Source organism: Lancefieldella parvula (assembly GCF_963547875.1).
Taxonomy (GTDB): Bacteria; Actinomycetota; Coriobacteriia; order Coriobacteriales; family Atopobiaceae; genus Lancefieldella; species Lancefieldella parvula_D.
The window spans coordinates 1-57,671 of sequence record NZ_CAUUSI010000004.1; the positions used below are offsets into that span (position 1 = coordinate 1).

Consider the following 57,671-nt stretch of genomic DNA (forward strand, 5'->3'; position numbering starts at 1 on the left):
GGAATGCCCAGTCCAAGCTCCTGGAATTCTGCCTCTGAGAAATGAGTAAATGTTTGTTGCGGCGAGCCTGAGAAAACCAGGTCACCCTCATGAAGCACGATAATCTGGTCAGTTTCTGCCGCATCCTCCATCGAGTGTGTGAGCTCAATAACGGTGCAGCCGTCCTCAAGAACGGCATTGATAATTTTTCTGAGCTCAGAGCAATAGTAAGGATCAAGTCCGCTGGTAGGCTCATCGAGCACAAGTACTTTTGGATGCATGGCAATAACGCCTGCAAGTGCGCACAGTCTCTGCTGACCACCAGAAAGCTCAAAAGGGGATGCGTCTGCCTTACGAGAAAGGCCCACAAGTCCCAGAGCAGCATCCACAGCACTTGCGACATCGCAGGTAGAAAGACCCAGGTTAGTGGGGCCAAATGCCACGTCTTCTGCAACCGTTTGCGCAAAAAGTTGGCGCTCCGGTCGCTGCATAACGTAGCCAACAATGCCGTGAAGTTTTCTGCGATTTTGCTTCTGTCGAGTATCCAAACCAGTTACACAGAGGCTACCGGCGTCAGGCGTATCAAGTGCGCAAATCAAGCGCGCCAGGGTAGATTTTCCTGAACCAGTGGAGCCAATCACGGCAACATGCGAGCCTTTTTGCACGTCAACCGAGATGTTTTTGAGCACGGGTTTCTGGTACGAGAACGTCACGTCGCGCACAGAAACCGCTGCTGGTTCGGACACGCTGTCGGCTGTAGCCACGCCGTCACAACCCGCGGCCATCGCTTCGCAGCTTTCAGCCACGCCGCCTTTCTCGCCTCGCGATTCTGTGGCGAGAAGCCCCGTCAGCTCGCTGAGCACGCGCTCAGCCGAAGGGGATTTGCACACGACAACTCCACGGTTGTTGAGCGCATGCGCCACCTGATAGGCAAACGGCTCTTCAAGATGCAGGCATTCAACTAGCTCGTGCTGCTCAAAGAGGGCTTCAGGTGTTCCCTCAAACGCAACGCGACCGTCGTCTAAGGCAATAACGTGGTCAGCAGAAACCACTTCGTCCATGAAATGCGTCACATGAACGATAGTCTTTCCAGCTGCACGGAGTTTCTCGACAAGCCCCATAACGTTATTTCTATGAACAACGTCAAGAGCTGCGGAAGGTTCGTCAAGAATCAGGATTTGCGGCTTCATGACCAGCGCGCCCGAGATTGCCACGCGTTGCTGCTGACCGCCCGAGAGCATCTGCGGATTTTCGGAAGCAAACTTGGTGAGAGTTCCAAGGGTAATCTGCTGTTCTACCAGCGGTGTTATCTGATCACTGGGCACCTGAAGGTTCTCCAGACCAAAGGCAATATCGTCTGCGACAACGCTGCAAATAATCTGATCCTCAGGATTCTGAAAGACCAGGCCAAGCTGCGGACGAATGGTCTTATACGCTTCAAAGTCAACTTGGCCGTCATTGACAACGGTGGTTCCCAGAAAGGTAACAGTTCCCTTGTCAGGCGCTGTAAGGCCAGAAAGAATTGAAGCAACGGTAGACTTGCCCGAACCGTTTGCGCCAACAATACAGGTACGTTTACCTGCGGGAATAGAGAACGAGACGTGGTCTAAGGCAACCACGCCTTTTGCGTGCACAAAGGTCACGTCCAAAAGCGTCGCAGCTACAGGCAGGTCCTGAGTTTGTGCGGTGCTTTCAGACGTGTATAAATCAGGGGAATTGTTGCCCAGATTACTCACCGTCTTTGATGCTCTCAAAGAGTGAGGTAGCTGAGCGCATGATAACAACAAAGATGATGCTGTTAATAGCAACCTTCACCACGTTAAAGGGGAGAAGTGCTGGAACAATTAGTCCGCTTACTGCTTCTACACTCATGCCGGTGTAGATTGGCGTAACTACAAGGTTGCCAAGAATGCAGGCAACAACACTGATAACGCTGCCCACAATGAGGGCAATTACCAGCTGTTTGATATTCTCGGAACGGTTATACACAATCAGCGAGACAGGCAAAACGTAGCTAAGCGTTGCCAGAATTGCCATGATAGTGCCGTAAATTCCGGACTCCGTGGTGAGGTGCAGGAGGTAGGGAAGCACCGAGACAATCGCGCCCGCGGCAGGGCCAAAAGCTACGCCTGCGAGCAGGGCAAAGACGCCCGATGGATCGTACTTCAAAAACGTCACGCCTGGAATAAGCGGGAACTGAAGTACCATGGTGCTGATTGCAGCAGCTGCACAAAGCATGGCGAGAATAGCGATTCTCTTGGTGGACCAGCCGTTAGAAGATGCGGTTGTTGCGTGGGTTGAGTGGGATGAAGCCATAAAAGTCTCCGTTTCTGACATCCGGACTGTACCGTTGGTCCTGGACTTTAACCAGGTTAACCGCCTTTGCGGGTCGCGGACTTGATGGCTCTTTGAGCTGGGCTGTTATAAACCCTGAAGCTCGGCCACCTTACCACCAGTAGGTAATTGCAACCATTTCTGAAACATATCGATAAGTACTATAGCAGAGTTAACAGCTGATAACACGTAAAACGGGATGGACATTTCTTTGACAGAATTGCAAAAGAAACTGTTTTATCGTTTCAGAATCATGATTTTCTCGGCCTAATGACGTGATTTTCTCGCCCCAACGCCACGTTTTTCTCGCTTGCGATAAACTATAAAAAGTAACTTACTAAGGAGCGTGTTACATGTCTGAAAGTGGCTATGACTTACAAAGCCTGGCCGGAAAGCTTTGCTCGATTGTTGGAGAAGAGAACGTCCTGGTAGACGAGCCAATGAGCGAGCACACCACTTTTAAAGTGGGTGGACCTGCGGATCTCTATGTCATCCCTGATGACCCTGATGAGGTTAAAGAGGCTCTCCTTGCGGTTAAAGACGCAGAAGCTCCTTATTTTATTCTCGGTTATGGCTCTGACCTGCTTGTTTCTGATGCAGGATATCGCGGCGTCATCATTGCCGTCGCTGATGGCCTGACCAGCGTAAGCATCGACGACACCGAGATGACCTGCCAGGCCGGCGTTGGCCTCAAAGAAGCCTCCGAGATGGCCTGTGAACTGGACCTTTCTGGGCTCGAGTTTGCGTGCGGCATCCCAGGTTCTGTGGGCGGCGCATGTTTCATGAACGCAGGCGCTTACGACGGTTGCATCGCTGACGTGCTCAAATCCGTCCGCGTCCTTCTCGCCGACGGCACCTTTGCTACGCTGGACGCTTCCGAGCTTGACCTGGGTTATCGTCACAGCAGAATCGCTGATGAGGGCATGATTGTGCTTTCTGCCACGTTCAATCTTCATCGCGCAGATGGCGAGAAGATCCGTGAAAAGATGGAAGAATTCACGCGCGCTCGCGAGGAAAAGCAGCCTCTTGAGCTGCCTTCCGCTGGTTCAACTTTCAAGCGTCCTGAGGGTCACTTTGTAGGCAAGCTTGTTACCGACGCTGGTCTTAAGGGTTATCGCTTTGGTGGCGCTGGTGTTTCCGATAAGCATGCTGGCTTTGTGGTCAACTACGATAACGCCACTGCCACCGAGGTCCACGCAGTTATTGAACACGTTCAAGCCGAGGTCAAGCGTCAGTTTGATGTCGAGCTTCACCCTGAGGTAAGGTTCCTCGGGGAGTAGCGAGCCGCGGCTCACACCCATCCGCAACGGGTCGCACGCGTCCGCGCGGCACTGTCGCGTCCGCAACGAATCGCACGCGTCCGCAACGAATCGCGCGCGTCCGCGCGGCGCTGTCGCGTCCGCACGGTACTATCGCGCCCGCAACGAATCCCTACGATAACTCCGCAAGAAAACGGGGAAGTCCGTCGGTAGAAATCGGCTCCTCCATGCCCGCAACAAGAGGACGCAGGTAGGTCAGGGCGGAGTCGGTAACGTTGAAACCGTCCTTGGAGATCATTTCTCGAGGCACAAGCTTTACCTTGTTAGCAACGTCGGCAACAGGGGTCGTGCGAATTTTCGTAGCATAAGGCGTATCTGAAGTTCGCTGAACGCCAACCATAATACCTGTTTTACCTTGGAGAACAGCTTTAATTCCTGCGGAGCCCAGCGCCTCAGCCTCGTCCAAGTCAACCCTGCTAGCAGCATGCGAAGCGCAGCGCTGCAGTGTATTGAGCTCAATGCCGCGAGACTTTACGCCTAGCTGATCCTTGGCTAGCTGCGACAAGTATTGAGCCGTTCCGGACTGTGCCGCGAGGTGACCAAACGTGTCAATTGAGACGGACTTTGCATCAAAAAGGAAACTACCATCCGCGTGATGGACGCCCTCGCTGACAACTACAATCACGTTGTTTTTCTCGCGAAGTCGCTGTTCAATGGCAGAAAGTAGTGCGTGTTCATCAAGCGGAATCTCGGGTAGAAGGACAAAATCTGGGGCGGTTCCGCAAATATCTTGCGCCAGTGCACCAGCCGCCGTGAGCCAGCCTGCGTCGCGACCCATGGCTTCGATAAACGTGACGTTTTTGCTGTTGTAGACGCCGCCGTCGCGGGTGAGCTCGGCGGTTACGGACGCAACGAATCGCGCCGCGCTACCAAAGCCGGGGGTGTGATCGGTGCCCTCGAGGTCGTTGTCGATGGTTTTTGGCACACCTACAACGCGAACATGGCTTTCCACCTGGGCAAAGTATCGAGACAGCTTGTGCGTGGTGTCCATGGAATCGTTGCCGCCGATGTATAGCACGGCGTCTACCTGGTATTTCTTGAGCTGCGCATCAATCTGCTGGTAGATAGGGGAGATGGCTGCGGATTCTGAGTTGTCAGCAAGCTCCGGCAGCTTAAAGCGGCAGCTACCCAGCCAGCTTGATGGCGTTTTCCTTAGGAGCTGGAGGTTCTTCTCGCCAGGATTTGTGGATGCGTGGTTGGACGATCCGGATTCAGACGCTGTAAGTTCAAGTGCTTCCACCAGATCAACGACGCCGCCCTCAAGAAATCCCTGGATTCCGTTGCGCATCCCGAGCACTCGGAGGCCCTGGGCGTGAGCTGCGCGAATAACACCCGCAAGCGATGCATTGATGGCTGCAGTCGGCCCGCCCGACTGTCCAACCAGGATTGTGCGTATTACATGCTCTGATGTGGTGTTCATGGCGCCTCGGATTCTTGAGAGTTGACATATCAAGTATAACCGCGGTGGGATGCTGCGGTGCCGTTATATCGACTGACGGAACATCCTCAAAAAACTGCAGATAAAACCAGACTCAATAGCCCAAATACATCGTGGAGCAGCTTTGGTTATAGAATTTGAATTTAATCACGTACGCTCAATTCACTATTATGCATAATTTCTATCTGATATACATAATTATGAATGAAGATATATCAAAGATTTAATTACCCTAAATTTCAGAGTTAAGCAAACACATCTATGTCGGATAATCTGCAAAATCAAGGATAAAAAACACATCTAATAACGATATTCTGCATGAGATAAGCGTTTTGCACGAAATGTATACGCATTTTCAGCAGATTATCCGACATAGGTGTGTTCGGGCGTTTCAAACTAGGCGCGGGTGCGCCTACGGAACTCATGCACCTGCTAGAAACATCGGACGTGGCGAGAAACCCGCAGGTCACGCAGCCGTTCTCAGACCCACACTCGCACCCGGGCCCGCGCCGCACCAGCGCACAAAAAAGCCGCACCTCAAATGAGATGCGGCTTCATAACTTCTAGCTGCCTAAACGGCGTTGCAGCTCGGTCGGGCCGGACGTGCGCCGTCTAGCCCACAACCTGCGAGTTTAGCGAAGGTTGTAGAAAGCGTCCATGCCCAGGTACTCAGCACCCTCAGCGAGATCGTCCTCGATGCGGAGAAGCTGGTTATACTTAGCAACACGCTCGGTACGAGCAGGTGCACCAGTCTTGATCTGACCAGCGTTGGTTGCAACAACGAGGTCGGCAATGGTGGTGTCCTCGGTCTCGCCGGAACGGTGGGAGACAACTGCGGTGTAACCTGCACGCTTAGCCATCTCGATAGCCTCGAGGGACTCGGTCAGGGTACCAATCTGGTTGACCTTGATGAGGATGGAGTTACCAGCGTGAACCTCAATGCCCTTCTTCAGGCGCTGAGTGTTGGTAACAAAGAGGTCGTCGCCGACGAGCTGGATCTTCTTGCCCAGACGCTGGGTAAGGACCTTCCAACCGTCCCAGTCCTCCTCTGCAAGACCGTCCTCGATGGAGACGATTGGGAACTTCTCGACCATTTCCTCGTAGTAAGCAACCATTTCCTCGGAGGTAAGGGAGCGACCCTCGCCCTTGAGGTCATACTTGCCGGTCTCCTTGTTGTAGAACTCAGAAGAAGCTGGGTCCATAGCAAAGCGGAAGTCCTTGCCAAGCTCAAAGCCAGCAGCCTGAACAGCCTCGGAAAGAAGCTCAAGTGGCTCCTCGTTGGACTTAAGGTCTGGAGCAAAGCCGCCCTCGTCACCAACACCGGTGTTGAGACCCTGGGACTTCAGAGTGTCCTTGAGGGTGTGGTAAACCTGTGCGCACCAGCGAAGAGCGGTGGTGAAGTCAGGGGCACCAACAGGCATAATCATGAACTCCTGGAAGTCAACGTTGTTGTCAGCATGGACGCCGCCGTTGAGGACGTTCATCATAGGAACAGGAAGAGTGTGAGCGTTTGCGCCACCGAGGTAAGCGTAAAGTGGAAGCTCAGCAGAAGCAGCTGCAGCGTGAGCGACAGCAAGAGAAACGCCGAGAATAGCGTTTGCGCCAAGGCGACCCTTGTTTGGAGTACCGTCAAGCTTGATCATAGCGAGGTCAAGACCACGCTGATCCTCTGCGTCCCAACCAATAACGAGGTCACGGATCTCGGTGTTGACGTGCTCGACTGCCTTCAGAACGCCCTTGCCCAGGTAACGGCTCTTGTCGCCGTCGCGAAGCTCTACAGCCTCGAACTCACCGGTAGAAGCGCCGGAAGGAACGATTGCACGACCAAAGGAACCGTCGTCAAGAACAACCTCAACCTCAACGGTTGGATTGCCACGGGAATCGAGAACCTCACGTGCGTGAACATCAAAAATCTGGCTCATAGCTCACCTTTCTTTAGGTTTAACATTTTGCTGATTGCACAGACATAAATAGTATACCCATTCTGTTATGTGGTGTGTATTGTAATTACACAGAGTATTAGGCCAGAAGTAGCTAGTATTTGACCAGGAAGAGATAGTATTTGACCAGGCAGACGCGCTGTCCACCTGGCCAAAGAGAAAATACCTGCGGAATTATGCAGAATTCTGCGGAATTGTTAGGTAAATATATAAATTATTTCTGAGGATACACAACAACCAGCAGCATCTTGAACTCTTCTGGAGCCTGGAGTGCATGTGGATGACCAAGTGGCATCACAATAGACTGGCCAGCTTCAAGGGTGTAGACATCGTCATCGATGGTGATGTTTGCGCGTCCCTCAAGAATGGTGACAAATGCGTCGCCGCCCGCGCGATGGCTTGCAATCTCTTCACCTGCGCCAAAGCCAAAAAGGGTAACGCTAACGGCATCGTTTTGCGCAAGAGTCTTGCTGATGACCTGGCCAGAAAGGCATGCAACCTGATCTTTGAGGGTTACTACGGTCTTTGCGTCGATGTTCTTCATGACACCAGGAATCAATTCTTCGGACATACTAACCTCCAACGGTAAATGTTATCGATGACAAGCATTTACCCGAACTAGCCGTCTTCAATCAGTAAATTTCAAAAAAATCGCAGGTAGAAATTGCTTTTTTTAAAGCAATTTGCTGAGCAGCGAAGTCATCTTTCCCTGAGAGACCACCATCACGTGATGCATCGCGCGAGAAAGGGCGGTATAGAGCCTACGGCGAGAAATTCCGTCTGCTTTATACACTTCCTCTTGTGCATCGGCAACAATGACCTGATCAAACTCAAGACCCTTTGCCAGAGCAAGGTCGAGAAGAACAACGCCCTTCGCGGGGAGAGAATCGTGGCTGGTGAGCACCTTGACCCCGTCGCGTGACTCGACCTGTGCCGCACCGTTGGTCTGCACTGCACCGTCGGCGTCCGCCGCAAAAAGCCCTTCCAGCTGTTTGGTCAGCCAGCGAACACGAGGCTTCTCGGTACACACAATGGCGGTCAGTCCGTCAAACTCTTGTGCCTGCTCAATAAGGGACTTCATAGTTTGCAGGTACTCGGCGCGCTCAGTATCTTTGTTGTCAGCGACCACCTCAAAGAACTCAGGTTTTTTGCCGCCGCGTTGAACGGAGCTTGTCTGGCCACGCTCTTCTTCGCTCAAAAGCGAGGTAAAGAGCGCAGTAATCTCGGGAGAGGAGCGGTAGCTGGTCAGAAGCTTACAGGTAGAAACTGCGCCCTCGCCGTGCGTTGCGGTAAAGATCTTCTCAATCTGCTCAAACGTTGCGGTATCTTCCCAAATTGCCTGGTTAGAGTCACCCAAAAGTAGGAAGTGCGCTCGCGAGAAGTACTTTCCAAGCACCATAAGCTGCGTTTCGGTGTAGTCTTGGACCTCATCGATCATGACAAACTTGACGTTTTTCTCGCCAGCGCCTGTGATAAGAAGACGCAGGTAAACACATTCGGCGCCGCTTAGAGCAGAGGCGTTGAGCATGCGCATGCCAATGCGGTCGATGCGCAGCCAGGAAGCGGACTCGATGACCTCGTGCGCAGAGGCAAAACGCCAGTTGAGGAACTCGCGGGTGCGCGCCAGAACTTCTTCCTCGTCGGAAGGGCTGATGGTGCGACCAAAGACCTCAAGCTGCTGCTCAACGTCAAGGGAGAGCATCTCTTCCTGGATTTCGTCGTTGTGAGCCATCTGGCCAAGTCTGCGCTCTAGGCGGGTGTGGAGCTCGTCTTTGGCAAGTGCAATGAGGCGCGGGCCAACAGGGAATTGCGAGAACTTTGCCACAGAACTAGCCACCTGAGCTGGCTTAATAAGCGTGGTTCCCTCAACAGAAATGGCCTTGAAGTCGTCCTCGTAGAGCTCAAGTGTGGCAAGTTGCTCTTCAAGTTTCTTCAGAGAATCGGGGTTGTTATGGGCGCCCGATGCGTGGTCGGCTAGGCCTAATGCCTTGAGGAAAGAATCCCAGGTAAATACCTGTGGATTGTGCTCGCCCATGCTAGGCAAAACTGTGTTGATGTAGCGACCAAACATCTCGTTAGGAGTGAACAGGTACACCTGGTCTGCGGTGAGCGTAGTGCGCTGCTGGTACAGAAGGTACGCAATACGCTGCAGCAAAACGGACGTTTTGCCCGAGCCTGCAATGCCGTTGACCAGCAGAACCGGCACATCCTCGTGCCTGACAACAACGTTTTGTTCGCGCTGGATAGTTGCGGTGATGGCCTGCAGCTTCTCGGTGTGCTGACGCTTTAGCGCGGCAAGCAGCAGAGAGTCTTCAATGGCAACCGTTGTGTCAAAGTAGAGGTTCAGCTTGTCGCGCGTGATGTCAAACTGTCGTCTAAGTTCCAGTTCAACCGTTCTTTTCTTGCCGTCTACCTGGTACGACGTAGTTCCCATCTCTTGGTTGTAATACGTCTCGGCAACGGGGCTGCGCCAATCAACAATAAGCGGCGTACGGTCTTTGTCGGTGATGCCTGCCGCACCAATGTATACATCGCGAGAAGGACGTCCGGGTCGCATTTTGAGCGTGACCTTAGCAAAGTAAGGCTGCCTCAAAAGGATTTCAACTCGACCGAGTTTCTCGACAGTAAAATCGTGGTACTGGTTGTAGGTATCAATAACGCTGTTGAGCGTCTCAATGGCCGCAAGGGTCTCGATGGTTTCGTCCGCTCCGCCAAAGTCCGGGCGGATTTCTTCACTCATCTGACGAAGGTCTCTAGCTGCATCTTTTTGCGTGGTGTTGAGCGTTGTGTCCAAATCCTCACGAATCTCAACAAGTTTTTGGTATACGTGGGAGAGGTGCTCTTGCTCTTGCTGGTGGATTGGATCCATGATGCTCCTAGATAGTTGCGTCTTCGATGCGGCGGCGCAACTCGTCAATGCCCAGGCCGGTCTCGGATGAAGTAATAATGGCCTGTTCAGGGGTGATGTGGAATGCCTTGCGCAGGGCGGCCGCGGCTTGATTTTGCTTGCCGCGTGCAATCTTATCTGCCTTGGTAAACGCAACTACAAAGGGCAGCTCAGCCTCTTGAAGAAAGCTAATCATCTGCAGGTCAAGCTTTTGAGCTTCATGCCTGATGTCAACAAGGCTAATAACCAGGTTAAAGCTGCGTTCTTGCTCAAAGTAACCACCGATGAGGTCTGCCCAGCGCTGTTTTTCTTGGCGAGAAACTCGTGCAAATCCGTAGCCGGGCAAGTCTACAAATTTGACGCCATCAACGTCAAAGAAGTTGATATTAGCGGTTTTACCTGGGACACTTGAAACTCGTGCGAGCTGTTTTCTGCCAATAAGTTTATTTAAGAGGGAAGACTTTCCCACGTTTGAGCGGCCCACAAAAGCCACCTCTGGGGTCTCTGGAGAAGGAAGTTGTGAAATTGCCCCGTATGATGCCTCATATTGTGCGGTTTCATACTTAAGACCCATGATGCCTCCCATTGCGCTTCAAAAACGTAAGGTATTATTTTAGCGCAAACTGGGAGACAGCTAACAATCCATTCATCCGTAGTGGGAGGGGTGGCACAATCCGTAGTGGGGGGGTGGCACAATCTGTAGTGGGGGTGGTGAAACCTGTTGCTGGAATGGTAAGAATTGCTATAGAGACACTCGAATTCGTTTTTCTACAGGTAGACGAGAAACAAGCAAATCAAACGTCGTATCAGTAATCGGATTTCTATAGATTTCCTCTCCTGTGAGATTTACTACATAAGGCACATGAAAAACATACGAGGTATGCGGTTTGATGGCAATTCGCGAAGTGGTTATATTTGGCTGGACAAGCGGCCAAAGGGAATTTTCATTTCCTAAATCGCAAATGTAATAGGTGTTGTTGGCTTGTGGAATTAAAATCGTGCCGAGAAAATCTATTCCTCCTACAGGCTCAGTCTCTTCTCTATCATTTTTAATTTCTATAGTGACATCTATCACACTTGTTTGATTGCCATGAGCATTAGGTTGTTGTGGTGTAATACCATGTTTTTCCAGGTAGCCGTCATATGTGGTTAGGGCAATTTCAGTTATTCGTATTGAATATCCCTCTGTATTCTCAGAAGACGAATAATGAAAATTTCCGTCAAGGGGGACCCATTCTCCCATTTGATAAATCTCTTCGGGGATAGTTAGTGCATGGGTATTTACCCACCAAACTCTGTAGCCAAGAGCACAAACCAGTACAAAGCTTATGGCAATTGCGAATAATGGTAGTTTGCTTTTTAGTTTCATGATGCACGTCTTTGCACGTCGATCTTCTCGATAATTTTACCGAGCTTCATTTTGTAAATTACATCGCAGACAATCTCTAAGAACTCAGCATCATGACTTGATACGAGAAGTGTTGCGCCTCTATCTCTTTGTTCAACAATGAGCTCCGTGAGCATATGGACACCGTCTTCATCAAGAGCATTTGTTGGCTCATCAAGAATAATTAAATCCGGTTGTTCAAAAAATGCCATGGCAATTCCTAAGCGTTGCTTCATGCCAAGGGAGTATTTTCTAACAGGTCTTTTGTCTTTAGGATCAAGTCCTACTTTTTCAATTGCGACATCAATATCTTGCTCAGACGCAATTTGTTTTATTGACGAGAGAATCTCTAGGTTCTTACGACCGCTATATGAGCTGAGAAGTGCTGGTTTTTCTAGAAGCAGACCAACACTTGGTGGGAAATCTATATCATCCCAGAGCTTTTTGTTTTCAATAGAAACATATCCTTGGGTAGGCTTAATGAGACCACAGACCGCTCGCATAAGCATTGTTTTACCAGAGCCGTTTTGGCCCTCGAGACCAATTATCGCTCTCTTTTCCAAGGATAATGTGACATCCTTGAGAACAGTATCGTTTCCGATTTCTTTTGTTAGATGCTCAACTGAAATGTACGACATGTTTACTCACCGCCAAACTGATCAATGTTCTTAAAGCGTGAAAGAGACAGATAAAGAAAAATACCTAGTGAGCCAATACAAAAAACTAACGTGCAGAGCGGATTGACTCCTGCACAGAGGTTGCCTTCAACAATCTCCCTGCTAGTTGAATCAATATAGAGAGAACTTCGAGAAAACATCATGTAGTTACCAATAAGGAGCGGATGTAATTTGAAAATCGAGGAGACTATCCAGGAAATTATTAAAAAGAGAGGAGGCCATTCTTTAATAAATAATCCTGCTGAACATTGAAGCGTTATAAGAGATAGTGAAGTAATGAATAGAGATCCCATCAATGGGACAATACTTACCGTATTTGCAGGTAATGTTGAGGCGTCAAAACCTTCGAGAATTTCTAAGCTTAATGTCGTAGTTGATAGAATTTCTCCACCGTGAAGCAGTGTAAATAAAAGGATTACAACTCCCGCTATTATCCAATAAAGCCCAGTTGCTGTCACACAACTTACTGTTAGAAGAATAGGATAGAAGCTCTTTGAGGAGGACATAACAAGATACATATCTTTTCTTAGTGACCTGGAGACTGCCAGAAAACACATTAGATGGGGAAGTAAAACAAGTATTAACCAGGCAAAAGGAATTTTAATTTTTGGCATAGCAGCATTTGAAGAAATGCTTTGCAATATCTGTGGCATTCCAGCAAATAGACTTGATACGTTATCTGCAAATGTTGGATTACTTGTTGCTGAACGATTGAACACTACAAGAGATGTAGCAACGATAAGTATCATTAAGATGGTACAGATACAAAATGGACCACGTAATGAATAGATAAAAGGACCAAATGGAATTACTTTAGAGTTTCTCATAATGACCGCCAAACTCTATATTTTTAGTTCCAATGAGGCCAAAAATGTTTAAGCAAATGATTCCAACAAGAAAATATAAAGTTGTATATACAGGGCTATATCCTTCTGGATTAAAAGGAAGAAGTCTCGAAAAAGTCATTAATGTAGAGGGGAATGGAAGTTCAGGAAAGAACTCTCCTAAAACTAGCAGCGATACGCTTAGTAATATAGCTAGTGAATTGTGAGCATAGAGTTCCATTACTTTGTAAAAAGAGTAAAAGAACAAGAGGCCAAGATAATAAATGCCGAGAAGGACTAATACTTCTGAGGCTGTGAGCGAAAAATTTGTAGCAACTTGAACGGTATGGTTAATGAAGATATTTACATTTAGTGTAGCAATAGTAAGGCTGTTGCCTGTACAAATAAGTAAAACAACGTATGTCATTATATAGACGGCAATCAAAACGAGACAAGATACGCTTATATTTATATAGCTATAAATCCAAAATCTAGTTTTCTTCTCAAATCTCATTATGCGTTGAATAGAAAAATGTTCATTCTTGTCTGAGCTTGAAATAATGACTATAAGAAGAAAAGAGATGCAGAGTGCGGTCCACTCTATAGAGAACGTGTGGGCAGATCCGAAAAATGTTGCGATAATCAAATCACCTAAAGAAAATGAATATCCTCCTTGTGTAATTAAGCTGAATTGTGCAAAAGAAGAAATAAACGCAGTACAAGATAGCAACATCGCAAAAAGCGCTACTAGAAGATTTTTATGCACATCAAAAAGCTGAGTGAAGTTCCTTGAAATTTGATGTTTCATAGCAGATCACTTCTACAAGTCTTTTTGTAAGAAATGAAGATAACCAGTAATAGCAAAACAAAACAGAAGCAATAGAATCCAAGTTTTGTTGAAGCATATTCAGAACTTATCAACTGAAAGAAATTCAACTTAATAAAAGAATTTTGTCCCACTTCTCTTAATTGAGCAGAGAAGAGGATTGCAGAAAATTGTGAGCCTAGGAACGCTAATAGATGCAGCAGAAAATAAGAAACAAAAATTGCTTGGAATTTGGTTTTAGATAAACTTGCGAAAAGAGAAACAACACAGGAAAACAGCCCTCCAATTATGAAGGCTAATACGGATAGAGTAATGACATAAGCAAGAGGAGAGTTATAAAAGAGTCCTGAGAATAAAGAGTTCATTGGGACTGCGGTATATATCTCATCGTAAATTTTTGGCGTAGATAACGGTAAGAAACAAATTACAGCTAAAAAATTAAGGACAAGAGGTAAGGCAGAGCAAATACCTCCAGAAACAAAGCTTACATATAGTTTTATCCTGATAACACTAGCTTTTTTAATTCTAAGACATTGCTGTTCAAGCACTCCTTCTTTTGAATCGTTGCTTAGTATCCAAGCAGTTGGGATGGTAGCTAAGAGCGGCCATAAGAGATAGTACAGTCCACTGTAAAAATCTCCGATTCGTGTGGGAATCCAAGCAGTATAAGCAGAAATGACAGAAAGCAAAGTGTTATAGGAAAGATGATTTCCCTGTTGAAGAGTTGCTTCTAAGGTATTAAATTCAATTTGAATTTCAATCCAAGCAGCAAGTAGTGCAAGACAGGCGCCAATTGCAATACATATCCAAAATAATGGGTTATGGGTAAGTTGTCGCTTAAATTCAGACTTGAACAATGAATTCATAGCAAACACCTACTTATCACTTTTTAATGCAGACTGTATATCAACTAACTTTGCGTTTGAATAAATTCCTCCCATATCTGCCAGATGAATAGAAGTAATATCTCTCATCTCTTCTGGAGATAGTACAAAGGCAAGTTTGACGTCACATTCATCTCCTGCATTAATCCAAAAATATCCTTTTTCTTTTTCCACTTCCGAACTGCTAATTCGGGCATTTTCAGGTGTGATTTGGGACATGAAAATATCGTGTCCTTCGGCATTAATTGAGTAGCTAGAAAGTAATATAGAGCTCATCCCGTTTGGGGTGCGTTTTTGAACAGCATCTATGTTTTTAAAATGAAGCGTATAGACTAGATACAAGCTATTTGCATTTTCCGGTGCTGACGAATGGTTAAGTGCTTCAGAGGTAAATCCTGCTTCGTCTATAGAATGATAAAGGGTTACGTCTGTTACCGTTACCTCTATTGTACCAATCCATGGTAAATAAGCCCCAAAAGGAGTCTCAGCTGGATTACCTCCTTCTTGATCAAGTCCAGTTAGTTGTACAGTATCGCCAATTTTATAAGTTTCCGAGGCCTCATTTTGTCTTTGCGCCACTTGCTGCGCAAAAAGTTCTTGCTGCGCCTGTTTTTGGGCGAGACCATAAAAATAAAAAAGTCCTGTAATGACGATACAAGTAATCAACAATCCCAAAGCACAAGCTCCTTTCGGGAGCTTGTGCTTTTTCAAGTTAAAGTTTCTAAAATCATGAGATACCATAGCAAATCCTAATTAACTTCGGTAAATCCACCACGTGAGTCGGGGCTCCATGCTCCACTTACAACGCCGTTTCCGTCATTGCCCCAAGCTGTCATTCTGGCGTAGCGCATACCGGCTTCATAAACATAGTTGTGGATATTAAAGTGACCTTTGTGACTAATAGTTGCGTGGTCATTCCTCGTTTTATTTACATATCCGCTCCACAGACTATAGGAACCATCAATGTAAAAACGAACGCTACTGGGATCAATGCGATCAACTCTAATATAACTCATTGAGTTAGTATCCTTTGTGCGACCTCGTGTTCCTTGAGTGTTGCTTCCGGAAAAAGTGTAATAATAAGCTGTATCATTGTAATTATTGCAGTTAGCATAAGCAACATTCTGGACTGCTAGAATACAAAGAAAAATAGACAAGACTGTAAATAGCTTTAAAACCTTTGGGCGATTCATAAACGCCTCCTTAGTTTTTAAGTTTGGCCAACCCCCATGATTAGACCTTAACTTGTCATCATCATAAGTCTTGAAATGCAAAGCAGTTTATTAATTCTGTGAGCGGTATATTTTTATCGGTTAAAGTAATTTCGTTATTTTTGAACCTTATTTAATAAAACTAAATATCTATATATTGAGATGTTTGACTTGGATATTTTTAATTAAATATGAATTAATTTGTATTATTGAGTTAAGTGCCTATGTTGAATGATAGCGTTTGAATTTAGGCCTACAAGTGCAACTAAAGCGGCCAAAGGGAGTTTTCATTTCCTAAATCGCAAATGTAGTAGGTGTTGTTGGCTTGTGGAATTAAAATCGTGGCGAGAAAATCTATTCCTCCTACAGGCTCAGTCTCTTCTCTATCATTTTTAACTTCTATAGTGACATCTATCACACTTGTTTGATTGCCATGAGTATTGGGTTGTTGTGGTGTAATACCATGTTTTTCCAGGTAACCGTCATATGTGGTTAGGGCAATTTCAGTTATTCGTATTGAATATCCCTTGGTATTCTCGGAGGACGAATTTATGGATCAGGTAAAGATTTTAGCCAATAATTTAGGCTTTGATGCTTTTTTACATTCAAACTATAGTAACTTCAACAGAATCTAGTTTTAATGAAAGAGAAGAATACTAAAAACTAAGAAGAATTTCATTGGCTTAAAAGATGCTAAAGAAATAGGTAATGAAAAAGAAGTTAAATATTCTTAAGAATACGGTGGTGCCATTTATAATTACGCCTACAAGCCAGATTGTTAAAATTGCCCCAGTTGGAGAAAAAGATGGACTATTTTTTGTTTGCTTACAGATAAAAGTTTAAATACAATAATCGAAAAATTTAGTGGTAAATAAATATTAGAGAGGTTACAGTATCAATGAATAGTTTGAATAGTACAGTTGATTTTATTAAAGAAATAGAGAAATTAAAGTCAGTAACAAGATTTAACAGAACCCTTGATGGAAGATTTGAAAATAGTGCCGAACATTCTTGGCAGTGCGCGATAGCTTCGATGGTTCTTCAAGAATTTTATCCTGAAAAGTTAAATATAGAAAAGGTAATTACTATGTTACTGATTCATGATTTAGGTGAGATTTATGCTGGTGATACTTGGGTTTTTGATGATAAAAATAAAGTTCACTCTCATGATAGAGAACTTGAATCGATTAATAAAACAATGAGCATTCTTCCAGAAGAAAAATATTTAAATATGAAAAATGCCTGGTTGGAATTTGAAACAGGGCAGAGTTTTGAAGCGAGATATGCAAGAGTAATAGACGCATTGGTACCATTAATAAATCATTTAGAAGTGTCAGAAGTAAATTACAATCCTGATAATGTAAGTGCGGACATGGTATTAGAAAAGAAAAAATTTATAAAAGATGAATCTGAAGAATTATGGAAACTGACGGAAGAGTTGGTTAAGGAAAGTGTAGAAAAGGGCTTATATTTGTAGTATCAATTGATCTTTATAATAGTTGAGGAATATCGTGAAAAGGATAAACATAGAAAAATATATTGTATTTAATTAGTAGTAAAGGAATATCCAGAATTGAAGTAATGCACAAGCTCCTTTTGGGAGCTTGTGCATTTTCAAGTTAAGGTCTCTAAAATCATGAGATACCATAGTAAGTCCTAATTAACTTTGGCAAATCCACCACGTAAGTCGGGGCTCCATGCTCTTTTTAATTAAACATAAATAAACGCACGTTATTGCGCTAAGTGTCCATGTGGAATGATAGTTATAAAACCTTACACCCACGTAACTGCTTGGCAGCAGCGCTTGAGCGCGTCAATGTAGAGCTCGCCAAAGGGCGAGAGGCTCTTCTCGTCGTGTGTAACGTAGCCAACTTCCATGTAATCATCAACAGCTAGAGGAATTGCAACAATGTTTGGTCCGTTGAGCTCCTCGTTAATAAGGCCGGTGCTGATGGTGTAACCGTTCAAGCCAATAATCAGGTTGAAGATAGTGGCGCGGTCTCGGACCATGATGTCCTTATCGCGATCAAGCGTTGCCAGAAGCTCCTCGGAGAAATAAAACGCATTGTGCTCGCCCTGCTCGTACGAAAGGCGAGGGTAGGGGGCAAGATCGTTGAGTGTTACCGAGGAGCGCTTTGCCAGCGGGTTATCTTTTCCCACAAAGACGCTTGGCTTGCATTTAAACAATGGTGAGAAAACCAAGCCCTGGTCCTGCAGCGTTTTTCTAATAACGCGCTCGTTGAACGAGTTGAGGTAAAGGACGCCTACTTCACTTCTCAGCTTGGAGACGTCTTCAATAATCTCGTACGTCTGCGTCTCTCTGATACGGAAGTCGTACTTTGAGCCGCCGTGCTCTTTAATCAGGTTGACAAAGGCCTCAACGGCAAAGGAATAGTGCTGGCAAGAAACGCAGAAGCGCTGTTTGGCGGGAGCGGTGCCCAGATAGCGCTCTTCAATGAGGTCCGTCTGCATGACAACTTGCCTGGCGTAACTCAAAAACTCCTCGCCATCTGCGGTAGGCTCAACGCCCTTGCTGGTTCTGTTAAAAAGGGAGATTCCCAGCTCGGCCTCAAGCTCTTTGACTGCGCTACTTAGAGTAGGCTGCGAGATAAAAAGCTGTTTAGCTGCGGCGTTAATAGTGCCTGCCTTAGCAATAGCAAGAACGTATTTAAGTTGAGTTAGAGTCATAAGTCAGGTTTCTACGCAGAGGTTTTTCTCGCCTTATTTAACGCCATACTGCTGGTAGTAGGCATCAATGGAGGCCTTCAAGGTGTCGTCGATAATAACCTTACCGTCAACCTCTTTGTTATAGAGGGCCTCGGTAACCTCATCCATGGAGACAATGGCTGCAGTTGGCATACCCCAACGCTCGGAGACTTCCTGGAGTGCTGCAACTTTGCCGCCCTTGCCAACTTCCATGCGGTTGAGCGAGACAATCAGGCCAACTACCTGGATGTTTGCAATAGAGGTAATCAGAGGATAGGTCTCTTCAATAGACTTGCCAGAAGTGGTGACATCTTCAACCATAACTACTCTCTGGCCGTCTTTGAGCTCTGCTCCTAGAAGCATGCCGGCGTCGGCGCCGTGATCTTTTGCTTCTTTTCTGTTGGAGCAATACTGAACCTGCTTACCGTAGAGCTCATTGATGCCCATTGCAGTGATAACAGAAAGGGGAATGCCCTTGTAAGCAGGACCAAAGACTACGTCAAAATCCAGGCCAAAGTTGTCGTGAATGGCACGAGCGTAGTAAAGTCCCAGCTTATGGAGCTGCTCACCGGTGACATAGGCGCCTGCGTTCATGAAGAAAGGAGATTTGCGACCACTCTTAAGCGTAAAATCGCCAAATTTAAGTACGTTGCTCTGGACCATAAACTCAATAAATTCGCGCTTGTAGTCTTCCATGGTTTCTCCTTTAGCAGGCCTTTTAACGCGGCGGCACTTTGTAGGCAAGTTCTACTGCACTAGTTTAGCCGAATTGCGGATAGGTGTTTTATGGCGCGCTTTGACTTCGCTGTGTGAGATTAGCGTAAATACCGCCAGATATATAAAAGTGAACGTTTGCCATGTGGTTATGCGGTATTCTAAATAGATATTTGTTCGTCTCGCAGGATAGTCCTGCAGAGCGCAGGAAAAGCCTGCAGAGTGAGTTACAAGGAGGGTATGCCCGTGGAGCGCATCACGATTTCTGCATTGTACGCAGATGCAGAGCAACTTGGTGGCCAAAAAGTTACCGTGGCCGGCTGGGTACGTTCAGTAAGGGATATGAAGAATTTTGGCTTCGTCACACTTAATGACGGTAGCTGCTTCAAAGACCTACAGGTTGTTATGAATCGTGAGAACCTTGGCAATTACGAGGAGGTTGCTTCCTGTGGTGTTGGCGCTGCTCTGATTATTGAGGGCGTCCTTGAGCTTACTCCTGATCGCCCACAGCCTATTGAGCTGCAGGCACAGACCATTGTGATTGAGGGACCATCCAGCCCTGATTATCCAATGCAGAAGAAGCGTCAGTCTCTTGAGTACCTTCGTACGCAGCAGCACCTTCGTCCTCGTACCAACATGTTCCGTGCCGTCTTCCGTATCCGTTCTGTGGCTGCTTTTGCTATCCACCAGTTCTTCCAGGATCGTGGCTTTGTCTACGTGAACACCCCAATCATCACTGCATCTGATGCTGAGGGTGCAGGCGAGATGTTCCGCGTGACTACGCTTGATTTGAACAACGTTCCACGTACCGAGAAGGGTGATGTTGACTACTCAAAGGATTTCTTTGGTCAGTCTTCTCACCTCACCGTTTCTGGCCAGCTTCAGGCAGAGAACTTTGCTATGGCCTTTGGTGACGTGTACACCTTTGGTCCAACGTTCCGCGCAGAGAACTCAAACACGCGTCGCCACGCTGCAGAGTTCTGGATGATTGAGCCAGAGATGGCTTTCTGTGATCTTGCACAGGACATGGATGTTGCAGAAGAGATGCTGCGCTACGTTATTGCATACGTACTTGAGCATTGCCCAGATGAGCTTGAGATGCTTAACAAGTTTGTGGATAAGGGCCTGCTTGAGCGCCTGAACCACGTTGCAACTTCTCAGTTCTCTCGCGTTTCTTACACCGAGGCAATTGAGATTCTGCAGGAGGCAGTAAAGGCTGGTCAGAAGTTTGAGTATCCCGTTGAGTGGGGCATTGACCTTCAGACTGAGCACGAGCGCTACCTCACCGAGCAGCACTTTGGAAAGCCAATCTTTGTTACTGATTACCCAGCAGAAATCAAGGCTTTCTACATGCGCCTTAACGATGATGGCAAGACTGTTGCCGCAGCTGACTGCCTTGTTCCAGGTATTGGTGAGATTATTGGTGGCTCACAGCGAGAAGATCGTCTTGAGCTTTTGGAGAAGCGCATTGTTGAGCTTGGCATGAACCCCGACGACTATAAGTATTACTTGGATCTTCGTCGTTACGGTTCTTGCACACACTCTGGTTTTGGCCTTGGCTTTGAGCGCCTTGTTATGTACCTCACCGGTGTGGATAACATTCGTGACGTTATTCCTCATCCTCGTACGGTAGGTAACGCTGACTTCTAAGATTGCAGGTCACAGGTAGCGTAGGGGAATGCGATTGGTGTGCTAGTCCAACCGCCACAGTTGCAAAGTCTTTCTAGTTGTATTTTTGCGTGCAGGTTATGCATAGCCGTTATGCAAAAACTGCATAGCAGAGATGCGAGATAAAAAGTTTTTCTCGCCATATACCGATATATTTGCCCGTTGGCAGTAAAAATGGGACGTTCGTGCAAAATTGCGCGAGCGTCCTATTACGCTATAAGGAGCAGTTTTCTGCAGATGACCAGCGGAGGTAAACATGGTAAAGACTTTGGTTCTTGTACGACATGGTGTATCTGAACGTGGCTCTGAAGACATGAGTCGAGAGCTCACACGTGCTGGTCAGAGGGCTTTATCTGCCAATTATCCTCATATCTTTGGGCTGTTGGGACCAGAGGGTGAAGAGGCTGAGATTTGGACAAGTCCTGCTCTTCGCGCGCTTGAAACTGCAGAGATTGTGGCAGAGGCGCTGGATTCTGAGGGCCTCGAGATTCATGACTCCCTTTACGATCAAGATCTTCCTGCACTTCAGGCAGAGCTTGAGCACGCTGATGCAGAAACGCTGATTCTTGTTGGTCATGCTCCATTTTTGGGCTATGTTGCAGAGACTTTGCTGGGATTTGAACTTCCGCTGACAAAGGGCGCTGTGTGCGCAATTGACGTACGCGGTTCACTTGGTCATCAGCATGAGTGCGTCTGGAAGCAGCTTGGAGATGTTCGCGAGCCTCACGGTAAGCTTCTTTGGCTGGTCAGTGGCCCTTCAACTCAGCCTTGGGAGACGCTTGACGCTCTTGATGAGGCATGTGCTCATGCAGCAACCAACTTGGAGGACGCATATGCAGAGTTCCGCGCTCATCCAGAAGATCCTGCGGTAATCGCAGCATTTAGGTTTGCTCTTAGGGGAACTCAGCTGCTTACTAAGTTCTTCTCGCCACTTCTTAACGAGGAGGCAGTAGAGATTGCTGAGCCTGTTTATAGGCTGATGCTTGGTGCAACTACGCGCCTTCGTGAGATTGACGGCTTCTCTGATACCGTTGCAGATTTGATGGAGTCCGGAGAGCTTTCTCAAGGCTCCAAGCTGGTCAGCGCTGTCGAGGCAGCTCGCGAGAATGAGCGCGATCGTGTCTGTGAGGCTCTGCGCAAGAAGGCGGTTCGCCGTAGCCTGCGCTGCGCTCTGGATGAGCTCTTTGAGCCCGCTTGGTCAGATGCAGTGCTGCAGGATGGCATCTCGTTTGAGGATGTCAGCAGCCGCTTTGATTACATGCTTGAGACTATTGATGCGCGCCTGTTTGGCCTGGATATGACCAGCTTCTCTGAGGTACACCATGCAAGGCGAGAAGTTCGTGAAGTTGAGCACATTCTTTTCCACCTCAGTGACATGTTGGGCGAGAAACGCGCAAATTACACCCAGATTATGCAGGATATTGACTCTGAGCTTAGTACTGTTTGCACAGCTCAGCGCAATATTTCTCTGGTCAAAGAGTGGAAAGACTCCATGGACTTCAGAGATGTTACCTCAGACCTCGCAATTGTTTCAGAACATGAAAAAGTTTTGATTGAGCGTGTTATTGAGGGTAGAGAGACTAGTATCCTTAGATAATCACATAGTCCACGTTTGGAGCGCATTGACGTTTGCGCGGCGTGGATGATGATTATGAGGGAGGATGCTATGTCTGAGAGCATCGAGACTCGCTGCGTACAGGGCGGTTATCAGCCTGGTTGCGGTGAGCCTAGGCAAGTGCCTATCATTCAATCAACCACGTTCAAATATGACGAGTCGATGCAGCTTGGAGAGTTGTTCGACCTCAAGGCTGCGGGTTATTTCTATTCTCGTCTTCAAAATCCAACGCTTGATAACGTAGCTTCAAAGATTTGTGCGCTTGAGGGCGGTACGGCTGCAATGCTGACGTCTTCTGGTCAAGCCGCAAACTTTTTTGCCGTCTTTAATATTGCTGAGGCTGGAGATCATTTTATCTCCCTGTCTACCATTTATGGCGGCACCTTTAACCTGTTTGCTATCACTCTTAAGAAGATGGGTATTGAGTGTACGTTTATCTCACCAGATGCAACTGACGAGGAGATTAACGCAGCATTCAGACCAAATACAAAGTGCGTCTTTGGTGAGACTGTTGCAAATCCTGCACTGGTTGTTCTTGATATTGAACGTTGGGCAAAGGCTGCTCATGACCACGATGTGCCACTGATTGTTGACAATACGTTTGCCACGCCTGTGAACTGCCGTCCTCTTGAGTGGGGAGCAGATATTGTGACCCATTCCACTACCAAGTACATGGACGGTCATGGCTCTGCTGTTGGCGGCGCTATCGTTGACGGTGGCAATTTTGACTGGGCTGCTCATGCAGATAAGTTCCCAGGTCTAACCCAGCCTGATCCTTCGTATCACAACCTTGTCTATGCAGATACCTTTGGTAATGGTGGCGCCTTTATTACTAAGGCAACCGTTCAGCTTATGCGTGACTTTGGTTCTATTCAGTCGCCACAGAATGCTTTCTATCTTAACCTTGGCCTTGAGTCCCTGCATGTTCGTATGGCTCAGCATTGCAAGAATGGCCAGGCAGTTGCCGAGGCGCTTGTTAACAACCCTAAGGTTGCACACGTAAGCTATCCTGGCCTTCCAGGCGATAAGTACTACGAGCTGGCTCAGAAGTATCTGCCAAACGGTTCCTGCGGTGTCATCACCGTTGACGTTGCTGGTGGCCGCGAGGCTGCCGAGAAGTTCCTGGGCAACCTCAAGGTCTTCTCTATTGCAACGCACGTTGCAGACGCTCGTTCTTGCTGTTTGCACCCAGCCTCCTCAACGCATCGTCAGCTTACTGATGAGGAGCTTGTGGCAGCAGGCATTACCCCAGGTACCGTACGCCTGAGCTGCGGTATTGAGGGTACTGAGGACCTTATCAACGACGTCGAGCAGGCACTTGCTGCGCTGTAGGTAGACGTTCTATAACCGCTTATGTTTATGGCGAGAAGATCTTGGAATCAGAAGATCTTCTCGCCATGTTTTTGTGAGGAGTAAGTTGTTGCGCGGAGCTGTGAGAGAGCAGGCTATTGAGCTCGGGAGATGGATTCTGGGTCCAGGTGATCTTCTGGGCTGGAGAGCTCGGGAGCTGAAAGCTCTGCCTCGGCGAGCTCTGCATCGGTGAGTTCGGAGTCCTCTTCCTGAGTGCCATCGGATACAGCATCAGCGCCATCAACACCGTCTGAATTCACACCTTTGAAATGCTTGCGATAGATGTGGATGAGGCAGCCAACAGAGAGCAGTGCTGAGAGTATATTGGACACAACTGACACGTACCAAAGTGCGTCCAGACCAAATGGCTTCAGTATCAGCAGTGAGCTGATAGGGAAGATAAGTGCCATAAAGATGCTCAAGAGATTGGAAATCTTTGTCTGCTTCAGAGCAATGGCAAGACTCTCGGTGCACATGGTAATCCAGCTAAAAATGAAGATAAAAGCATGAATGCGCATAGCTGGGATGGCCATGTTGAGCAGCTCTTGCGTTCCTTCAGGCAGGTAGAGTTTGACCAAGAACTCCGAGAAGAAGAACGAGACGCAGAAGGCAAAGATGCCAATAATAATGCCTGTGGAGAAAATGTACTTCTCGATAGCAAGCACTCGATCTTTTTTCTTTGCGCCCCAGTTGTAACCAATGGCTGGCTGCATAGCATCAGCTTGTCCATAAATGAGCGGCTGAATGAGTCCGCCAGAATAGAGAAGCACGCCATAAGAAGCAATGGCAATATCTCCGCCGAGGCTTAGCAGGGCAGCGTTCATAAGCAGGGAATAAATCCTGCTTGAGATGTTCTGCATAAAGATAGGGAAGCCGTTTACAAAGATTTCTTTGATTTGTGTCCAATTAAAGTGTGGCTTTACAAACTTAAGGATTTGCTTGTTGCCAATAAACGGCCAGATGCCATAAAGGGACGAGAAGGTAATTGAGATGCAGTAACCCAGTGCTGCGTACTCAACGGATAATCCCAAAACACCTAAGAAGTAGTACTCAAGCACGGTTCCCAGAATTGCGGAAATAAAGGCAATGCTGGTAGAGCGCCTAATTTTGCCACAGATCTTAAGGAAGTTATCAACGGCGTATGAGATGCACATTACCGGCAAGAAAAGGGTCCATACACGCAGGTAAATGGTTCCTTGTTCGGCAATCTTTCCTTGAGCACCCATAAGTGCTAGAACGTTTGGCGCAAAAAAGTAGAAGAAAATGCCGCTGATAACACCAGTGGTAACGAGCATGATAAAAGCAATGGTAAAGATGTTATTGGCTGTCTGGTGATTTTTCTTGCCGTGCTCAACGGCAATGACCGCAGAGGCTCCAACGCCAATAAGGTCGGCAACAGCAAAGCAGAGAATAACCAGTGGAATGGCAATGGTAACCGCGCCAAAGGAATCCTGACCCAGATAGCGTCCAACAAGGATTCCATCTGCAGTGTCGTAAAGCATCGACGCAAGCATAGCAATAGCACCCGGAAGGGCTGCTCGTAAAAATAATTTAAATGGTGGTGTTTCCGCAAAAAGCTTATTCGATTCCATACTTCTCCTCGATTAGTGGTGGAACATGTCAGACAAACTCGTGGTGTGGACATGTGACACGCTCACGAGAAGATTAAAAAAGCATCGAACAAGCCTCCTTACATACCTGCAGGTACACGGACAGTTGCACATACTAACACAGCAAAGTAGCTAATGCTATGATTTATTTGAACATTTTGGACAAGTGTGAGGATTTTTTGTGTCAGTGGAACAGAAAAAAGATATCGGTGCTGAGATCGCCAAGCTGGCTAAAAATTCAAAGGTAGAAGAGCTCTCTAAAAAGGTCACTGAGGCATCCTCTGAGCTGGCAGAAAACGTTTCTGAAGTAGCACAACGTGCCGAGAAAATCCTTGTAGTTGGTGAAGATGAGCCATTGGAGCGTCCTGCGTCTGACCGAGTCAAAGCTACTATTCCTAGAACCCCTGCTCAACATATTTTACGTATCGTTTCAATTGTATTGATTATCTTGGGCGCGGCAGATGTTTTAACTACAACTGGATCTCTTGTTTCAACTTTTATGGGCTTACAGCCTGCAGTTCCTTTGGAGAGGCTTGAGTTTAGTGGCGTGTATTTTACGTTTAGCAATAACGTACTTCTGGGTTATGTATTTGTACTTCTTATTGGTATGTTGCAAGTTATTACCTCAATATTTGGATTACGTGCCGCCAAAGACTCATCAAAAGTTGAACCATACAGATTTCTTTGCTATCTGATTGGCTTGATTATTCTGGTAGGAATTTTATGGGCCTGGGGTAGAGGAGAGTTGATTATTCTTGATCCCTTTGTTCAACTTAATACTATAGTTTACGTGGTAATTTGTTCAAATCTTGCGGATAAAGTAAAGAAGGAGCATGACCAGGGTATCGTGGGAACTACATATTGGCGCTCTCGTCATCAGCGAGTTCTTCATTTCTTTTCGCTGGTCTCTATTGCATTGAGCGGAATTGCACTTTTTCTAGTTCTGATTCTGCTTGGACTGCATGATTTTTCTAGAGTTGTAAATCAACCAGTTTTAGATACGGTTAATCAATTCCTTGAACAACAGGGAATCCTTACCATTTTCTTAGTAACAGTTGGTGCAGTATTTTCTCTTATTGCAGGTCTTTTAGCTCTAAAGGGTTCAAATGATGCCCGATTTATTAGACCGTATATTCTTGCTGTTACCGTTATCGTTCTGTTTGACATAGTAAGAATTGTCTTTACAGCATTAACACAGGGCATCCCTGCCGTAAACAGCCAAGATATCTTTGAGTTGGTTTATAACGCCACGGGATGGTACTTGGCTATTCGTATTGAAGCAGGACTTCCTAATAGCTATGGTCTACGCTTGTGGAAGAAGATTTGTTCCAATGCGTAGCATGTAAAAAGCAATTGCTTGCAAAAAGCCTCTGTATCTGAACTGCCTCCCATTTCTTAGACACAAAAAATAGGAGGCAGTTCAAAACACACCTAAGTCGGATAATCTGTTAAAAAGACGTATACATGACGCAGAAAATACCTCAATCATGCAGATTATCGTCATTAGATGTGTAAAATGCCCTCATCTGAGCAGATTATCCGACTTAGGTGTGTTCCGTAGATACAGAATTTATCGATAGTTAAATTTCTTATATAAGTCTATTCATTTTCCAGCATATTAGATTAAGTTTATGCATAGAGATGCATATCGGGTAGTGCGGCCGCCTAGCTGCCTGGCTATCTTGATTGGGAACATGTCGATTCTTCAGCGAGACCTACCAAAGCTGCGCTATTTTGTGCGCCAGGCCTAAAAGCCGACGCTAACACGCTGCAGAATCAAATCCCCCGCATATGAACTGCCTCCCATTTCTTATGTCCAAGAAATGGGAGGCAGTCAAATCAAATGGAATACAGAGGCTTTATTCTTACATTTCTGTGCTTGTAGTTTTACAGGTCAAGCTGCATCAGGCGAGCAATGCTGACAATGTAGATCTTAAGAGCACGCTTGAGCCATTCCTCAGAGATTCCCTCGTCAGGACCGTGCTCCATACCAACCCACTCAGGCAGATCTTTTGCAGCTTTGCTGTCATAAGGACCAAAGGCAACGGCACGCTTAAAGTGACGTGCATAGGTGCCGCCACCGATAACAAACGCCTGCTCTTTGCTTCCTGTGTACTCATGGAACGTATCAAGAAGGGTAGTAATCTCAGGAGAGCTTGGGTCAATGTAGAAAGGAACTGCATCGGAAAGAACCTCAAAGGTGCAACCATGCTCGGCGCCCAACTCAGTCATACGAGCAGTAATTGCCTCGCCGGTGGTAGAGGTTGGATAGCGGGAGTCAATAGTCTGTACGTACACATCACCCTTGGTACGGATGGTACCAGAGATGCAGGTCAGAGGACCAAACTTGTCGTCAGCGCTCTGGATGCCCGTACCAGTACCGTCAGTAGTTGAGCAAAGCTGCTGCGAGAAGGTCAAGAAGTCACGCTCTGCCTCTCCACAGAGGTTGTTATCAAGCAGGTAGGTTACAAGCAGGCCAATTGCGTTGACAGTTCCTTCAGGCATGGAAGCGTGTCCGCCCTTACCTGTTGCGTTAATGCGAGCAAGCTTGGTGCCATCATCTTCAACGCCTGCGTCCTCAACCTTAATGGAATCAGTGTCAGCCAAGGTAGATGCGTCAGCGCGAATAAGTGCGCTTGCAAGACCTGGGATAGCGTTAGGTACGGTACCACCGTCAAGCTCAACGATCTTCTCGCTGTGTGTGCCAGCAATCTTTGGAGAAGTGAACTGAGCGTGGTACACGCCCTTCTCGCCGCAAATAAGAGGGAACTCAGCGTCTGGAGTAAAGCAGAATGCTGGCTCTGGATACTTGGAGAGATAGTAAGGGACGTCGCCCATGCCGGTCTCTTCGTTGTTACCAACAATGGCGCGCAAGGTGTAAGGAAGCTTCTTGCCAGTCTTTTTTACCTGCTCAACAAAGTAGTGTGCTGCCCAGAGTGAGAGTGCCAGAGGACCCTTGTCGTCCAGAACGCCGCGCCCCAGAATAAAGCCCTCACGGCGGGTAACGTCAAGCGGGTCTACCGTCCATCCCTTACCAAGAGGAACAATGTCGGAGTGAGCGATGGTAGCAAGGTACTTCTCGGACTCACCAGGAAGGTCACCAAAGCCCAGATAGCCGTCTACGTCTGTGGTCTCAAGGCCTAGACGCTCTGCAATCTCAAGACCGCGGTGAAGTGCCTCATAAGACTTAGGACCCCAAGGCTTGCCAGGCTCTGCAAGGGACAGATCCTCAACGGACTCTACCTGCACAAGGTAGCGAATATCCTCAATAATCTCTTCCCAGTGCTCGTTAACAAACGCCTCGGCGCTTGCTTTGAGTTCTGCATCAGTCATGAAAAACTCCTTTAATTCAAACGTTTGACCCTGAAACATATGGAGAGCAGCGGTTTTAGCGACATCTCGCGTATGAAATAGCCAAGGTCGGGAACAAGGTACTAGTTACACTATACTTAATACCCCTTCTCAAAGGAGTTAACTATGACGAAAAAGACTTTTATTGGAAACGCATCATTTCTTGGCGTTTTAACGGTTTTGGGAATTGTTTTGATGGTTCTTAGGCAAACGCTGCCTCAAGACCCTTCTACACCGCTGTTCTATTCCTATTTTGTTGCGCCAATCATGCTGTATTTTGGCATTGCTGGCCTGGTAGGTCTGCTTATTGCACGCAATACGGGTTTCTCGTTGACTAAGACAGTGGCAGTTGTACTGCGCGCTCTTGCAGCAGTCCTCTTTGTGCTGCCATTCTTTTTCTTCCTGATTGTAGTGCTCCCTTGGACTCTTCTCCGAGGACTTTTTGCCCTCTTGATGGTTGTCATGCTCTATGCTCCATGGTTCTGGACGCTCTTTGGCCTGTTCTATGGCTTAAGCTGGGCTCAGCAGAAGGTTATTGAAGACGTCACTGCTGATCCATTTGCAGAAGATACGGAAGCTCAGACAGCCGCTGGCGAGAAGAACGGTGTAGCTGATACAGATACAGCTAACGAAGACGCAGCCAACTAACAGGAAAGTCCCGCGCTCCATACAGTCCAACAAGAAAGAAGCAACGCGTGCTTGAGCTTAAAGGTATTTCAAAGCGTTACAACACTGGTGGATTTGAACAAACTGCAATGGACCATATTTCCGTTGCGTTTAGGGATAACGAGTTTGTAGCAATCCTTGGTCCTTCGGGCTCGGGTAAGACTACTATGCTCAATGTCATTGGTGGTCTTGATCGCTTTGACTCAGGAGATTTGCTGGTAGATGGTATTTCTACCAAGAAGTTCAAAGAGCGAGACTGGGATACCTATAGAAACAACCGCATTGGTTTTGTATTCCAGGCCTATAACCTTATTCCTCATCAAAGCGTGGTAAGTAACGTTGAGCTTGCATTGACACTTTCTGGCGTTTCTAAGTCAGAACGTCATGAACGTGCGCTTGAAGCCCTTGATAAGGTTGGCCTTAAAGCGCACGCAAATAAGCGCCCAAATCAGCTTTCTGGCGGACAGATGCAGCGCGTGGCTATTGCTCGTGCGCTGGTAAATGATCCAGAGATTTTGCTGGCAGATGAGCCAACAGGAGCACTTGACTCTTCAACATCCGTACAGGTTATGGATTTGCTCAAAGAGGTGGCCAAGGACCGTTTAGTTATCATGGTTACGCATAATCCTGAGCTGGCTCATCAGTATGCAACGCGTATTGTTGAACTGGCAGATGGTCAGGTAACTGCTGATTCAGATCCATTTGATGTTGCAAGCGTTGCTCGTCGAGAAGCCAAGCCTTCTCGCAAGACCTCTATGTCGCTTCTGACTGCACTGGGTCTCTCGTTTAATAACCTCATGACCAAAAAGGGTCGCACGCTCATGACCGCATTTGCGGGCTCAATTGGCATTATTGGTATTGCAGCAATTCTGGCGCTGGCAAATGGTGCAAACGGTTACATCAAAAAGGTTGAGGAGGATACGCTTTCAATGTATCCACTCACCATCTCTGAACAGTCCGTTAATATTTCTTCCTTTATTTCTGGAAGTGGAAGCAGCTCTGACTCGGCTGATTCTCAAACGCAAGATGCACAAAGCGAGATGACGCAAAATCAGAAAAATGCAGAAGCTGCAAAGCTAGAAAATCAACCTGCTGAAGGTGCTATTCCTACTAACAACAGGCTAGGTATGCAGGCTGAAAGTATTGGTTCTAATGACCTGACCAGCTTGAAGGCTTTTCTCGACAATAATGGCGGCGGCATTAACACGTATGCCAGCGCTATTACGTATGGCTATTCTGTAAGCCCCTTCATCTACCTGCCGGCAGGCGCGGACTCTGGCTCTTCTGATCCTGTTCAGGTGCAGCCAGACGTTACTTTCTCTAAGGTATCGCCTAAGATTCCGTCATATAGTCCACTGGCTTCTTTTGCAAGTACATCGCTTTTTGGTGAGCTTCCTGGCAATCCTTCTATTTACGAGGATCGCTATACTGTTCGAGCTGGTAGATGGCCTACTGCTTGGAACGAGGCTGTTTTGGTGTTGCGTCCAAACGGCACCATGGATGATTTTTTGGAGTATACGCTTGGCCTGCGTGATTACGCTGGTCTGCGCTCTACCGTTGATAAAATTGCAAGTGGAGAATCTGGCACTATCGAAGAGTCTCATAGTACATACACCTACGAGCAGTTGATGTCTCCAACGTTTAAGCTGGTTATGCCTAATCAACGTTATGTTTGGGATAGTAATCTTGGTGTCTGGACAGACAAATCCGATGATCAGTCATACATGAATAACCTCATTGCCAATGCACCTGACCTGCATATTGTTGGTGTTGTTCAGGCAAAAGACCCAACTACCACGGGAGCGCTTTCTGAGGGCATTTACTACACACCACAACTGACTCAGAAGATGATTTCTGATGCAGAGACATCTCCTATTGTCCAGGATCAGATGAATCGTCCAGATGTTGACGTTTTCACTGGTAAAACCTTTGAGGACGAGAAGAACGGTCAAACTTCTGAGGGACTTTCTATCAGCTCTCTCATTTCCGTTGATTCTAACGTGCTGTCTTCGGCGTTTAACTTTAATTCACAGGCGCTGAACTTCTCGTCAATTAATCTGTCTGGTTTGGATATGTCCTCGCTTGACCTTTCTGACGTGCAGTTACCTGCTTTTGATCCGTCACAGCTTAATTTGTCTGATAGCGATGTTCTGTCTTCTGTTACGTCTTCGCTTGATCCAGCTGCGCTGGCGGCGGCTTTCCCAGAGCTCTCTGCAGCAGACATTCAGCAGATTCTTTCTGGCATTACCGTTAATTTCAAACCAGGGGGACAAGCTGCTATTTCTTCGCTCATGGGCAATATTGCTCTGGGATGGAACTCTTGGAGCGCCGCTAATCCCGGTAAGACCATGGCAGACTACCTTGCAACAGATCAGGTACGTACGCAGATTGTAACTACGGTTTCTTCTGCGGTTGATACCGATGACCTGCAGCAACAGCTGGTTAGTGCTCTAGCAAATAAGCTGGGAACCAACCCAGACCTTCCAAGTGTTCAGGCTGAGGTTTCTCAGAGGCTTATGAGTGCTTATCAATCACAGATTGCAAGTACACTTTCTACAGCTATTACGCGTGCTATGAGCGTATATGTACAGTCCGCGTTGACAAGCGTGATGACGCAGGTTGCTTCAAGAATGCAAAATCAGATTGCAGGCGCACTCAATACAGCTATGCAGGGCGTTGTGGCAAATATGTCCAATGCAATGCAGGTAGATCAAGCAACGCTCGCAAGTGCCTTTAAGCTCAATGCTGACCCATCGCAGCTAGCAGCTATTGCTGCGTCAATGCTAAGGGCAACGCCAGCAACGTATGAGTCAAATCTTTCTAAGATGGGATATGCGGACCTTAATAAGCCCACGTCAATCAACATTTATCCGAAAGACTTTGCAAGTAAAGAAAAGATTGTTGAAATTCTTAATACGTACAACGCTGACGCAAAGGCTGCTGGCGAAGAGTCTAAGGTAATTACCTATACCGACATTGTCGGTGCGCTGATGAGCTCTGTTACGCTGATTGTGGATATGATTTCTGCGATGCTTATTGCATTTGTATCTATCTCGCTTGTTGTTTCTAGCATCATGATTGGCATCATTACGTTTATCTCGGTCCTTGAACGTAAAAAGGAAATTGGTATTTTGCGCTCCATTGGTGCTTCCAGGCGAGACATTGCCAACGTATTCAACGCGGAGACGTTTATCGAAGGTCTTATTTCTGGTGTTATGGGTATTGGCATTACGCAGCTACTCATTTTGCCCGCAAATGCTGTGGTCAAAGCCATGTTTAACGTAGACAACCTGGTGGTCTTGCCGCTGAATGGTGCGCTCATTTTGATTCTGATTAGCGTTGTCTTGACGCTCCTTGCAGGTCTTATTCCTGCAGGTAGGGCAGCTAAGTCCGATCCAGTTCAGGCACTGAGAAGCGAGTAGCCTACTGCCTAAGCGCGTCATCTGGCGAGAAGGTCGTCGAGCGGTACGTTTTACCTCACAAGAAAAGCCCTGTCATACGCGTGTATGACAGGGCTTTTACGTTTTTATTGCAGCTACCAGGCCTAGTTCTCCTGGCCGTCAAAGAGGTCGACAACCTCAAGACCAAGCTTGGAGGCTTCAATGGCATCCTTTGCGCCAAAGACAACAATCGAGAGGTCATCATAGCTTTGAGGCATAGTGCTTCCCAGTGCCTTGATGTCTTCTACCTGGGCGTAAAGGATTTTCTCGCGAAGTTTACGCAAACGCTCTGGGTCACGGTGGTTGAAGTACTCAATGTCTTGCCTGCGAGCAAGCATGCGAGCGGGAACAGGAGCGTCAACGCCTGCAACAGAGGCAACTACGTAGCCCTCAAACTCGTCAGCGTCTGGAGTCCACTCAGAGAGCCAGCTACCTGCACCAACATAGCGGTCAAGGGTTGCATCAAGCGCAGGGTCTCGGTAGGAGACAAAGCTCTGCAGGCCAGCAATAGAGTTTCTGAACATGACGCCATAAGCTCCGCCCTTAACGCGAACCTCGTTCCACAGGTAATCAAGACCCAGAACCCTGGTTGCAACAAGCCAGTTACCCTGCTGTTCATTGGTTGCGTGGGCAACGTTTGGATAGGAGAGACCAACATAAGAAACGTTTGACGGAATGAGGTAGGCCACGCGCTGCAATTTGCCTTCAGGAACAACAAGTGTCTGCGTTGCACTGTCTACTTGCGATTCATTGCCCTTCTTGAGGTTAAGATCTCCTGCTGTCTGCCAGAATGCCTCACGGCTCTGAGTGGAGCCGGTAAAGCTGATCGTAACGTTGTCTGCACGGAAAATCTTGCAAGTAAGCGCATCCAGGTCTTTTGCAAGCTGGGGAGCGCGCTCATCCCAGTTGGCAAGCAGGTTTTTCAGGTACTCGTAGAAGCCAACGCCTGCTAGGGCATCGTTTACGCGGCTAGCAGCAGAATAGGAGGTTAAAGCCTTATTTTGTGCTGCGGTATGACCAGCTCCCACAAAGTACTGCTCCTGCGCAATGCGACGCTGAATCAAGATGTTCTTGAGGCGGCCCAAGTCATCAAAACGCGTGCTGGACCAGACCTCAGAAGGAATGCTTGCAAGCCCCTGGGTTTTCTCGGCAAGGGCGCTTGCAGCAACAATAAAGGCGGGACGTGCCTGGTTAAGGGTGTCTTGGTCGTAGATATCTGTGAAGAACGAGAGGTGACCAAGGTTGCTCTCAATAAGAATATCAAGCTCGGATGCGGTATGTGTAGCCGTATCAAGCTTTCCCAGCGCCTCAGCAAGAATGCCCACAAGAGGTAGCTCTTCGAAGGTAACCGCGTGGGTCAAATCAAAGTAATGGTAGACGTAGTCGATGCCGTGAGTATCCAGCTCGTGCGCAATGCACGATAGGGGAGCTTCAACCTCAAAGCCAGCAGGACGCTCTCTACCTGCACCGATATCACTGAGCGAGAGGGACGGCAGCTTGGCTAAGTCTTCTGGAGCGTCAGGTGTTTCTTGCTCCAGACGCAGTGCCTCTACCTCTACGCGGATCTTCTCGACGTCCTCATCAGTGAGCGTGGAGCGAAGTTGTGCCAGTTCAGCGGCTTCTTCCTGAGCATCTCCCTCATCTGTGGGGACAAGCTCAACCTGAGCTGCGTGCTTGCTGTTGCAGATGAGCTCTAGAAGTAGCTTCTCAAAGCCCTTTTGAGCTGCAAGTTCTTTGACGTAGGCAATGGCGTCCTCGTAGCGGATGTAGTCCAGAGGGCGTGCGTCGTCATAGAGCCAGCTTGAAAGCGAACGCAGCGTGTACTCGATACCGTTTGAATACGGCTGATCATTCTCGCGCAGGTTAAACTCTGCAAGCGCGATGGAAGCGTTAAGTTTCTTTGGATCAATGCCTTCGGAAGCAATCTTTTTGCAGGTGGTCTCCACCAGTTCACGGAATTTCTGAGCTGCACCTTCTTTAAGGCCTTTGAGCTGCAAGAAGAGCATAGGTTGGGCAAGGTCGTCGGAGAGATAGTAGCTAAAGTCATCGCCAAGCTCTGCGTCAAGAATTGCACGCTTAAGCGGGGATTCATTGGAGCCCATGAGGGTGTCAAACAAGATATCTGCTGCCATCATCTTATTGCGCTGGTCAGGCGTTCCGAGCACGTAGCCCAGGCCAACGCTGGAGTTGTCGGCTGTGGTGCTCATGCGGACCTGAGCAGGCTCGGGCAACACGGGTGCCTGCAGGTTAAGCGGATTAGGGGCACCTGCATCGCGTTTCTCGGCAGCTGCAAACCTCTGGGCAATGAAGGAGAGCTCACGCTCACAGTCAAGGTCGCCGTAGAGGAAGGTGTAGCTGTTAGAGAGATCGTAGTGGCGAGCGTGGGTGTCCAGGAAGTTCTCGTAGGTGAGCTCAGGGATTGCGCGAGGCTTGCCGCCAGACTCTTTGCCGTAGGCGGTATCAGGGAAGAGGGCCTCACTGACAGAATCGTAGAGCACGCGATCTGGGTCAGAGAGCGCACCCTTCATCTCGTTGAAGACAACGCCGTTGTAGCTAAGATTGCCCTGCTCGTCAGCTTCTAGGTGCCAGCCTTCCTGCTCAAAGATGCGCTTGCGCTTATAGATTGCAGGATGCAAGACAGCGTCCAGGTATACGCTCATGAGGTTTTCCAAGTCAGCTACATTTGTGCTGGCCACAGGGTATACCGTCTTGTCGGGGTAGGTCATTGCGTTCAAGAACGTCTGCATAGAGGTCTTGAGCAGGTTAACAAAAGGCTCCTTGACAGGATAGGCATCGGATCCACAGAGAACAGAGTGCTCCAAGATGTGGAAGACGCCGGTGTGGTCTACAGGAGGGGTCTTAAAAGCAATGGCAAACGAGCGATTATCATCGTCGCAGGCAAACCACATAAGGCGAGCACCTGTAGGAACATGCTTAAAGATGTAGACGTAGCCAGAAATCTCGTTAACCCACTCAGCTGAGATTACCTCAAAGCTCTTGTCTTCTGCATGAAGCGTACCAACAGAAAACGCACTGTCCATCTGCGAATACTTGGATGTCATAAGCTGCCAATCTATACGAAACCTTACGTGAGCATCATTGCCGTTTTGGACCATCTTGCCCATCTGAACCGTTTGGAGACTTGAGACTCCGCACAAAGCAGGGTAAGGTGGATTTTTGTTATTGTGATACTACCGCGTCAGAGAAAAAGTGACACTTGTACCCGTATTTTGTAATGAAAGATTTATACCCAGATGAATGGTTTCATTTCTCATGAGAGTGATGTGGAGTCTTCCAAGGCCGCAGATGCTACAGAGGCTTCTGCAGAAGAGGAAGCACTTGGAAGCGATGACGCTGAAATAACCCCTGATAATAAGAAAAAAATCTATCGAGGAATGCTGTTTGTCTTGATTGGCGGAGCTTCCTGGGGCGCATTTGGAACCGCCGCAAAATACCTGCTAGATACTTATCATGTTGATCCCATGTGGTTAATTGATATTCGCGAGCTTTGTGCCTGCTGGTTATTCTTGGGAACCGCCTTTGCGTTGGATAGAAAAAATCTCACAACTGTCATCAGGAAGCCAAAAGAGCTGGCAAAGATTTTTGTAGTTAGTTTGTTTGCCATTTTATTCTCGCAAGTTGCTTACATTTACGCAGTTAATACCACTAATTCTGGAACTGCAACTATCATGCAGTCGTTGGGCATGTTGGGCGTTTTGGCCTTTGTGTGCGTGGTTGGTAGGCGCTGGCCTCGCCGTCGCGAGATTCTTGGCATTGTTTTGGCACTTATTGGCACATATCTTTTGGTAACAGGAGGAAATCCCGGCACGCTTAACCTGCCAACAGCAGGTATTTTCTGGGGCGTTATGTGTGCGTTTGCTCAGGCAGCCCTCTCCATTTTGCCCAAGCCTTTGATGGAGAAGTGGGGAAGCTTTACCGTAAACGGCCTTGCATTTTTGTTCTCTGGCACGCTCATCGCTGTTTTTTATCAGCCCTGGAATCACATGCCTCAGCTGGACGCCTTTGGTGTTTTGCTGGTAGTCATTGGTGTGTTGGTAGGAACGTTCTTGGCGTACGGCCTTTACCTGCAGGGTGTTAAGGACGCAGGCTCACTTAGGGCGGTTCTTCTGGGCACTATCGAGCCCGTTATGGCAACCATCACCACCGTATTGGCGCTGGGAATCACCTTTAGCGTTGCCGACCTCATCGGCTTTGCCCTCATCCTTGCCATGGTTGTGCTTACGGCGTAGCCGCACCCGGAAGCGCCCTCGCACCCGCACTGCTCGCGCTGCCCGCCAGCTGGCGAGAAACCCGTCCACTCCAAGCTCAACTCAACCTACAAATCCCTCTGCGCCCGACAACAAAACCCCGCAGCTAAACTGCGGGGTTTTAACGTTCTCTAAAGGTTATGTGGCCAGAAGCTTAGATGAGCTCCATCTGCGTAAGAACTGCCGAGTACCAGCCGTTTGGATTAGCTGGATTGTATTTTGCAGCACCAGAAACAGAAAGCCTTCCGCCATAACCAGCAGCAAGACCAGCCGTGTGATCCCAGATAGCCTCTTCCCAGCTACCCCAGCTTGAAGAACCCCAGCCCCATGCGTTGTAGGGGAGGAAGTTATACCTACCCTTTGTACTCTCAACTGCAGAAATAGCAGGCGATAAACGAGGATCAACGCCGTAGGCCCATGCAGCCTCGGCAAAGGTTGCGCCGTAGCCAGCAAGAGGGGAGCCAGCAAGATAGGCGTCAATTCGAGCGCCCCAGCTGCTTACAAAGTTGGTCTTATCGCTTGACCAATCAACATTTTGAGCTGAAGGAGTTGATGGGGTGGTGACTTCAGTGGTATTACCAGAAGCGTTGGTAAAGGTGGTCTCAGCAGAAGCCTCTTTTAGTGCTTCTTCTGCAGCAGCTGCTTCTGCTGCTGCCTGTTGAGCTTGCTCTGCCTGCAATTGCTCTCTTGTTGCAATTGCTGCATTCATAGCATCCTCAGCAGCCTTCTTCTGTTCCTCTGCTTCTGCCATCTGTGCATTTAAAGATGACTGAGTCTCAGAAAGCTCTTTGCTAAGATCAACCAGGTGGTTGATAGCATCTGAATTTTTGTTCTGGATAATCTCAAGATACTGAATAACAGCAATCAAATCATTAAAGTTATCTGCCGATAAAAGCAGATCAATAATTCCCATAGAGCCCTGCTGCATGCGATACATTGCTCTAATGGACTCTGCAGCTTTTAAGCGCTGCTCTGGGAGTTGCTGTTCAATCTCTGCAATACGTGCCTCATTATCTGCAATCTGTTTTTGCAGTTCAGCCACACGCTGATTGGCGGCATCGTAATCAGAATTGGTCTGCTCTACCTTGGCCTGGAGCTCTTCAAGAGTCTCTGCCTGAGCTCTTGAGACGCCAAACAAAAAGGTATTAACAACAAGCACTGCTGCAAGGAGTGCTGTCATAAGGGTAGAGCATGAAGGTAAGCGTCTGTGACGCATATATTTGTTCAAATCGACCTCCGCGATTGGGGGCTTCCGATTAGTACGCATGTAGTGCCATCCGCTCATTACTGGCTTCAAGCGCAAGGTCAGATAACACTTGACCTCAAAAATACGCATAATCGCTTCTCTCCGCTCGTGCGAGGTTGTCAATTCTACTTGTTTTTGGCTCCAAATGCCAACTTTGCAGAAAACAAGGCACTTTTAAAGTAGTAAAGTCGTTAGGTAAAACCGTGAACGGTAGGAAAAGAAAGGGCGAACGGATTGCGTACAATAGGTTCGTAATCAGTCCCCAAGGAGGTTTTAGTGGAGTCGGCAATTTTGTGGGTTGAAGCGCTTAAATCAGCGTTATTTGGCGTGGTTGAAGGTATTACCGAGTGGCTACCTATCTCATCAACAGGCCATATGCTGCTGCTCAATCAGTTTTTACCACTCAATGTCTCTGAAGACTTTTGGAATATGTTCCTAGTAGTTATTCAGCTTGGCGCAATTCTTGCAGTATGTGTGGGATTTTTCCACAAGCTCAATCCCTTCTCGCCAAAGAAATCCAAAGACGAGAAGCGCTCTACCTGGAAACTCTGGGCAAAAGTGGTGGTCAGCTGCGTTCCTGCTGCGGCAATTGGCCTGCCGCTCAACGACTTCATTGAAGAGCATCTTGGAAGCCCTTTTGTTATTGCAGCAACTCTTATTTTCTACGGCATCATCTTCATTGTGCTTGAGCTACATCGCGAGAAGGTCGCTGCAGCAGTAAAGGTTGAGGTGCCCCGAGGCAAGCACATGAGCCCAGATGCTGCAGCATCCCTGAAGGCTCCTTCAGCCGACAACCTGGCTCGCGTGCAAGACATTGACAATCTTGACTGGAAGACCGCACTTGGCATTGGTGTGTTCCAGGTACTTGCAATTGTTCCAGGCACTTCAAGATCAGGTGCAACTATCCTGGGCGGCTTGGCACTTGGTTGTTCAAGGGCTGTAGCTGCTGAGTTTACGTTCTTCCTGGCAATTCCTACTATGGCCGGCGCTTCTGCTTTGAGGCTTGTGCGCTACTTTATGAAGGGCAACACCTTCACTGCTCCCGAGGCAATTATTTTGGGTGTTGGTTGTTTAGTGGCGTTTATTGTGTCGCTTGTTATGGTTCGTGTGCTTATGGGTTATGTCCGCAAGCATGATTTTAAGCCTTTTGGTGTGTACCGTATTATTTTGGGTATTGCTGTTATTGCATACTTCCTGCTTGTTAAGTAGTTTTTGACTTACAAGCATTACTACCTATGCATTTACGCGCGGTGAGTTTCTCGCCGCGCTTTTTTATGCGCAAAACATATGGAAAAAGCGTGGAAAACCTATGAAAGATATATGTAATCTCTCTTGGCTCATTTACTAAGAATTGCCTTGTCCTCTATGCTCTTACGGCTGATTTTTGGTCGTAAGAGTAAGTAATTACTTGTAATAGTTTCAGGAGGATTTATGCGCCACATTAAGACGCTTCAGAGAATTGCGTGCACGCTTGCGCTTGCGCTTGTTGCAGTTCTTGCAGTTTCTGCACCAAAACTTGCGTTTGCAGACAATATTGATACATCTACACCAGGTGTAAAGGTTTCTGTTTTCTCGGCTGACGGTAATGCCGATACATCCAAGGTCCTTACAGACAACCCTCAGCATTCTGGCCACCAGACCCCTGTTCCTGGTCAGTATGGCGAGATTGTCGTTCGCGTTGGTCAGACCATTAGAGACACCGGTGCGTATTCTCACTACACCACTACTCGCCCTGGTTTTGCACCTTTTGGCGTAACTACTACGCTGGTTACCGCCGCTCCTTATCCAGAGCTTCCAGCTACTGATAATGACTTTACATATGCATTCTATGGAAACAGCAATACTGTTACCAATAATGGTGGTCAGTTCTATTTTCAGTTCACTGGCCGTCAAGTAACCCCTGCTAACCAGCCTGCTACCGTTTTCTTCCTTGTTACTATGCAGGGAGATTCCTCTGATCCAGCTAACGTTGGCGGTAACACCACTCACCTTATGTGGGTTGGCTATCACATCCGCGTTATTCCTGCAGAGACCACCCCAACTCCCACACCTACTCCAACGCCATCTGCAGTAAACCAGCTTATTTATGACGCAAATGGCGGCACCATCTACGGCAACGCAACCTATACAGAGTCCAAGACTCCAAATAACCCTCGTACCTACGGCTTTGCTGAGTACAACATCATTGAGGATGTGCCAGTTCGCGATGGTTATAAGTTTGAGTTCTGGAAGCGTTCTTACGTTGATAACCACTTCCGCTACGTTGGTGCATCTGCTGTTCCTGCAGATGCAAACAACAACCCAGCTGGCGATAAGCGCTATGTTTCTGAGACTACAGTCTTTAATATGAGAAGCCCTTATACCCTGACTGCCGTTTGGAACCAGGAGTATGAGCTGAGCTACGACGCAAACGGTGGTACTGGTGCTCCTGCAGCACAGAGCGGTTATTTTGGTATTGATAGCAACACCGCTGATTCGCTCACTGATCCTAAGAACGAGCCTGTCTCTGCTGCCGTCCCAACTCGTGATGGCTACATCTTCAAGGGCTGGAAGCTTGACGGTACTACCTACCAGGCAGGAGACCAGGTAACCCTTACTACCACCACTCCTAAAGTTGTTCTTGTTGCAGAGTGGGAACCAGAGCCAGTTGCTCCTGTAACTCCAGAAAACCCTGCTACTCCAGAAAATCCAGGAACTTCAGAAAACCCTAGCACCCCAAGCACTCCAGGTAACCCTGGCGGTCCTTTGACACCAAGCTTCCCAGGAGCTCCAAATCCTGCAGCTATCCCGTATTATGGAGGCTCTGTGCTTCCATACACTGGTGATGAGAATCACTCGCTTAGCGCTATTGTTATGGCATGTGTTGCAGGTGGCGTGATTGCACTGGCTGTTGTTGCTCGCGCAAAGAGCCGTCAGACAAACTCCATGAACTAAGGCAAGCGTTTGGGCTAGAAGATCTTCTCGCTATACGTGAGCATGGATCCGATAGACATGTTCTTGCAGATAAACCGGTCTTCTTTTGAGGGCCGGTTTTTTAATTGTGGAGTGAGGGCAAAGTGGCGCAATTAATGTCCGGTTATCGGGGTACACTTTTAGTCTAAGAATGATTGACACAAGGACGGCGTAATGCAGATTGATCTTGAAGGTTTGAATCCTGCCCAGCATCAGGCAGTTATGACTACTCAGGGACCGCTGTTGGTTCTTGCAGGAGCTGGCTCGGGCAAGACGCGTGTTTTGACGTTTAGAATTGCACACATGATTGCTGACGAGGGAGTTCGTCCTTGGCAGATTCTGGCTATCACGTTTACCAACAAGGCTGCAGCGGAGATGCGTGAGCGCCTTGAGGCGCTGCTTCCTAACAATATTCGCGGCATGTGGGTCTGCACGTTCCACGCTATGTGTGTTCGCCTGCTCAGAGAAGATGGCGAGCGTCTTGGTTATGGCTCCAATTTTGCCATCTATGATGATGACGATTCAAAGCGCCTGATAAAGACCATTCTGTCTGATCTGGATATTGATGTTCGTCAGTTCCCACTCAACTCCATCCGCTCTAAGATTTCTGCTGCTAAGAACGCACTTCTGTATCCTGATGATGTAGAGGTGCAGGCAGCAAGTCCTATGGATCACGTGGTGGCTCGTGTGTATCGTGCGCTCCAGACGCGCTTAGATAAAGCTAACGCTATGGATTTTGACGACCTTCTGGTCAAGGCGTTTGAGCTGCTCTCCAAGTACCCAGACGTGCTTGCTAAGTACCAGGAGCGTTTCCGTTATATCAACGTTGACGAGTATCAGGATACCAACGGCGTTCAGTATGCAATTACCAAGCTTTTGGCATCCAAGTATCGCAATCTTATGGTTGTTGGCGATGATGACCAGTCCATTTATTCGTGGCGCGGAGCAGACATCAAAAACATCTTGGCGTTCGAGAAAGACTATGAGGAAGCAGTTGTAGTTAAGCTAGAGCAAAACTACCGCTCAACTGGTCATATTTTGGCCGCTGCCAATGCAGTTGTTGCGCACAACTCTCACCGCAAGCCAAAGCGTCTTTTTACCGATGAGGGAGACGGCGAGAAAATCCAGGTGTATCAGGCATCTGATGAGCGTGATGAGGGTGCGTGGATTGGCTCCGAGATAGAAAAACTGCACGATAAGGGTACATCATACGACAACATAGCAGTGTTCTATCGCACCAACGCTCAGTCTCGTATTCTCGAAGATATGTTGCTCAGAGCTGGTGTTCCTTACAAGATTGTTGGCGGTACTCGATTCTTTGATCGCGCAGAAATCAGAGATGTCATGGCGTACCTCAAAGTTGTCGTCAACCCCGATGATGACATGGCTGCGCTGCGCGTTATTAACACGCCTCGTCGCGGTATTGGCGCAACCAGTATTCAGAAGATTCAGACATACGCACTGCATAACGGCTTGTCGTTCTTCTCGGCATGTGAAGCATGCGTGATGGAAGAAGGCATTTTTACCGCAAAGGTAAGAAATGCGCTGGTAGAGTTTACGTCAGCTATTGAGCATGGCCGCCATATTGATGGTGAGCTTGATGAGGTTGTAGAGGCAATTATTGACCGCTCAGGTCTTATTCGTGCGCTTGAGACGGAGCATACCATTGAGGCTGACGGACGTATCGAGAACATTCGAGAATTCTTTGGTGTTGCAGCAGAGTTTGATGAGTCTCACGACGATGTTGAAGAAACGCTTGAGAGCCTGCAGCAGCTCAGAGAAGCTGGAGCGCTTGATGCGCAAGATGCAGCTTCGCTAAGTGAGGCTGGTTTTGATGTTGCTACCGGCGCACTCGCTGGTGCTGCTGTAGAGACGGCTCCTGCGCCTCAGGAGGAGAGCTTGCATCCGCAAGTTGCGGCAGAGAAGCTTCCTGCGTTTATGGAATGGCTGGCGCTTCGCTCTGACCTGGATAGCTTGGATGGTTCTACCTCTGCAGTAACGCTCATGACCATTCACGCTGCAAAGGGTCTGGAATTTCCTGCAGTTTTTGTTGCTGGTATGGAGGAGGGAATCTTCCCTCATGCAAATTATGAGGCAGAAGCAGCTCAGTTAGAAGAAGAGCGCAGACTTGCCTATGTTGCTATTACGCGTGCGCGCAAGCGTCTGTATTTGACGTACGCATCTACCAGAAGGACTTACGGCTCTGTTCAGGCAAATCCTGTATCGCGTTTTGTAGGAGAGATTCCTCAAGAGCACGTAAAAGCTATTGGTGTTGGTTCTGCAGGTTTTTCTGGAGTTGGTTGGGCAAAGCGAGGAGACCGTCATGGAACCTTTGGCTCCGGTCGTGGCTCCGAGGTCTACGGTGGAAACGTTTTTGGTTCTCGCACGCGCTCTACCGGCGGTGCTCCAGCTCCACATACAGCTCCTATTCAGAAAGATCCAGCCCGCGCTTCTGCAAGTTTTGCTGTGGGAGACCAGGTTTCTCACAAGACCTTTGGCCCAGGCATTGTTTTGGCAGTTCAGGGCGATACTATTGAGGTTAAGTTTACGCGTACTAATAAGACAAAGAAGCTCATGAAGGGCTTTGCTCCAATAGTTAAAATTGAGGGATAGCCATGGTATTGATGCATGACGGTTTGATTTTGGGTCTTACTCCACAAGATTTCATTTTTAAGCTGGTTATCTTTGTTGTTGTGTTCCTTGTGGCTTTTCTTGTAGAGCGCTTTGCAATAAAGCTCTCAAAAAAGGCCTTGGACTCTTCAAAGCTGCCGTCAGCATCTATTTTTGTCAACATACTACGTGGAGTTATCTGGACGTTTGCTATTCTTGCTGTCTTACAGCCTGTCTTTGGTATTCAACCAACAGCTTTTGTGACCGCTTTGGGAGTTACGTCCATTGCCTTGTCTTTTGGCCTGCAGGACACCATTTCTAACCTGGCGGGAGGCTTGGGCCTTATGCTGGGAGGTGTAGTTAAACCTGGAGATCAGGTAAGCATCGGAACTATCTCCGGTGAGGTTATTGACATGAATTGGCGCTCTACCATAGTTCGTGCTCGTGGAGGTAGGGTAGACATCATTCCTAATTCAGTACTTAATAAAACAGCACTTGCGCATCGTACCAGGTGGGATATGACAGAGGTACCCATTACTATAGTGCTTAAACCAACCGTTGATCTGAATGCGGTAACGCAAGAAATAACAGAAATTGTTCAAGAGGTAGTTGCACCTCAGCTTGATAGAACACTTCCTATTGAGGTTGAAGCATCAAGCATTGCTGAGACAGGCATCAAGGTAATCATTCATGTTCACATCAAAGACGACGCAAACGAAATGAGTGTACGAGACAAAATTGTAAGAGCCCTGGCTGGTTCTAGTTGGCTTGCAGGAGTAGGAGCTTAATATGAAGATTGGCATCATTGGAGCCATGGAGCCAGAGGTTGCGCTACTAAAAGCGCAGATGACCGTTGAGCGCACGTATGATCAGGCCCGTATGCAATTTGTTGAAGGCCTTTTGGGAGAAGTTCCTGTAGTTGTTGTACAGTCGGGAATTGGCAAGGTCAATGCTGCAGCATGCACGCAGATCCTGATTGATACGTTCGCAGTAACACATGTTATTAATACAGGTATTGCAGGGCTTTTAAACCCTGAGCTACAGGTTGGGGATATTGTTATCTCCTCAGATTTAGTTCAACACGATATGAACGTTGGTCCTCTCAATTTTGCCGCTGGTCAAATTCCAGGTCTTCCGGTTTTCTCGTTTACAGCAGATGAGAGTCTTATTGAGCGCGCACTTGTATCAGCCAAAGAAGTAGCTCCTCAACTGCAGGTTATTTCTGGCCGCGTTGCTTCAGGAGATCAGTTTGTAAGTTCATCAGAGTTAGCAGACCACATCTACACAACGTTTGGTGCTGACTGTTGCGAGATGGAGGGCGCCTCAATTGCTCAGGTTGCTTGGCTTAACCACGCACCGTTTGTGGTGATTAGGCTTATGTCCGATAAGCCCGGCACTACTTCAAGCGTTGATTATTTGACGTTTGAGCGTGAGGCTTCTGAGCGCTCTGCCAGAATTACGGCAGCTATTATCAAAAAGCTTGCCTAGTAACCTGAGGTGTCTTTTTGAGGCAACTCTTCTGGGCTAACTGGGTAGCTCTTCCGGGTCAGTTTGCATTTTTCATAAGAGGGAAGGCAGGGCGTAAGAAACAACTTGCGCTGATTTAGCTATTCGAATGTTTTTAAACATAATTGAACAATATTTCGATTATCATTGTCCCGTTATGAAAGTGGTTTGAAAGGTACCGAATGATAACCCTCGGACACTTTTTTGAGATGATGGTTGCCAATCCGTTTTTGGCCCTCGTCATTGTCCTTGTTTTTGGATGCATTTTTGTAAATGGTGCAACCGACGCGGCTAATGCTATTGCAGAGGCTGTTGGAACTCGTTCAATTAAAGTTAACCATGCAATTATCATGAGTGTTGTATGCAACTTTGTTGGTTTGGTGGCTATGTGCCTCATTTCAACTGCAGTTGCAGACACAATTCTGGGTATGGTTGACTTTGGTAGCAATAACCATGAGGCTCTTGTTGCTCTTGCCGCAGGCTGTGTTGGTATTGTTACTTGGGCAGTAGGAGCTTGGGCTTTAGGTATTCCAACTTCTGAGTCACACGCCCTTATTGCAGGTCTCACCGGTGCAGCACTTGCTATTCATGGTGATTTTGGCGCAGTTAACTGGGGCGAGTGGAGCAAGGTTTTAATTGGTCTGCTCTTCTCAACCACATTAGGTTTTGCCGCTGGTTGGATCATTGTTAAAGCAATTAACAAGCTTTGCGTAAACGTTGATCGACAGCGCGCTGATGAGATGTTTGGCCATTTGCAGGTTGTTGGCTCAGCATTTGTTGCGGCTATGCATGGTGCACAAGATGGCCAGAAGTTCATGTCCATTGCCATGCTTGCAATTGCACTTTCCGCAGGTCATGGAGCTGCTGGTGCAGATGTATTCCCGCTTTGGTTGCAGGTACTGTGTGCTGCTCTTATGTCTATCGGTACCGCAATCGGCGGAAGAAAGATTATTAAAAAAGTCGGAATGGAAATGGTAAAGCTTGAGCGTTATCAGGGCTTTGCTGCGTCCTTCTCGGCATCTGCATCTTTGCTGCTTTCCACACTGACCGGTCTTCCTGTTTCAACAACTCATACAAAAATGACGGCCATGATGGGTGCGGGTGCTGCAAAAAATATTCGTTCAGTTAACTGGGGCGTTGCAAAAGAAATGGTTGCAGCATGGGTGTTTACTTTCCCTGGCTGCGGACTTATTGGTTTTCTTTTTGCAAAACTGTTCCTGATGATTTTCTAAGTACGTATAACTGTCTTTTACGAGTTCTATTGAACCGCTCAACTTTATTGGAGGATTCATGCTAGGTAAGCCAAAAGAGGACGTCTTCTACACTATGTTCCGCGAGTTTGGCGACAAAATTGTAGAAACCGCTGAAGAGTATGTGGTCATTATGGAAGGCTTTCCCGAGACTGCCGCGCGTATTCCTCAGATGAAGGTTTACGAGCGTGAGTGTGACGAGAAGGTCCAGCACATTATGAAGGAGCTTTACGCTTCCTTTGTCACTCCCTTTGAGCGTGAGGACATCTCTGACTTGGCGCTTCGTCTTGATGACATTGTTGACGGAATGAATTCTGTTGCGGAGCGCCTTGATCTCTTTAACGTTGACGACACTCGTAAAGAAGCTATGCAGCTTGCTGAGCTTACCCTTCGCGCATGCAAGACAGTCCAGGAGATGCTGAGTGTTCTGAGTGACTACAAGAAAGATCCTACCGTTATGGAGAAGGCCATTGCAGTAGGACATGTTGAGGACGAGGGAGACCTTATTTACCACAACGCACTCTCTCGCTTGTTCCGTGATGAGATGCCTGGTCGCCACACCGTTGCTTGGCTTCGTATTTTTGACCGCATGGAGACTGTTCTGGATTACTGTGACGACGCGGCGGGAGTTGTTCGCTCCGTTGTTATGAAGAACGCTTAAGTTCGTTTTCTGCTAACGGTATATACAGACTAAAAACTGCCTTCCGCCGGGAGGCAGTTTTTATATTCTCTTTTTGTCCGGTATTGGGGTTAAACTGTTTATATAAAAGAAAGTGGAGGTGCTATGAGCGGCTTCAAGCGTTTTTGCTACATACTCTATGTTCTTGCAAGTGCATTTGTATTTTTAGCTCTTGCTTTAACGTGGTTTGGTCCTTGGACACATCAGGCAACTAATCTCTTGTTTACCAAGCCCTACCTTATTGCTCTTAACGCCTGTGCAGCTATCAGCATCTTTGGCCTTGTAGTGGTGTTGTTTAGAGCTCTATTCATTAGAAAGACAGTAAAGCTCACGGTTGCAACAGTTGAGGGCGGAACAATCTCCGTCACTAAAGACGCTATTTCTTCTCAGGCAGCCCATATTATTGAAGATGATGGAACTTGCCTTGCACACCGTGTTAACGTGCAGATTTCTGAGAATAATTCTGTAGCTGTACAGATTGATATTCTCCCCAAAGAGCCTGTTGATGTCACTGCAAAGGGCTCTGAGTTCTATAACGCTCTTCAGTCTGGTCTTGCTATCGTGTGCGGACCTTGTGTTTCTAGCATCAATCTTTCTTTTATCAAGCCAAGTTCCTTCTCGCCAAAAGATGAAGAAGGTGCGTCTTCGCTTCAGTCAAAAGAGGTTGTGCCAGAACCAGAGATTGTAGAAGAGCAATCTTACGAGCAACCTTCTACTCAAGCCGCTGCTCAGCAGACTGGTAAAGACATTCGATTGAGTATTTCAGAGCCAGATGCAAAGGAGGTCACAGACAATGGATAAAAGCTTCTTTCAGAAGATGCAGGAGAAGTGCAAGAAATACGTCGTTGACCATCCAGGTGCCATTATTGGCGGATTTTTGGGTCTTTTGTTTGCAATTTTTTTGTTTACGTTTGGCCTTTTTAAAATGCTAGTTGTTGCATTGTTTGTACTGGTAGGAGTTGCCATCGGTCAGATTTTTGACGGAAAGGCAACCATTTTGGCAAAGATTCGTTCCTTATTTACGGACAGAAACTAGATAGGAGAGAGCTGTGGCAGAAGAACTTACTAATTCGCAAGAGACCACCTCTGAAGAAATTGTTCCTGCAGAAGAGACAACAGATGTTCCTTCCGATGCAGATCTTGAGGATACAGACTCTCTTACCTTCTCTGGTGGAGTTGTCGAGAAGATCGTCTCGTTGGCTTTACGTGACGTCACCAACGTGGTGGGCGCTCGTGGAAACTGGCTTAACAGAGTTCAGGATGTACTTGGTGCATCTGATACGGCTAAAGGTGTCACTGTAGAGGTGCTGCCTGACAGCTCGCTAAATGTTACCGTTTCTGTACTTATTAAATATGGTTCTTATGCGCCTCAGATTTTTGAAGACGTTAAACATACAATTGTCGAGAAAATTACCGGTATGACAGGCCTTGAAGTTTCTGGTGTTAACCTACGAATTGAAGATGTTTTGACCGAAGAAGAATACGATCGCCTAAAACATCGTCCAGAAGAGCCTGAACAGCTAGACAAAGAAGAGTAAAGTACGCTAAAGTTGCACTGTTTTACGCTTTTATAGTAATTGTTTTATTGTTTTGTCACTACAAGCTCCCTAAGCGCAAGGAGTTTTACCATGAAAAGGCTTTCACGTTGGAGCATGGCGATTGTTGCTACGTTTGTGCTAGCACTCTCGCTCGTTGGAGGACTTGCAAAGCAAGCACTCGCAGACACCACCCCTGTTACCTCAGAGGCTGAGCTGCTGGCTGCTATTGCTGCTGCTCCAGCAGATGGTTCGCAGACTATCGTTCAGGTAAATGCGGACTTTACCATTACTGCTCCAGTCCAGGTTCCAGCTAATAAGAACATTAGGTTGATGGGTACTGGAACTATCACAAGTGCCATGACCGGCTCTAATTTCTATATGTTCAAGATTGCTTCTGGCGGCGCAGTTACTCTTGATGGCGCCACCATTGATGGCAACAACACTGCATTTGCCGTTGAGAACCGTGGTAGCTTTACCTTGCTTCGTGGCGTTATTAAAAACGGTAAGGCAAAACCTACACCTGGAAATAACGGCGTAGTTCTTACTACTGGCGCTGGCGCAAAATTTGTTATGGCCGGCGGCACCATTCAGGACAGCACGGTTGCTAACGCTCTTGGTGGCGCAGTTACTGTTGCAAATGGTGCAACAGGTGAGCTCCGTGACGGTACCATTCAGAACACTACTCTTACCAATCAGTACTCCGGTAGCGTTTTGGTAAGAAATGCAGATTTCACTATGACTGGCGGAACCATCACTGGGGGCGATGCTTCTTCTACCATTAATTCTTCTGGTGGTCTGATGCTCTATGCCTTGGATCCAAACGGTGAGACAACAACAGCCACTATGGGTGGTGGATATATCACTAACAATAAGGCTGTTGAAGGTGCAGGCGTCTACATTTACGCAGGTAATCCTCAGTTTGGTGATTCTAAGTCAAAGGCAGACTTTACCTTCAACGGTGGCTCTATTACTAATAATGTTGCTTCTGAGTCCGGTGGTGGTATCTACGTAATCTGGAACGGCAACATTGTTATGAATAACGGCATCATCAAGAACAACACTGCTGGCATTGCTGGCGGTGGCGTTGCTACCTACGACCAGTTTGTTGGTGTTGTTGGTGGTCAGAAGGTTCCTTATTCCAAGGTTGGTGCTCCATGGAATAACTGGCCAAACATTTATCGCGCTGGCTTCACCATGAATGGTGGCTCTATTGACGGAAACAAGGTCACTAGTAATGGCACCAACCAGCTTGGCGATAAGGGTGTTGGTGCTGGTATTTATGTTGCATCTGCTAATGTAACCCTTAATGCTGGTGAAATTATCAATAACACTGCAAATGACCAGGGCGGCGCAGTTTACGTTGCTTCTGTTCCTTATGTTGTCCACATTAATAACGCACTTATTAAGAACAACACCGCAACTGTTATTGGTGGTGGTGCTTGGTTCTGCCCAACTGGTGTAGCTGAATTCCACTCCAAAAATGGCGTAGCATTCTTCAACAACACCGCAAATGGTGCTGGTGATGAGATTGCAACCGTTCGCGGTGCAGGTGAATCTGCTGGTGCAACTATTTCTGATTATATGCTTGGTGGTGCCTCTGCACATTGGACTAAGGATGGCGCGGTTACCATCAACCTTCCTTCAATCCTTGGTGAAGCTGATCCAGCTGCTGCACGTCATACTACTGAAGAAGTAAGCAATATCGTTAACAACACCGATATGCTTGCTCTTGAGTCTAATCTTCGTTATAGCTCTATCGCCGCAGCACAGAATAAGGCTCAGCTGATTATTTCTGGAAATACCGCACAGCGTGGTGGTGGTATTGGCTCCAACGGTACCGTTATTACTGGTGAAGAGGGTACTCAGGATGTAACCGTTAAGAAAGTTTGGGATACTTCTGCAAACCCAGATGCAGTTATTCCAGAGACGCTTACTGTTTATCTAAAGGCAGATGGATATGTTGTTGACTCCGTTGAGCTTTCTGCGGCAAACAACTGGGAGCATACATTCCACGGTCTTCCTGATAACGTAACTTTGAGCTTTACAGAAGGAACCGTAGTCGGTTGGACTGCTCAGACTCCTGAGGTTAACGGTAACATCACTACCTTGACTAACAAGGCTGATGCTCCTGTAACTCGCGATGTTCCAGTAACCAAGGTTTGGAATGGTACAAAGAAGGATTCTGTAACCGTTCACCTGCTTGCTGATGGTGTTGACACTGGTCAGACCCTTGTCCTTTCTGAGGCAAACAATTGGACCGGTTCATTTGTTGGTGTAAATCTTTACGCAGCAGATAATCACGTCATTGCTTACACCGTTTCTGAGGATGCTATTGAGGGTTACACTTCTGAGATAACTGGTGATATGGCTAATGGCTTTACCATTACCAACACCGAGACTCCAGTTACCCCAACTCCAACTCCAGAGAAGCCTGGTAAGAAGCGTAAGCACCGCACGCCTGATACTGGTGACGCAAGTGTTGTAGCTATGGTTGCGTTTGCAACGGTCGGCGCTGGCTTTGTTGGTGTTGGAGCATATGCTCGCACTCGTAAAGAGCAGTAAGCAACACACATACACTTAGTATGCAGATCCCCCGCTTTTATAAAAAGCGGGGGATCTTTGTCAGAAGGACGATTCCTTGTTTTAACTGGAGATGTTTACGTTCACCGAATTTGCCAACCGTTTAACCAATAAGAGTGTTCTTCTCGCCAGGAGAGATTAGAGAAGAACGACAATACTACTAGGTGGATAGTGAGTATCTGCATGAGTACCTTATTGGAGGTTGTTATGGAGCTCAAAGCTGATAAAAAAGTAATTGTCGAGCGTAATAACAAGGTTGTGTATGACAACGGAGACACAGTCGTTAAGGTGTTCAGCGGAAGCAAACCTTCTGCTGATATTATGAATGAGGCATTAAACCTCACTCGTGCTGAGCAGGCCGGCATCAACGTTCCATCTCTTGTAGAGATTAGTAAAGTTGGTAATTGCTGGGCTGTTTCAACCAGAAAAGTTGAAGGTAAAACAATTAGGCAGCTTATTGAGGAGCATCCAGAAAAAGAGGATGAGTATCTCAATAAGTTTGTCGATATTGAGCTGGCCATTCACGCTCATAAGGCACCACTTCTTACTCATCAAAAAGACAAGTTCACCCGAATGATTAACAGCATTCCAGACATCCTTGATGAGGCCACAAGGTATGAGCTTCTACTTAAGCTTGATGGCATGAAACCTCACACTAAGGTTTGCCACGGTGACTTTGTCCCGTCCAATGTTATTCTCGCCGAAGATGGCGCTCCTGTAATTCTTGACTGGGCCCATGCAACACAAGGCAATGGCGCTGCAGACTGCGCTACAACTTACCTGCACCTGCTTCTTCATGGTGATGAGGAACTTGCCGAGAAATACATCAATTTTTATTGCACTAAGCAGGGCTGCACTCGTCAGTATGTAAACGAATGGCTTGGCATTATTGCTGCAGCAGAGCTTGCTCGCGGTCGTGTAAAAGAAACAGAGTTCCTGCTTAAGTGGGTAAATGTTTTTGATGCAATGTAGTTGGTTACAAGAACTTTAAACTAGCCGGGAAGAGCCTCGTCAGGGGCTCTTCTTTTATTACACTTCTAACTGCTCAATAAAGTAACGTGAGGAGTTAGCTATGTATGATGTTGATCCAAAGCAGACCACTGTAAACTCAGAAAATAAGAAATCAAAGCTTGAGCGTATGAGTGCGGGAGAGTGGTGTGGCGGCTCTGACGAAGAGCAGAGCGCTGCGTTTTGGCGAGCAAAGGATCTTGCCTGGGAGTTTAATCAGACCCGTCCAAGTGATAAAGAAAAGTGCCGTCAGATTTTGACTGAACTTCTCGGTGAACTAGGAGAGGGAAGTGCAGCAGTTTCTCCTTTTAATGTTGACTATGGCTTCAACATCAAGATTGGCCCACATAGCTTTATCAATCACGGTGCATACTTGATGGATTGTGCGCCTATCACTTTTGGTGCTCATAGTTTTGTGGGTCCTCAGTTTAAGGCGTACACCGTCCAGCACCCTCTAGATGCTGAGGAGAGAAATGCTTGGTATGAGCGAGCATTGCCTATCACGGTGGGAGATAACTGCTGGTTTGGCGGAAATGTGACGGTGCTTCCCGGTGTAACTATCGGAAATAACTGTGTAATTGGTGCTAATAGTCTGGTTACTAAAGATATTCCAGACAATTCTCTTGTTGTTGGTTCTCCCGCAAAGGTCGTACGTCAAATTACCGAGGCAGATAAGCTGGGACTTAAAGAGCTTTTGGGCTAGTCCTGTTAGGCTGGGAGCGCGTGGCTTCGGGGCATAGGACTTCAGAGTACTCGATTTCAGAGCGCACAAAAAATGCGCGATTTAAGAAAACGCTGCTAGATTAGGCCTTTTAGGGAGATTGTTTAACTATTTATTTGATGTTAGAGGCATCCGCGCTATAATAAATATACGGGGAGCTGGGAAATGGCCCGGCTGAGAGGCAGCACCTTATGCTGCGACCCATAAACCTGATCTGGGCAATGCCAGCGTAGGGAGCCTATGCCGTCCTTACGCACTATAAGAAGGAGGGCATATGAAAAAACTTTCTCAGTTTGCATTGCAAGCCATATCCCTTACTTCTTTTCTTGTGCTTTGGCAGCTTGTTATTGTTGCAGGAATTATTCCAAATTACCTTGTTCCAACTCCTGTTCAGGTTGTATTTGCGCTGGTTAAGGACTTTCAGCTTCTTATGACACATACAGGGATTACGCTTTTAGAATCCCTTGTAGGTCTGGCTATTGGAGTGCTTATTGGCTTTGCGCTTGCGGTTCTTATGGACTTCTTCAAAACGCTGGACAAACTGCTCTCTCCACTTGTAACTATTTCACAGACTATCCCTATTGTGACCATTGCGCCGCTTTTGGTACTTTGGCTGGGTTATGGCCTTTTGCCAAAGATTGTTCTTGTGGCTATTTCAACGTTTTTCCCTATTACCGTGGCGCTTAACTCAGCATTTAAAGCAATAGATCCCGATATGGTTGACCTGATGACCACCATGGGAGCTAGTCGTGTGCAGATTTTTTGGCATGTCAAGTTGGCCGCTGCTGCACCACAGTTTTTCTCGGGACTCAAAATGAGCGTGACCTACGCCGTAATTGGTGCAGTAATCGCAGAATGGCTGGGAGGCGACGCTGGCCTTGGTGTCTATATGACGCGCGTCAGAAAGGCGTTTGCGTACGACAGGATGTTTGCGGCAATCGTGGTGGTGTCTGCGCTGTCGCTAGTATTAATGAAGGTTGTTGAACTTGTCCAAAAACGTGCACTTCCTTGGGATACCTCTCAGGATGCCAAAGAATCTGCACGATAACTTGACGAAACTCAAAGAAAGAAGTGATTACGCGCATGAACGCATTTAATCGCAAGGGTATAACAAGAAAAGGCTTTCTAGCTGCGATGGGTTTCTCGACAGCAGGACTTTGCGCAGGTTGCTCGCTTGAACAGCCGTCTGCTCCATCCAACGCAAACAAGGGTGCTGGGCAGAATTCCGGCAGCCCCACAGAGATTACGTTTGCCCTGGACTACACCCCAAACACCAACCATACCGGCATTTATGTGGCTCAGGAGAAGGGCTACTTTGACGAGGTTGGCCTCAAGGTAACTATTCAGCAGCCACCTGCCGATGGTGCCGATGCGCTGATTGGTGCTGGTGGCGCACAGATGGGCGTTACCTACCAGGACTATATTGCTAACAGCCTCTCATCTTCTAATCCGCTGCCATATACTGCGGTGGCTGCTATCATTCAGCACAATCTTTCAGGCATTATGAGCCGTGAAGAAGATCACATTGTTCGTCCGCGTGACCTTAATGATCGTACTTACGCAACGTGGAATCTCCCTGTTGAGCAGGCTACTATCAGGTCAGTTATGGAGTCTGATGGAGGAGATCCCTCCACGCTTAAAATGGTACCTTATGAGGTAGATGATGAGGTATCTGGACTAAAAGCAAAGATGTTTGATGCTGTTTGGGTGTATGAGCAGTGGGCTGTTCAAAACGCTCGTGTTCAGAACTTTGCGTACAACTACTTTGCGTTTGCAGCTATTGATCAGAATTTTGACTACTACACGCCAGTTATCGCAGTAAATGATGGCTTTGCAAAAGAGAATCCAGACGCTGTTAAGGCCTTCTTAAGCGCTACCAGAAAAGGTTATGAGTTCTGCGTTTCTAACCCTGATGAAGCGGCAGAAATTCTACTCAAAGCTGTTCCAGAACTTGACGCTGACCTGGTTAAAGCTTCTCAGAAGTTCTTGGCTGCCAAATACATTGACGACGCCGAGAAGTGGGGAGTTATTGACTCTGCTCGCTGGCAGCGATTCTACACCTGGCTCAATAACCAGCAGCTGCTAGAGAATAAGATTGACCCATCCGCAGGATTTACTAGTGAGTACCTTGGATAAGAAGCTTATTGACATAACAGAAGGTGCTGCTATGGACGCTTCTGGCGAGAAAAGCCTAGGAGCTGCACCTGCATGCGAGCCACAACAGGACGTGCCAGCACTTGAGGCGCGCAATCTTATGCTGGTTTGGGGAAACGGTCAGGTAGTTGCTCAGGATATCTCGATTGAGCTGCAACCTGGCACCATTACCTGCTTGGTTGGTCGCTCAGGCTGCGGCAAGACAACACTGCTCCATGCGCTTGCAGGACTTCTGCAGCCGAGACAGGGCAAGGTACTGCTGCATGGCTCTGACGTCACAGGGCATCCGGGACACATTGGCTACATGCTCCAGAAGGATTTGCTCATCCCAAGCAAGCGCATCATCGACAACGTAGCGCTTCCGCTTGAGCTGAAGGGCGTCTCGCGCTCTGAGGCACGTGCACGAGCCCAGGAGATGCTGGAACGTGGTGGACTTGAGCGCGTGGCGCAAAGCTGGCCTCACGAGCTCTCAGGCGGCATGAGACAGCGTGTTGCGTTCCTGCGCACGGCACTCATTGGCTCAGATATTATGCTGCTGGACGAGCCCTTCTCGGCACTAGATGCTCTCACACGGCGAGAAATGCGTGCGTGGCTCATGTCTTCCGTGAAGGAGTTTGGCCTCTCGGCACTGGTGATCACGCACGACGTTGATGAGGCGGTTGCCATGGCTTCTCGCATTTACGTAATGGCGGGCAGTCCCGCGCAGGGTGTGGTAACCAAGATTGTGGGCGTTGTTGAGCCGCAGGGCTACACTGATGCGGTGGAGGCAGACTCTGGCAAAGGCGCTGGTCAAGGTGCTGACCTGGCATCATTTGATTTGAGCGAAGAGTTTTTGGCTGCCAAGCGAGAAGTGCTTTCATTGCTGGGATAATTGCCTGGATGCATTGCTGCGGGTGCGCGGGTTTCTCGCCTTGAATTTGATACAGAAAAAAGACGTGAGAGTTTGTCTCTCACGTCTTTCTTGTTAGCTTGATTTTCGTGCACACAATTTTGTTTGTGCAGTTAATTTGCGTAGCTTAATTACTCGCTGAACTCAAGGAATGCGCGGTATCCACGATATGCCTCAAAGATGTCGGCCTTGTTTGCAATCTCCCAAGGTGCGTGCATGGAGAGAACAGGAACGCCGCAGTCGATGACGTGCATGCCATATTTAGCCAACATGTATGCGATAGTTCCGCCGCCACCAGCGTCAACGCGGCCAAGCTCAGCGGTCTGGAACTGAACGCCGGCGTTGTCCATAATGCGGCGAATCAGTGCTACGTACTCGGCATCAGCGTCGTTGGAGCCAAACTTGCCGCCACTACCAGTGAACTTGTTGAATGCAAGGCCATGACCCATGATAGCAGAGTTCTTGATTTCAAAGCTTCCCGTAAAGCTAGGATCATAACCAGCAGAAACGTCGCTGGAGAGCATGTAGGAGTTGGCCATGCAGCGGCGTAGGGAAAGTGGAGACTCAAAACCAGCAAGTGCCAGGACCTCTGCCATGATGTTCTCAAAGAAGAGGGAGTTCATGCCAGTAGCGCCAACGGAGCCAATCTCTTCCTTGTCGGTCAGGATGGTGACGGAGGTACGTGCAGGAAGATCGCACTCAAGCTGCGCAATCAGGGAAGGGTAGGAGCAGCTGCGGTCGTCGTGACCATAACCCAAAATCATGGAGCGATCAAAGCCCATGTCACGAGCAGGACCTGCAGGAACAATCTCAAGCTCAGCGGAGAGAAGATCTGCTTCCTCAATGCCGTAGAGGTCCTTCAGGATATTGATGACGTTAGTCTTAACAGCTTCCTTTGGCTCATCGCCCTCTGCATCAGCGGGTTTCTCGCCATTCTGGCCCCAAACAAGTGGACGATTGCCAACAATGAGGTCAAGCATCTCACCCTCGATGACCTTGGAAGCAGTCTTACCAAGCTGCTCAGCACTCAAGTGGATGAGAAGGTCGGAGATGCAGAAAACAGGGTCCGTTGGATCCTCACCAACGCATACGTTTACGACGCTACCGTCTTTAAGTGCAAGAACGCCATGAATTGCCAGAGGAATGGTGACCCACTGGTACTTCTTGACGCCGCCATAGTAGTGGGTGTCAAGGGTAGCAAGCTCATTGCGCTCCTCGAGAGGATTCTGCTTGACGTCCAAGCGAGGGGAGTCGATGTGAGCACCAAGAATGTTTAGACCCTCTTCCAGGGATTTGGTACCAATCTGGACAAAGATGACGGACTTGCCGCGAATGTCTGCATAGACTTTGTCGCCAGCCTTGAGAGTTTTACCTGCAGCGATGGCGTCAGAAAGCTTGACGTAACCTGCTGCCTCGGCAAGCTTGATAGCGCTTGCGGCGCATT

General features: G+C 47.6%; 47 protein-coding genes and 2 riboswitches (1 of these 49 running past the window's edge). Of the genes, 26 read left to right on the forward strand and 21 right to left on the reverse strand.

The window, feature by feature from the left end:
- Both RWJ96_RS02655 and RWJ96_RS02660 read right to left on the reverse strand, forming a co-directional pair.
- Positions 1-1,715: energy-coupling factor transporter ATPase (locus tag RWJ96_RS02655; RefSeq protein ID WP_314018801.1), on the reverse strand; the 1,715-nt coding region annotated here is incomplete at its 3' end.
- Positions 1,708-2,295 carry an ECF transporter S component gene (locus tag RWJ96_RS02660; protein ID WP_314018802.1) on the reverse strand — a complete coding sequence of 196 codons (588 nt, stop codon included), beginning with the start codon at positions 2,293-2,295 and terminating at the stop codon, positions 1,708-1,710. The genes RWJ96_RS02660 and RWJ96_RS02655, both read right to left, overlap by 8 nt.
- 5 nt (positions 2,296-2,300) lie before the next feature.
- A riboswitch (FMN riboswitch) is annotated at positions 2,301-2,466 on the reverse strand.
- 200 nt (positions 2,467-2,666) lie between these two features.
- Between RWJ96_RS02660 and murB the strand changes: the two genes are divergently transcribed.
- Positions 2,667-3,593: a UDP-N-acetylmuramate dehydrogenase gene (gene murB, locus RWJ96_RS02665; protein WP_314018803.1), complete on the forward strand. Its 927-nt coding sequence runs from the start codon at positions 2,667-2,669 to the stop codon at positions 3,591-3,593.
- 151 nt (positions 3,594-3,744) lie between these two features.
- On the opposite strand, the gene RWJ96_RS02670 is transcribed toward murB, so the two are convergent.
- The 12 genes from RWJ96_RS02670 to RWJ96_RS02725 form a co-directional block, all read right to left on the reverse strand.
- A complete protein-coding gene (locus RWJ96_RS02670; RefSeq protein ID WP_314018804.1) occupies positions 3,745-5,052 on the reverse strand; it encodes a 6-phosphofructokinase in 1,308 nt (435 codons plus the stop codon).
- A 650-nt stretch (positions 5,053-5,702) separates the two neighbouring features.
- The gene (eno, locus tag RWJ96_RS02675; protein ID WP_314018805.1) at positions 5,703-6,992 is read right to left on the reverse strand and encodes a phosphopyruvate hydratase; all 1,290 of its coding nucleotides are present in this window, start codon (positions 6,990-6,992) and stop codon (positions 5,703-5,705) included.
- A 232-nt stretch (positions 6,993-7,224) separates the two neighbouring features.
- On the reverse strand, positions 7,225-7,581 hold the full coding sequence (locus tag RWJ96_RS02680) for a cupin domain-containing protein (protein ID WP_314018806.1): 357 nt from the start codon (positions 7,579-7,581) through the stop codon (positions 7,225-7,227).
- Between the two features lie 102 nt (positions 7,582-7,683).
- Positions 7,684-9,879, reverse strand: coding sequence for a UvrD-helicase domain-containing protein (locus tag RWJ96_RS02685; protein ID WP_314018807.1), 2,196 nt, complete (start codon positions 9,877-9,879; stop codon positions 7,684-7,686).
- Positions 9,880-9,886: 7 nt separating this feature from the next.
- Entirely contained in the window at positions 9,887-10,471 is a 585-nt protein-coding gene (yihA, locus tag RWJ96_RS02690) for a ribosome biogenesis GTP-binding protein YihA/YsxC (protein WP_311396976.1), read from the reverse strand.
- 168 nt (positions 10,472-10,639) lie between these two features.
- Positions 10,640-11,266 carry a DUF5028 domain-containing protein gene (locus RWJ96_RS02695; protein ID WP_314018808.1) on the reverse strand — a complete coding sequence of 209 codons (627 nt, stop codon included), beginning with the start codon at positions 11,264-11,266 and terminating at the stop codon, positions 10,640-10,642.
- Entirely contained in the window at positions 11,263-11,922 is a 660-nt protein-coding gene (locus tag RWJ96_RS02700; RefSeq protein ID WP_314018809.1) for an ATP-binding cassette domain-containing protein, read from the reverse strand. The genes RWJ96_RS02695 and RWJ96_RS02700 overlap by 4 nt, the downstream gene beginning before the upstream one ends.
- A 2-nt stretch (positions 11,923-11,924) precedes the next feature.
- On the reverse strand, positions 11,925-12,788 hold the full coding sequence (locus RWJ96_RS02705) for a hypothetical protein (RefSeq protein WP_314018810.1): 864 nt from the start codon (positions 12,786-12,788) through the stop codon (positions 11,925-11,927).
- Positions 12,775-13,593, reverse strand: coding sequence for a hypothetical protein (locus tag RWJ96_RS02710; RefSeq protein ID WP_314018811.1), 819 nt, complete (start codon positions 13,591-13,593; stop codon positions 12,775-12,777). Before RWJ96_RS02710 ends, RWJ96_RS02705 begins: the two co-directional genes overlap by 14 nt.
- Positions 13,590-14,477, reverse strand: a complete 888-nt coding sequence (locus RWJ96_RS02715) for a hypothetical protein (RefSeq protein WP_035432819.1) — start codon at positions 14,475-14,477, stop codon at positions 13,590-13,592. Before RWJ96_RS02715 ends, RWJ96_RS02710 begins: the two co-directional genes overlap by 4 nt.
- A 9-nt stretch (positions 14,478-14,486) precedes the next feature.
- Positions 14,487-15,236, reverse strand: a complete 750-nt coding sequence (locus tag RWJ96_RS02720; RefSeq protein WP_314018812.1) for a hypothetical protein — start codon at positions 15,234-15,236, stop codon at positions 14,487-14,489.
- Between the two features lie 8 nt (positions 15,237-15,244).
- Positions 15,245-15,688: a hypothetical protein gene (locus RWJ96_RS02725; RefSeq protein ID WP_314018813.1), complete on the reverse strand. Its 444-nt coding sequence runs from the start codon at positions 15,686-15,688 to the stop codon at positions 15,245-15,247.
- 726 nt (positions 15,689-16,414) lie between these two features.
- Between RWJ96_RS02725 and RWJ96_RS02730 the strand changes: the two genes are divergently transcribed.
- A complete protein-coding gene (locus RWJ96_RS02730) occupies positions 16,415-16,549 on the forward strand; it encodes a hypothetical protein (protein WP_314018814.1) in 135 nt (44 codons plus the stop codon).
- 55 nt (positions 16,550-16,604) lie between these two features.
- Positions 16,605-17,183 carry an HD domain-containing protein gene (locus tag RWJ96_RS02735; RefSeq protein WP_314018815.1) on the forward strand — a complete coding sequence of 193 codons (579 nt, stop codon included), beginning with the start codon at positions 16,605-16,607 and terminating at the stop codon, positions 17,181-17,183.
- Between the two features lie 296 nt (positions 17,184-17,479).
- On the opposite strand, the gene RWJ96_RS02740 is transcribed toward RWJ96_RS02735, so the two are convergent.
- Positions 17,480-18,394, reverse strand: coding sequence for a LysR family transcriptional regulator (locus RWJ96_RS02740; protein ID WP_035432825.1), 915 nt, complete (start codon positions 18,392-18,394; stop codon positions 17,480-17,482).
- 33 nt (positions 18,395-18,427) lie between these two features.
- Positions 18,428-19,108 carry an orotate phosphoribosyltransferase gene (pyrE, locus tag RWJ96_RS02745; RefSeq protein ID WP_314018816.1) on the reverse strand — a complete coding sequence of 227 codons (681 nt, stop codon included), beginning with the start codon at positions 19,106-19,108 and terminating at the stop codon, positions 18,428-18,430.
- Between the two features lie 264 nt (positions 19,109-19,372).
- On the opposite strand from pyrE, the gene asnS reads away from it, so the two are divergent.
- The 3 genes from asnS (at position 19,373) to RWJ96_RS02760 (ending at position 23,741) form a co-directional block, all read left to right on the forward strand.
- A complete protein-coding gene (gene asnS / locus RWJ96_RS02750; protein ID WP_314018817.1) occupies positions 19,373-20,776 on the forward strand; it encodes an asparagine--tRNA ligase in 1,404 nt (467 codons plus the stop codon).
- Between the two features lie 274 nt (positions 20,777-21,050).
- Positions 21,051-22,391 (forward strand): phosphoglycerate mutase family protein, encoded by a 1,341-nt coding sequence (locus tag RWJ96_RS02755; RefSeq protein WP_314018818.1) that lies wholly within the window; start codon positions 21,051-21,053, stop codon positions 22,389-22,391.
- Between the two features lie 69 nt (positions 22,392-22,460).
- Positions 22,461-23,741: an O-acetylhomoserine aminocarboxypropyltransferase/cysteine synthase family protein gene (locus RWJ96_RS02760; RefSeq protein ID WP_314018819.1), complete on the forward strand. Its 1,281-nt coding sequence runs from the start codon at positions 22,461-22,463 to the stop codon at positions 23,739-23,741.
- A 113-nt stretch (positions 23,742-23,854) separates the two neighbouring features.
- Here RWJ96_RS02760 and RWJ96_RS02765 read toward each other — a convergent pair whose 3' ends face one another.
- Positions 23,855-25,351 carry an MATE family efflux transporter gene (locus RWJ96_RS02765; protein ID WP_314018820.1) on the reverse strand — a complete coding sequence of 499 codons (1,497 nt, stop codon included), beginning with the start codon at positions 25,349-25,351 and terminating at the stop codon, positions 23,855-23,857.
- A 205-nt stretch (positions 25,352-25,556) separates the two neighbouring features.
- On the opposite strand from RWJ96_RS02765, the gene RWJ96_RS02770 reads away from it, so the two are divergent.
- Entirely contained in the window at positions 25,557-26,708 is a 1,152-nt protein-coding gene (locus tag RWJ96_RS02770; protein ID WP_314018821.1) for a hypothetical protein, read from the forward strand.
- 548 nt (positions 26,709-27,256) lie between these two features.
- Here the strand turns inward: RWJ96_RS02770 and RWJ96_RS02775 are convergent.
- Positions 27,257-28,702, reverse strand: a complete 1,446-nt coding sequence (locus RWJ96_RS02775; RefSeq protein WP_314018822.1) for a Sapep family Mn(2+)-dependent dipeptidase — start codon at positions 28,700-28,702, stop codon at positions 27,257-27,259.
- 144 nt (positions 28,703-28,846) lie between these two features.
- Here RWJ96_RS02775 and RWJ96_RS02780 point away from each other — a divergent pair, with 144 nt between their 5' ends.
- A complete protein-coding gene (locus RWJ96_RS02780; protein WP_314018823.1) occupies positions 28,847-29,368 on the forward strand; it encodes a hypothetical protein in 522 nt (173 codons plus the stop codon).
- Between the two features lie 47 nt (positions 29,369-29,415).
- Entirely contained in the window at positions 29,416-32,808 is a 3,393-nt protein-coding gene (locus RWJ96_RS02785; RefSeq protein WP_314018824.1) for an ABC transporter ATP-binding protein/permease, read from the forward strand.
- Between the two features lie 122 nt (positions 32,809-32,930).
- On the opposite strand, the gene RWJ96_RS02790 is transcribed toward RWJ96_RS02785, so the two are convergent.
- Positions 32,931-35,951 (reverse strand): insulinase family protein, encoded by a 3,021-nt coding sequence (locus RWJ96_RS02790; protein ID WP_314018825.1) that lies wholly within the window; start codon positions 35,949-35,951, stop codon positions 32,931-32,933.
- Between the two features lie 129 nt (positions 35,952-36,080).
- On the opposite strand from RWJ96_RS02790, the gene RWJ96_RS02795 reads away from it, so the two are divergent.
- Positions 36,081-37,076 carry an EamA family transporter gene (locus RWJ96_RS02795; protein ID WP_314018826.1) on the forward strand — a complete coding sequence of 332 codons (996 nt, stop codon included), beginning with the start codon at positions 36,081-36,083 and terminating at the stop codon, positions 37,074-37,076.
- Positions 37,077-37,248: 172 nt separating this feature from the next.
- Here the strand turns inward: RWJ96_RS02795 and RWJ96_RS02800 are convergent, their stop codons facing one another.
- Positions 37,249-38,322, reverse strand: a complete 1,074-nt coding sequence (locus tag RWJ96_RS02800) for a hypothetical protein (protein ID WP_314018827.1) — start codon at positions 38,320-38,322, stop codon at positions 37,249-37,251.
- A 294-nt stretch (positions 38,323-38,616) separates the two neighbouring features.
- Between RWJ96_RS02800 and RWJ96_RS02805 the strand changes: the two genes are divergently transcribed.
- The 16 genes from RWJ96_RS02805 (at position 38,617) to RWJ96_RS02880 (ending at position 56,209) form a co-directional block, all read left to right on the forward strand.
- Positions 38,617-39,549 (forward strand): undecaprenyl-diphosphate phosphatase, encoded by a 933-nt coding sequence (locus RWJ96_RS02805; protein WP_314018828.1) that lies wholly within the window; start codon positions 38,617-38,619, stop codon positions 39,547-39,549.
- A 222-nt stretch (positions 39,550-39,771) separates the two neighbouring features.
- Entirely contained in the window at positions 39,772-41,274 is a 1,503-nt protein-coding gene (locus RWJ96_RS02810) for an InlB B-repeat-containing protein (RefSeq protein ID WP_314018829.1), read from the forward strand.
- A 192-nt stretch (positions 41,275-41,466) separates the two neighbouring features.
- Positions 41,467-43,905 carry a UvrD-helicase domain-containing protein gene (locus tag RWJ96_RS02815; RefSeq protein WP_314018830.1) on the forward strand — a complete coding sequence of 813 codons (2,439 nt, stop codon included), beginning with the start codon at positions 41,467-41,469 and terminating at the stop codon, positions 43,903-43,905.
- A 2-nt stretch (positions 43,906-43,907) separates the two neighbouring features.
- Positions 43,908-44,690: a mechanosensitive ion channel domain-containing protein gene (locus RWJ96_RS02820; protein WP_314018831.1), complete on the forward strand. Its 783-nt coding sequence runs from the start codon at positions 43,908-43,910 to the stop codon at positions 44,688-44,690.
- A 1-nt stretch (position 44,691) separates the two neighbouring features.
- A complete protein-coding gene (locus tag RWJ96_RS02825) occupies positions 44,692-45,390 on the forward strand; it encodes a 5'-methylthioadenosine/adenosylhomocysteine nucleosidase (protein WP_314018832.1) in 699 nt (232 codons plus the stop codon).
- A gap of 200 nt (positions 45,391-45,590) precedes the next feature.
- Positions 45,591-46,640: an inorganic phosphate transporter gene (locus RWJ96_RS02830; RefSeq protein WP_035428240.1), complete on the forward strand. Its 1,050-nt coding sequence runs from the start codon at positions 45,591-45,593 to the stop codon at positions 46,638-46,640.
- A 58-nt stretch (positions 46,641-46,698) separates the two neighbouring features.
- The gene (locus RWJ96_RS02835) at positions 46,699-47,319 is read left to right on the forward strand and encodes a DUF47 domain-containing protein (protein WP_314018833.1); all 621 of its coding nucleotides are present in this window, start codon (positions 46,699-46,701) and stop codon (positions 47,317-47,319) included.
- 123 nt (positions 47,320-47,442) lie between these two features.
- Positions 47,443-48,138: an alkaline shock response membrane anchor protein AmaP gene (gene amaP, locus RWJ96_RS02840; RefSeq protein WP_314018834.1), complete on the forward strand. Its 696-nt coding sequence runs from the start codon at positions 47,443-47,445 to the stop codon at positions 48,136-48,138.
- Positions 48,131-48,373 (forward strand): DUF2273 domain-containing protein, encoded by a 243-nt coding sequence (locus RWJ96_RS02845; RefSeq protein ID WP_313995369.1) that lies wholly within the window; start codon positions 48,131-48,133, stop codon positions 48,371-48,373. The genes amaP and RWJ96_RS02845 overlap by 8 nt, the downstream gene beginning before the upstream one ends.
- 13 nt (positions 48,374-48,386) lie before the next feature.
- Complete coding sequence (locus tag RWJ96_RS02850; RefSeq protein ID WP_314018835.1) at positions 48,387-48,875, forward strand: Asp23/Gls24 family envelope stress response protein; 489 nt, start codon at positions 48,387-48,389, stop codon at positions 48,873-48,875.
- 90 nt (positions 48,876-48,965) lie between these two features.
- Positions 48,966-51,437 carry a Cna B-type domain-containing protein gene (locus tag RWJ96_RS02855; RefSeq protein WP_314018836.1) on the forward strand — a complete coding sequence of 824 codons (2,472 nt, stop codon included), beginning with the start codon at positions 48,966-48,968 and terminating at the stop codon, positions 51,435-51,437.
- 201 nt (positions 51,438-51,638) lie between these two features.
- A complete protein-coding gene (locus RWJ96_RS02860; protein WP_314018837.1) occupies positions 51,639-52,427 on the forward strand; it encodes an aminoglycoside phosphotransferase family protein in 789 nt (262 codons plus the stop codon).
- Positions 52,428-52,527: 100 nt separating this feature from the next.
- On the forward strand, positions 52,528-53,166 hold the full coding sequence (locus RWJ96_RS02865) for a sugar O-acetyltransferase (protein ID WP_314018838.1): 639 nt from the start codon (positions 52,528-52,530) through the stop codon (positions 53,164-53,166).
- Positions 53,167-53,325: 159 nt separating this feature from the next.
- Positions 53,326-53,438, forward strand: a riboswitch (TPP riboswitch).
- 20 nt (positions 53,439-53,458) lie between these two features.
- Positions 53,459-54,232 carry an ABC transporter permease gene (locus RWJ96_RS02870; protein ID WP_314018839.1) on the forward strand — a complete coding sequence of 258 codons (774 nt, stop codon included), beginning with the start codon at positions 53,459-53,461 and terminating at the stop codon, positions 54,230-54,232.
- A 35-nt stretch (positions 54,233-54,267) separates the two neighbouring features.
- Entirely contained in the window at positions 54,268-55,320 is a 1,053-nt protein-coding gene (locus RWJ96_RS02875) for an ABC transporter substrate-binding protein (RefSeq protein ID WP_314018840.1), read from the forward strand.
- 31 nt (positions 55,321-55,351) lie between these two features.
- Complete coding sequence (locus tag RWJ96_RS02880) at positions 55,352-56,209, forward strand: ABC transporter ATP-binding protein (protein ID WP_396427209.1); 858 nt, start codon at positions 55,352-55,354, stop codon at positions 56,207-56,209.
- Between the two features lie 149 nt (positions 56,210-56,358).
- Here RWJ96_RS02880 and RWJ96_RS02885 read toward each other — a convergent pair whose 3' ends face one another.
- Positions 56,359-57,671: the 3' portion of an aminopeptidase gene (locus RWJ96_RS02885; RefSeq protein ID WP_314018842.1), read on the reverse strand. It continues 109 nt past the right edge of the window; 1,313 of the gene's 1,422 nt are visible here — the last part of the coding sequence; its start codon lies off the right edge, out of view; its stop codon occupies positions 56,359-56,361.

Excerpts from the sequence above, each read along its gene's own strand:
- RWJ96_RS02660 (WP_314018802.1), bottom strand. The coding sequence starts at position 2,295 with ATGGCTTCATCCCACTCAACCCACGCAACAACCGCATCTTCTAACGGC.
- murB (WP_314018803.1), top strand. The coding sequence starts at position 2,667 with ATGTCTGAAAGTGGCTATGACTTACAAAGCCTGGCCGGAAAGCTTTGC.
- RWJ96_RS02670 (WP_314018804.1), bottom strand. The coding sequence starts at position 5,052 with ATGAACACCACATCAGAGCATGTAATACGCACAATCCTGGTTGGACAG.
- eno (WP_314018805.1), bottom strand. The coding sequence starts at position 6,992 with ATGAGCCAGATTTTTGATGTTCACGCACGTGAGGTTCTCGATTCCCGT.
- RWJ96_RS02680 (WP_314018806.1), bottom strand. The coding sequence starts at position 7,581 with ATGTCCGAAGAATTGATTCCTGGTGTCATGAAGAACATCGACGCAAAG.
- RWJ96_RS02685 (WP_314018807.1), bottom strand. The coding sequence starts at position 9,879 with ATGGATCCAATCCACCAGCAAGAGCAAGAGCACCTCTCCCACGTATAC.
- yihA (WP_311396976.1), bottom strand. The coding sequence starts at position 10,471 with ATGGGTCTTAAGTATGAAACCGCACAATATGAGGCATCATACGGGGCA.
- RWJ96_RS02695 (WP_314018808.1), bottom strand. The coding sequence starts at position 11,266 with ATGAAACTAAAAAGCAAACTACCATTATTCGCAATTGCCATAAGCTTT.
- RWJ96_RS02700 (WP_314018809.1), bottom strand. The coding sequence starts at position 11,922 with ATGTCGTACATTTCAGTTGAGCATCTAACAAAAGAAATCGGAAACGAT.
- RWJ96_RS02705 (WP_314018810.1), bottom strand. The coding sequence starts at position 12,788 with ATGAGAAACTCTAAAGTAATTCCATTTGGTCCTTTTATCTATTCATTA.
- RWJ96_RS02710 (WP_314018811.1), bottom strand. The coding sequence starts at position 13,593 with ATGAAACATCAAATTTCAAGGAACTTCACTCAGCTTTTTGATGTGCAT.
- RWJ96_RS02715 (WP_035432819.1), bottom strand. The coding sequence starts at position 14,477 with ATGAATTCATTGTTCAAGTCTGAATTTAAGCGACAACTTACCCATAAC.
- RWJ96_RS02720 (WP_314018812.1), bottom strand. The coding sequence starts at position 15,236 with ATGGTATCTCATGATTTTAGAAACTTTAACTTGAAAAAGCACAAGCTC.
- RWJ96_RS02725 (WP_314018813.1), bottom strand. The coding sequence starts at position 15,688 with ATGAATCGCCCAAAGGTTTTAAAGCTATTTACAGTCTTGTCTATTTTT.
- RWJ96_RS02730 (WP_314018814.1), top strand. The coding sequence starts at position 16,415 with ATGAAAAAGAAGTTAAATATTCTTAAGAATACGGTGGTGCCATTTATA.
- RWJ96_RS02735 (WP_314018815.1), top strand. The coding sequence starts at position 16,605 with ATGAATAGTTTGAATAGTACAGTTGATTTTATTAAAGAAATAGAGAAA.
- RWJ96_RS02740 (WP_035432825.1), bottom strand. The coding sequence starts at position 18,394 with ATGACTCTAACTCAACTTAAATACGTTCTTGCTATTGCTAAGGCAGGC.
- pyrE (WP_314018816.1), bottom strand. The coding sequence starts at position 19,108 with ATGGAAGACTACAAGCGCGAATTTATTGAGTTTATGGTCCAGAGCAAC.
- RWJ96_RS02755 (WP_314018818.1), top strand. The coding sequence starts at position 21,051 with ATGGTAAAGACTTTGGTTCTTGTACGACATGGTGTATCTGAACGTGGC.
- RWJ96_RS02760 (WP_314018819.1), top strand. The coding sequence starts at position 22,461 with ATGTCTGAGAGCATCGAGACTCGCTGCGTACAGGGCGGTTATCAGCCT.
- RWJ96_RS02765 (WP_314018820.1), bottom strand. The coding sequence starts at position 25,351 with ATGGAATCGAATAAGCTTTTTGCGGAAACACCACCATTTAAATTATTT.
- RWJ96_RS02775 (WP_314018822.1), bottom strand. The coding sequence starts at position 28,702 with ATGACTGATGCAGAACTCAAAGCAAGCGCCGAGGCGTTTGTTAACGAG.
- RWJ96_RS02780 (WP_314018823.1), top strand. The coding sequence starts at position 28,847 with ATGACGAAAAAGACTTTTATTGGAAACGCATCATTTCTTGGCGTTTTA.
- RWJ96_RS02790 (WP_314018825.1), bottom strand. The coding sequence starts at position 35,951 with ATGGGCAAGATGGTCCAAAACGGCAATGATGCTCACGTAAGGTTTCGT.
- RWJ96_RS02795 (WP_314018826.1), top strand. The coding sequence starts at position 36,081 with ATGAATGGTTTCATTTCTCATGAGAGTGATGTGGAGTCTTCCAAGGCC.
- RWJ96_RS02810 (WP_314018829.1), top strand. The coding sequence starts at position 39,772 with ATGCGCCACATTAAGACGCTTCAGAGAATTGCGTGCACGCTTGCGCTT.
- RWJ96_RS02815 (WP_314018830.1), top strand. The coding sequence starts at position 41,467 with ATGCAGATTGATCTTGAAGGTTTGAATCCTGCCCAGCATCAGGCAGTT.
- RWJ96_RS02820 (WP_314018831.1), top strand. The coding sequence starts at position 43,908 with ATGGTATTGATGCATGACGGTTTGATTTTGGGTCTTACTCCACAAGAT.
- RWJ96_RS02825 (WP_314018832.1), top strand. The coding sequence starts at position 44,692 with ATGAAGATTGGCATCATTGGAGCCATGGAGCCAGAGGTTGCGCTACTA.
- RWJ96_RS02830 (WP_035428240.1), top strand. The coding sequence starts at position 45,591 with ATGATAACCCTCGGACACTTTTTTGAGATGATGGTTGCCAATCCGTTT.
- RWJ96_RS02835 (WP_314018833.1), top strand. The coding sequence starts at position 46,699 with ATGCTAGGTAAGCCAAAAGAGGACGTCTTCTACACTATGTTCCGCGAG.
- amaP (WP_314018834.1), top strand. The coding sequence starts at position 47,443 with ATGAGCGGCTTCAAGCGTTTTTGCTACATACTCTATGTTCTTGCAAGT.
- RWJ96_RS02845 (WP_313995369.1), top strand. The coding sequence starts at position 48,131 with ATGGATAAAAGCTTCTTTCAGAAGATGCAGGAGAAGTGCAAGAAATAC.
- RWJ96_RS02855 (WP_314018836.1), top strand. The coding sequence starts at position 48,966 with ATGAAAAGGCTTTCACGTTGGAGCATGGCGATTGTTGCTACGTTTGTG.
- RWJ96_RS02860 (WP_314018837.1), top strand. The coding sequence starts at position 51,639 with ATGAGTACCTTATTGGAGGTTGTTATGGAGCTCAAAGCTGATAAAAAA.
- RWJ96_RS02865 (WP_314018838.1), top strand. The coding sequence starts at position 52,528 with ATGTATGATGTTGATCCAAAGCAGACCACTGTAAACTCAGAAAATAAG.
- RWJ96_RS02870 (WP_314018839.1), top strand. The coding sequence starts at position 53,459 with ATGAAAAAACTTTCTCAGTTTGCATTGCAAGCCATATCCCTTACTTCT.
- RWJ96_RS02875 (WP_314018840.1), top strand. The coding sequence starts at position 54,268 with ATGAACGCATTTAATCGCAAGGGTATAACAAGAAAAGGCTTTCTAGCT.
- RWJ96_RS02880 (WP_396427209.1), top strand. The coding sequence starts at position 55,352 with ATGGACGCTTCTGGCGAGAAAAGCCTAGGAGCTGCACCTGCATGCGAG.